Source organism: Flavobacterium sp., from assembly GCF_041392085.1.
GTDB lineage: Bacteria > Bacteroidota > Bacteroidia > Flavobacteriales > Flavobacteriaceae > Flavobacterium.
Genome location: NZ_JAWKMW010000010.1, coordinates 115,343 through 173,013 on the forward strand (window position 1 = coordinate 115,343; position 57,671 = coordinate 173,013).

The window sequence follows — 57,671 nt, forward strand, 5'->3', positions numbered from 1 at the left end:
AGCCATTTTATCCATCGTAACATTAAAATTAAGATAATGCGATTAGTTGTCTTAGGAGGTGGAGAAAGTGGAGTGGGAACTGCCATTTTGGGCAAGAAAAAAGGATATGATGTTTTTCTTTCTGATTTTGGAAAGATAAAAGATAATTACAAAGAAGTTCTGTTGCTTAATGATATTGCTTGGGAAGATGAAAAACACACCGAAGAACTGATTCTGAATGCAGATGTTGTGATGAAAAGTCCCGGAATTCCTGACAAGGTAGCCATTGTAAGGAAGTTAAGAGAAAAACAAATTCCGGTTATTTCTGAAATTGAATTTGCCGCACAGTTTACAGCTGCTATCACCATCGGAATTACGGGAAGTAATGGCAAAACAACTACGACCATGTTAACCTATCATTTGCTAAAATCGGGCGGATTAAATGTAGGTTTGGCCGGTAACATAGGAAAGAGTTTTGCCTGGCAAGTAGCCGATGAAGATTTTGATGTGTATGTGTTAGAATTAAGCAGTTTTCAGTTAGATGGAATAATTAACTATAAACCGCATATCGCTATTCTTACAAACATAAGTCCGGATCATTTAGATAGATATGAGTATCAATATGAAAATTACATCGCTTCCAAATTTAGAATTACTAAGAATCAAACAGAAGATGATTACTTGATTTATGATGCTGAAGATGAAGCAACAATTAATTGGTTAAAAAATAATACAACACAAGCACGATTAATACCCTTTTCTCTTAAAACCAAGGATAAAACGGGAGGATTTTTAAATAACGAAACTATGGAAATGTACATCAACGAAGAAGAATTTACAGTAGAAACGAAAACAATGGCTTTGGAAGGAAAGCACAACATGAAAAATGCTATGGCAGCAACGTCGGTGGCATTGTTAATGCGAATCCGTAAACAAACAATACGAGAAAGTTTGTCTAATTTTCAAGGAGTGGAGCATCGTTTGGAGCGTGTATTGAAAATTCAAAATGTACAATACATCAATGATAGTAAAGCAACAAATGTAAACGCAACATTTTTTGCACTAGACAGTATGTCGTCTCCAATCGTATGGATTGTGGGAGGTGTAGATAAAGGGAATGATTATTCAGAGTTAATGTCGTTGGTTCGCGAAAAAGTAAAAGCAATTATTTGCTTGGGTGTAGATAATAAAAAAATTATCGATTCTTTTGGTAATGTGGTTGATGTAATGGTCGAAGTTACTTCTATGCAAGATGCGGTTAAAACTGCTCAGCACTTAGCGGAGAAAGGAGATGCAGTGTTGTTGTCTCCAGCCTGTGCGAGTTTTGATTTGTTTGAAAATTATGAAGACAGAGGAAAACAGTTTAAACAAGCTGTACGGAATTTATAACAAGTTTTGAGTTGGGAGTTTTTGAGGTAGAGTAAAGAGTTTAATTTTTGTAATTCAAATTAAAAGATGTTAGCACTAATAAAAAGTTTAAAAGGAGATAAAGTCATTTGGGCACTAGTTGCTTTATTGGCTCTGTTTTCTTTTATGCCAGTTTTTAGTGCCAGCAGTAATTTGGCTTATGCCGGAAAAGGAACAGGAAATACGGTAAGCTATCTGATTAAGCATCTAGTGCACGTGGCTTTCGGGTTTTTTATCATATTCCGAATCCATAAAATACCGTACCATTATTTTAGGAGTATTTCTAGAATTCTATTACCTTTTATTTGGCTGTTGTTAGGCTATACATTATTTAAAGGTACAGTGATTGCAGGTGCAAATGCCAGTAGATGGATTCAAGTACCTTATGTTGGAATTTCGTTTCAACCCTCAACATTTGCGTTTATTGTGTTAATGATTTTTGTGGCCCGGTACTTGTCTAAAACCAGAGAAGAACCTATCACATTTAAATCATCATTCATCGATTTATGGCTTCCAGTTGGTATTACACTACTATTTATACTTCCCGCCAACTTTTCTACTGCAGCATTAATTTTTTCAATGGTTTTGATGTTGGTGTTTGTTGGCAAGTATCCATTAAAATATATTGGAGCCATACTGGGAATAGGTATTGTAGCCTTTGCATTCTTCATTTTGGTAGCAAAGGCATTTCCAAATCCATTGACCACTCGTGTAAATACGTGGGAAGCTCGTATTGAACGATTTTTTAACGACAACGTTCAAGATCCCGACGAAGTATATCAAATCGAAAGGGCAAAAACAGCAATTGCAACCGGCGGGGTGTATGGATTAGGACCTGGTAAAAGCGTGCAAAAAAACTTCCTGCCTCAATCTACTTCAGATTTTATTTACGCCATTATTGTAGAAGAATTTGGTCTGGCCGGCGGATTAGCCATACTTGGGATTTATCTTTTGTTGTTTTTCAGAATCGTAATTGCAGCTCACAAAGCCAATACATTATTCGGAAAATTAGTCGTGGTAGGGCTCGGTTTTCCCATCGTGTTTCAAGCCATGATAAATATGGGAGTTGCGGTTGAATTGTTGCCAACAACCGGACAAACGTTGCCACTAATCAGTAGCGGAGGAAGTTCAATTTGGGTGACTTGTTTGGCGTTAGGAATCATCATCAATGTAACCAAAAAAGAAGAAGAAATTGCTGCAGAAAATAAAGAAAAGGCCATGCGTGATGCCGCACTTCAAAAAATAATTGACAAACAATTGAAAGAAGACGAAGCAGCAGAAGCTACTCTTTTGCAAGAAGAAGAAAATAAAGATAAACAGGATTATTCAATAGAAGAGAATCCGATGAATGCTGTTTTAAATAAATAAAATGAACAACCTAAGATTCATACTAAGTGGTGGCGGAACCGGTGGACATATCTACCCGGCCATTGCTATAGCGAATGAATTAAAAGTTCAATTTCCTGATTGTGATATTTTGTTTGTTGGGGCAAAAGATAAGATGGAAATGCAAAAAGTACCTCAAGCGGGATACCCAATAAAAGGATTGTGGATTGCCGGTTTACAAAGAAAAATTACATTACAAAACCTTTTATTTCCTGTAAAAGTTTTATTCAGTTTAATTAAATCCAGACAAATTCTCAAAACATTTAAACCTGATGTTGTGATTGGAACAGGTGGTTTTGCTTCTGGCCCTCTATTGCGAGTAGCTTCGACTATGAATATCCCAATTCTTGTGCAAGAACAAAATTCTTTTCCGGGAATTACTAATAAAATTTTAAGTACAAGAGCAGCTGTAATTTGTGTGGCGTATGATAATTTAGATCGCTTTTTTCCAAAAAATAAAATAAAATTAACAGGAAACCCTATTCGAGAAGATTTAATTTCTATTGATAATAAACGATTGGATGCGTTGACTTATTTTGCCTTAGATGCCACAAAAAAAACCCTATTGGTTTTGGGAGGAAGTTTGGGTTCAAGGAGAATAAATCAATTGATTGCAAAAGAATTAGATTTTATAATCAATCAGAATATACAAGTGATTTGGCAGTGTGGTAAACTCTATTTTGATGAGTACAGCCATTTTAATGAAAAACCAAACGTAAAAGTGGTTTCGTTTATAGACCGAATGGATTTTGTTTATGCTGCATCAGACATCATTATTTCCCGTGCTGGAGCTTCATCTGTTTCAGAACTTTGTTTAGTGGGAAAACCTGTAATTTTTATTCCTTCCCCTAATGTGGCAGAGGATCATCAGACTAAAAATGCAAAAGCAATAGTAAATAAAAAAGGAGCAATTCTATTAAAAGAAAGTGAACTTGACGGAAATTTTCAAACCGTTTTTTCGAATCTAATTACAGATGAAAAAAAACAAACGGAATTAGGTAATAATATCTTAAAACTAGCAAAACCAAACGCAACAAAAGATATCGTAAAAGAAATAAGTAAGTTGATAAAAAATTAAATTAATAATACTCATGTATTTATTAAAGGAGAGAGAGTAGAAAGATGAATCTAAACCAAATACATAATGTTTATTTCATTGGCATCGGAGGAATCGGTATGAGTGCTCTTGCACGCTATTTTAAGTATTTAGGGAAAGAAGTTGCCGGATATGACAAAACTGAAACTGAGCTGACCAAAGAATTGGAAGGGTTGGGAATGGAAATTCATTTTGATGACAACATCGATAAAATACCGTTAGGCTTTAGTAAAGATAACACTTTGGTTATTATTACACCCGCCGTTCCGGTTTCTCATACTGAATGGATTTTTCTACAAGAAAATGGCTATGCTATCAAAAAGAGAGCAGAAGTATTAGGGATCATTACCAAAGACACCTATTGTTTTGCGGTGGCAGGAACGCATGGAAAAACCACAACTTCTTCAATTCTTGGCCATATTTTATATGAATGTGGTGTAGATGTAACTGCTTTTTTAGGTGGAATTGTAGAAAATTACAATTCCAATTTAATCGGAAATGGTAAAACGGTGACTGTTGTAGAGGCTGATGAATTTGATCGTTCGTTTTTACATCTTCACCCAGACATGGCATGTATTACATCAATGGATGCAGACCATTTAGATATCTACGGAGATTCAGATTCCATTACTGCAACCTTCGTTGAATTTGCAAGCAAATTGGAAGATAAAAAAATGCTTTTTACGCCAAAGAGTTTATCACTTAACGGAATGAAGATTGCCGTAGATGAAGAAGCAGATTTTACTGCTTTCAACATTAGAATAGAAAATAGTGCTTATGTTTTTGATGTGAAAACACCATCGGAAACTATAAAAAATATACAATTTAATTTGCCCGGAAGACATAATTTAATGAATGCTCTCATGGCTTTGGCGATGGCTAAAACATACGGATCCCCAACCGAAGGCATTGCCAGAGCTTTGAGTACATTCAACGGAATTAAACGACGGTTTTCCTATCAAATCAAAACAGAAAAATTGGTTTTTATTGATGATTATGCACATCATCCTACTGAAATAAATGCGGTTCACCAAGCCGTAAGAGAATTGTATCCCCAACAAAAAGTGTTGGCTGTTTTTCAACCGCATTTGTTCAGTAGAACAAAAGATTTTGCTGACGATTTTGCAGCAAGTCTTTCTCAATTTGATGAAGTTATTTTGCTGGATATTTATCCGGCCAGAGAACTTCCGATAGAAGGAATCACGTCCGGATGGTTATTGACAAAAATTAATAATCCGACCAAAAAATTAGTGTCTAAAAATAATTTAATAGAGGCAATTTTAATCTCCGACGTAACTGTTATTGTAACGATTGGAGCCGGTGATATAGGCGAATTGGTTAAACCCATAAAAGAAAGATTAAATGAAAAAGTATTTTAACTGGGCAAACATACGTTTGGTGCTAATAGTACTGCTTTTGGCCTTTTTGTATGCGTTTACTACCAAAAGAAATGAGAACAGAAAATTATGTAATACTACAGTTGAATTTCAAGATGGTGAACAACTTTTTATTACACATGAAATGGTTAATAAATTGTTAATAGAAAATAAAAGAGATGTTTCCAGTATACGGAAAGTTGCTTTAGATTTGAATAATTTGGAAAACACCATCAATCAACACGAGATGGTTGAAAAAGCGGAGGTTTTTGTAAGTATTGACGGGCATTTAAAAGCTGTTGTTAAGCAGAAGACACCGGTAGCTAGAATATTTGAAGGAAGCGGTTCGTATTATGTTGATTATAAAGGTACTAGAATGCCGCTTTCAGCTATTCATACTGCTCGTGTACCGCTTGTTTCGGGGGGGGTAGATAACAAAAACAAAGAAGATTTATACGAATTATTCCGAATGATTCATGACGATGAGTTTTTGAAAAAAAATATCATTGGTATTCAAGTTTTGCCGTCAGGTAGCTTAATAATGAAGAATCGAAATTTTAATTATGATATCAATTTTGGAAAAACAATTAATATGGAAAAGAAATTTAAGAACTACAAAGCTTTTTTTCAAAAAGCAGTTCAAGACAGTTCCATATACAATTATCGAATTATAAATCTGAAGTTCACGCAACAGGTAGTTTGCACAAAATAGAAGCATATGAAAAATCAAAACATTGCAGTCGGTTTAGATATTGGTACCACAAAGATTGTGGCCATGATTGGTCGTAAAAACGAGTATGGTAAACTGGAAATCTTAGGTGTGGGAAAATCCAAAAGTTTGGGTGTTCACAGAGGGGTAGTTAATAACATTACACAAACGATTCAATCTATCCAAACTGCTATTGCTGAAGCTGAAGAAAACTCAGGGTACATGATTAAAGATGTAGTTGTAGGTATTGCAGGTCAACACATCAGAAGTATTCAACATAGTGATTACATCAGTCGCAATAATCCTGAAGAAGTGATTTGTGATAAAGATATCGAACAACTAATTAGTCAAGTTCACAAATTAGCGATGCTACCGGGTGAAGAAATTATACATGTGTTACCGCAAGAATTCAAAATCGACGGACAATCAGAAATCAAAGAGCCAATTGGAATGTATGGTGGACGATTGGAAAGCAGTTTTCATGTGGTTGTGGGTCACGCTGCTTCAATTCGAAACGTTGGACGTTGTATTCAAAGTGCAGGTATTGAATTATCCGGTTTAACGCTAGAACCGCTTGCTTCTTCAGATGCTGTTTTGAGTCAAGAAGAAAAAGAAGCCGGAGTAGCATTAATTGATATTGGTGGAGGAACTACCGATTTGGCTATTTTTAAAGACGGTATTATCCGTCATACAGCTGTTATACCTTTTGGCGGTAACGTTATTACGGATGATATTAAAGAAGGATGTTCTATTATTGAAAAACAGGCGGAATTACTAAAGGTAAAATTCGGATCGGCTTGGCCAGGAGAAAACAAAGACAACGAAATTGTTTCCATTCCCGGATTGAGAGGGCGTGAACCCAAAGAAATTTCATTAAAAAACCTTTCTAAAATAATCAATGCTCGTGTGGTTGAAATTATTGAACAAGTTTTTGATGAAATTAAATCTTACGGATGTGAAGACCCTAAGAAAAAACTAATCGCTGGTATAGTGTTGACGGGTGGAGGTTCGCAGTTAAAACACATCAAACAATTAGTAGAATATATTACCGGAATGGATACCAGAATAGGTTATCCTAATGAACATTTAGCCGGAAACTCAGACGAAGAAATGTCCAGTCCGTTATATGCTACTGCTGTGGGATTGATGATGAATAGTATCAATAATAATACAAACAGTGCTATTTTAATGTCTGAAATGGAACAATCACTACCAAGAGAAATTAACGTAGAAGAGCCCACTAATGATTCTGTTGCAGAAGCCCCTAAAGCAACTGAATCAAAACCAGAAAGTACGGAAACCAAAATAAAACGTTCTTTCTTCGATAAATACGTAGAAAAGATTAAAGAATTTTTAGACAATGCAGAATAAGACCTAGTTCTGTAGTGTTAAAAGATTTATAATGAATTAGAAAAACCAAGAAGTATGATAAGCAACTCAGATTTTGGAAACATCTCGTTTGATTTACCTAAAAATCAATCAAATGTAATTAAAGTAATTGGTGTTGGCGGTGGCGGAAGCAACGCTATCAACCACATGTTTAAACAAGGGATTAAAGGTGTAGATTTTGTAGTGTGTAACACAGACTCGCAAGCACTTCAAAATAGTCCTGTACCTAATAAAATTCAGTTAGGAGTTAACCTGACGGAAGGTTTAGGTGCCGGTGCAAATCCGGAAGTAGGTCAACAGTCTGCTCTGGAAAGTATGGAAGACATTGATAAGTTATTGGATAGTAACACCAAAATGATTTTCATTACGGCAGGAATGGGCGGCGGAACGGGTACAGGTGCAGCACCTGTAATTGCTCAAATGGCCAAAGAAAAAGATATATTAACTGTAGGAATTGTTACGATTCCCTTTCAGTTTGAAGGGAAAGTTCGTTCTGAACAAGCGATGGTTGGAGTCGAGCGTTTGCGTAAACAAGTTGATTCACTCATTGTAATAAACAATAATAAATTAAGAGAAGTATATGGAAATCTTGGTTTCAAAGCAGGGTTTTCTAAAGCAGATGAAGTATTGGCTACTGCTTCTCGCGGGATTGCAGAAGTAATTACACATCATTATACGCAAAACATCGATTTAAAAGATGCTAAAACTGTATTGTCAAACAGTGGAACAGCAATTATGGGATCGGCTGTGGCAGAAGGTGATGATAGAGCGAAAGAAGCAATCGTTTCTGCATTGGATTCACCATTATTAAATGATAATAAAATTTCAGGAGCCAAAAACGTATTGTTGCTTATCGTTTCGGGATCAACTGAAATCACGATTGATGAAATTGGTGAAATTAACGACCATATTCAAGCAGAGGCAGGTTACAATGCCAACATTATCATGGGTGTTGGAGAAGATGAATCGTTGGGCGAATCTATTGCTGTAACCATTATTGCAACGGGTTTTAATGTAGAACAGCAAAAAGAGATTGTTAATGCTGAGCCTAAAAAAATAATTCATTCATTAGAGGAGAACCAAACCAATACAATCGACTTAAGCCAGAAAACAGTTTCACCAATAAGTAGCAATACCATTGAAAAAGGAACGACGACCGATTCAACAGAAGATAAAATTGTTTTTGAGCTAATTGAGGAGTTAGAAGTTGTTGAGCCAAAATTGGTTTCAGAATTAATTCCTACAACAGATTTCATTAAAAATATTGATGTTACATTCGAAATTGTTTCCCCTTTTTCAGAAAATCAATTATTTGCTACAACACCGGAAGTTCGCGAAATAATGGTAAGAGATCCTGAATTTGTAATTGTTGAAAAAGAGCAAGTTACAATGTCATTTGACTTATCAATTGATAAAAAGGATGAAACAGAAAAAACAGTTCTTTTTGAACTTGACCCGATTGCAACAAACGATATTGTAGTAAATGAACCTAAACAGGTAATTCCGGTTACAGAAGTGAACGAAACAGGAGTAGTACGATATTCGTTAGAGGAATATATGGAAGTAGAATCTGAGTTATTGAATTCTAAACCTATTGCAAATGTGGTAGAAGAGCCAATCAATGAAGAAATGAACATTACAATGAAAAAAGTAGAAACACCGTCTGCTTTTACACCTTCATTTGATGAGATTAACCCGCTCACTGAACTAACCATCGAAGAAACGTTGAAAATGCGGGCAGATGAAAGAAGAAAAAAATTAAAAGAATTCAACTATAAATTTCACAATAACTCTTCTCGTTTAGATGAGATGGAAAAGGTACCGGCATATAAAAGAATGGGGGTGGATTTACCAACAAATTCACCTGTAAATAATCAATCCAGAACTTCGTTGGGAACAGATAGTAATAATGATGCTCAATTGCGATCAAACAATTCTTTTCTCCACGATAATGTGGATTAACTAACTCAAACAAATCCTTTTTAACCCGTAAATCAGAAAATGGTTTTCGGGTTATTTTTTTTATCTTTGTACCCCAATTAAATAAAATTATTGGTAATAAAAATAGATAAAAGATGAGTTTACAAAGCCAAATCAACGAAGAAATTAAGAATGCTATGAGAGCTAAAGATACGTTGTCTTTAGAAGCGTTAAGAGCTGTAAAGTCAGCTATTTTGTTAGCACTAACAGATGGCGGAGCAAAAGAAGAATTGGCAGCAGAAGATGAAATTAAATTGTTGCAGCGATTGGTTAAGCAACGTAAAGACAGTGCTGCAATCTATATTCAACAAGGAAGGTCAGACTTGGCTGAACCAGAGCTCCAACAGGCTGCAGTAATAGAAAAGTTTTTACCTAAACAATTAACAGAGGCAGAAGTGGAAGCGATTGTATCTCAGCTCATTGCGGAAAATGGATTTTCAGGAATGGCATCTATGGGACAATTAATGGGAATAGCTTCAAAGCAATTAGCCGGAAGTGCAGACGGGAAAACAATTTCAACAATTGTAAAAAAGCTTTTAGCATAAAATAAATTATTGTAAATTCGCACTCTTAAAATTAATGGCCTCGTAGTTCAACTGAATAGAATATCAGATTTCGGCTCTGAGGGTTACAGGTTTGAATCCTGTCGAGGTCACAAATGAATACAATTAATAAAAAAACGCCAAGTTCACTTGAGCGTTTTTTTATTAATTGTATTCTCAAAGCGGAGCTTTGTCAGGAAAGACGAAGTCAATCCTGATTTGTGCTTTCACTTGAGCGTTTTTTTTCAGTGAATTTTTATAATTTCAATATAAAACTTAAAAACAAATTTTTTTCTTTTCTTGTCGAATAAATCCATCTCATTTTTGCGGAAGTTATTGTTTTTTAAGAGGTTAGAAGTTTTTTTTTCATCTTTTTAAAGTATTTCATATAAAACTCACAATAATTCAACTAAAAAATGTATTTATGCAATTAAATTTTTAACAATTCAATTAAATAATCAGGTAAATCATTATTAATGAAAAAAATATTGCTAGTTTTTTGTATTGCAGTCTCTATGTTGAGTTATTCACAAAAGAAACTTTCCGCAGATTATTCATATAAAGTTAGTCAGCCTTATAAAGTTTTTGATGCAGCAAATAAATTTTATTTTGCAAAAGATAATCAGGCTATGACAGTTAAAATACACAAAGATGAGGTACTGATTCAAAAATTTAATACTGATAAACCCTCCTTTACAAAAGAAGAATTATATGAAAAGAAATTCCCTAAGAATTTTGTAGTTGAAGATATACTTGAAATTAACAATAAATTTTATTTTTTCTATTCCTCATGGGATGATGATAATGAAAAGGAACAGTTATTTTATAATGAAATCGATTTTGAAAAAGGAGAATTTGTAGGTTCTTCAAAAATGTTATTTGACGTAAAAGGAAAAGTCACAGGAACATCAATGGGCTTTTCTGTACAAGACAAATTTCCTTTTTTACTATCTCACGATAAAAAAAATATCTTGATTAAATACAGAAAGAAACCAGAGGTTAAAAGAGACGTTAATAGTTATGATGTAATTGGATTGATGGCTTTTGATGAAAATTTAACTAAAACTTCCGGAAATGAGTTAAAAATGCCTTATACAGAAAGAAGGATGGATAATTTAGATTATCATCTTGATAATAATGGGAATTTATACTTGCTCACAAAAGTCTTTCATGATGATAGTAACAAGGATAAAAAGAAAAAGAAAGATGAGGAAGCAAATTATCATTTAGAATTGTTTTTTGTAAAAGCAGGAACTTCTAAAATTGATATTACTAAATTTGAAAACAAAGAAAAATTCATTAATAAACTTTGGATTTTTGATACACCAAATAACTTCTTAGTTTGCGGTGGATTTTATAGTAATGGTAAGGGAGAAAGAAATGACTCAGATGGTATTATGAGTTTTAAAATAAATAATACTGGGGGGATTTATGATGAAGTTTATCATGATATTCCATTGGAACTTTTGAATATGTTTGAAAGCAAAAAGACAGTAAAAAAGAATGAGAAAAAAGAAGAAAAAGGTGAAGAAGCGAAATTTAAAGACCTTAAACTTAAAAATCTTAATGTAGACAAAGAAGGGAATGTTGTTTTAATTGGAGAACAAGATTTTGTTATTGCTTACACAAACTCAAAAGGCAATACCTATTATAAGTATTTTTATCAAGATATATTTGCCGCTAAAATAAATAAAAACGGAGGGCTTGATTGGATGAAAAAAGTACCAAAAAATCAATATGGTAGTAGAGGAAAGAGTGGTATGTCATATAAATATTTCTTTGCCAATAATAACCATTACTTAGTGTTTTTAGATAATGTGAAAAATATTGAAATTGCAGCTGATAAAGCTCCAGAAAGACATACTGATGGACAAGGTGGTTATTTAACTTCTGTTAAAATAAATGATAATGATGGAACGTTGACCAAAGGGTCTATTTTAAATGCTAGGGAAGTTGAAGATTTTAAATTACATCAATTTTCAACAAATAGAGTTTTCAAAGTGTCTGAAAATGCTTTTATGTTTGAAGCATATAAAAAGAATAAAGAAGATGTCATGATTAAAGTAGAAATGAATTAATTTATTATTAATCTAAAAATTAAATTATAAACTATACTTCACGAAATTTTTGTATTCTAAGAACAATGAATATTTTTATTAAGTTTTTTAAAACATAATATTTTATTAACCATTAAAATGTATAATTTTACTATACTAATCATAAATTAAACTATAAACAAAATGAAAAAAATTATTATCGTAGTTGTAATCTTTGTTTCAACCATGTTAAATGCTCAAAGCATGAAAGTTATTAAAGGGGATTTTGGAACATTGAAAGGACAAAAAGAAGTTAATGTAGAGTTTGACTTTTCCAAATTAACATTAATGAAGGAAGAAAAAACAGAGGCACAATATATGGAAGAACGTGCTAATGAATTAAATGAGAAAAACAAAGGAGTTGGTGATATTTGGAAGAAAAAATGGGAGTCAAGTAAAGAATTGATTTGGAAGCCAAAATTTTTGGAGTTAATTAATGTGGTGCTTTCTAAAGACAAAAAGGATTTATCTTTTCAAGAAGGTCTAACTTCTGCAAAATATACTTTAATTGTTGAAGCGGTTTGGATTTATCCGGGGTGGGATGTGGCGATGATGAAAAAACCGGCTAAAGTAACCACTTTGATAAAACTTGTTGAAACCAACAACAAATCAAATGTTTTACTTGAATTATCCAGCAAAGAAGCTCCCGGTGATCAATGGGGAAGCAACTTTAGCAACGAAAGCCGTATTGGTGAAGGTTTTGCTAAAACCGGAAAATCAGTTGCCAAAATGATACTTAAAAAGATATAAGAAAAGTTATCAGTTAATTTTCTAAATTAGAAAAGCCGTTGGAATTTAATTTCAACGGCTTTTTTATTTAGTATGCTTAATAATATTTTAAACTTCCTTCTCCATTTTAAGCATATGTGCCATATTTTTGATTACATTATCATGCTTTTTAACAAACGGATTGGTTTCGTCCCAAACATATCCGGCTAAAACAGCACAAATTTTTCTTTTAACATCCGGATTTTCCGGTTGGTGAAAGAATAAAGTTTGTAAATTTCCGGTATACCATTCTTTCACATATGTAGTAAATACGCCAATTCCACTTTTCATGTATCCTGTAAATTCGGCTTCCCAATCTACGGTTTCACCTTTAAATTCTTTGTGAATTAATTTGGCGGCTAAAATTCCAGATTCAGTAGCAAAAGCAACTCCCGAAGAAAAAACAGGATCTAAAAACTCTGAACTGTTTCCGGTTAATGCAAATCCATCGCCATACATTTTTTTTACCGAACGAGAGTAATTTTCCAATTTTATGGGTTCAAACATAAAATCAACATCACCAAATCGTTTAATGTAATAGTCAGAAAGTTGAATGGCATTTCGTAAGGCGTCTGCATTATTTTTGTCGGAAAGGGAATTAATAAATGAAGTCGGTCCAACTACACCAAGACTTGTGTTGCCGTTCGAAAACGGAATCACCCAAAGCCAAACTTCAGTTTCCAAAATATCAAACGAAATTAAGGTGCCTTCTTCGCCCTCAGGACGATTCACATCTTTCACATGGGTAAATATGGAAGAATGCGGATCTAATTTTGAGGGAGTATCCAGGTCTAAAAGTCTTGGTAAAACCCTTCCGTAACCACTAGAGTCAATAATGAATTTTGCTTTGATTTCTTTTAAATTACCGTCTTTATCTTTAATAACGGTAGTTGAATTTTTACCTTCAAAAGACACAGAGATTACTTCACTTTCAAACTCTAAATCAACTCCTTTTTTAATGACTTCTTGAGCCAATGTATTATCGAAATCCGCTCTTGGAACTTGCCATGTCCAATCCCAACCTTCTGAATATTTATCACTAAAATTAAAAACACAAATTTCTTCACCACGAATAAATCGAGCTCCAAGTTTTTTTTCAAAATTCATGGCGTCTAAAGCGGGAAACAAACCAACTTCATCAAAATGATCCATTACTCTTGGAATTAAACTTTCACCAACGACCAATCTTGGGAATTTCGTTTTTTCAACAACTTTAACGGAAACACCATTATTAAATAGATATGCTGCTGAAACACATCCCGATGGTCCTGCACCAATTATCAAAACGTCTACTGATTCTGTTGTCATTATTTCTTTTTTTTCTATTTTAGAATATAGTATATTTGTCGCTCAAATGTAATTACATTCCCATTAAATTAAAAATAAAATCTTAAAAAATTGTAAATTAAAGAAACTATAATGAGTGTCATTGGTGAGTATTTAGACTTGGAACAATTTGTATCCATCGTTTTTAAAAATGATAAAGCCGAAGTTAGTGAAAAGGTTTTAGAGAGAGTAAAAGAAAGTTATAGTTTTCTAAAAGAGTTTGCTCAAAACAAAGTAATTTATGGTGTCAATACCGGATTTGGTCCAATGGCTCAATACAGAATTAAAAAAGAAGACCAAATTCAGTTGCAATACAATTTGATAAGAAGCCACTCTTCGGGAACCGGTAAACCTTTAAATCCTTATGTTGTTAAATCTGCAATTTTAGCCCGATTAAATACGCTTTCATTAGGTAATTCAGGTGTGCACCCCTCTGTAATTCATTTGATGAAAGAGTTTATTAATCGTGATATAACTCCTTTGATTTTTGAACATGGAGGAGTAGGGGCAAGTGGCGATTTAGTACAATTAGCTCATTTAGCTTTAGTTTTGATTGGTGAAGGTGAAGTTTTTTACAAAGGAGAAAGAATGGCAACCCAAGCGGTTTTTAAAATTGAAAATCTTCAACCCATTCAAGTTGAAATCAGAGAGGGATTAGCTTTAATGAATGGAACTTCAGTAATGACGGGTGTTGGTGTTGTAAATGTGTTTTATGCAGAAAAACTAATTGATTGGGCTGTTAAATGTTCGTGTGCTATTAATGAAATTGTTTCTGCTTATGACGATCATTTATCAGCTGAATTGAATGAAACAAAACATCATTTTGGGCAAAATGAAATCGCCAAAATGATGCGAACCAACTTAAACGATAGCCAACTCGTCCGGAAAAGAGAAGATCATCTGTATTCCGGTGAAAACACGGAGGATGTTTTTAAAGAAAAAGTACAAGAATACTATTCCTTACGATGTGTACCCCAAATTTTAGGCCCGGTTTTAGATACAGTAAAATCGGTAGCTTCTGTTTTAGAAAAAGAAATTAATTCGGCCAACGATAACCCTATTGTTGATGTAAAAAACAAACACGTTTATCATGGAGGTAATTTTCATGGCGACTACATTTCACTCGAAATGGATAAGCTAAAGCTTGTAATTACCAAATTAACCATGTTGTCTGAAAGACAATTAAATTATCTTTTGAATTCAAAATTAAACGAAATTTTGCCTCCTTTTGTAAATTTAGGTACCTTAGGGTTTAATTTTGGTATGCAAGGGGTACAATTCACTGCTACATCAACCACAGCAGAAAACCAGATGCTGTCTAACCCAATGTACGTGCATAGTATCCCAAATAACAATGATAATCAAGATATTGTGAGTATGGGAACCAATGCGGCTGTAATTACCGGAAAAGTGATTGAAAATGCATTTGAAGTATTGGCCATAGAAACCATTACCATTGTTCAAGCAATTGATGCGTTGGGTTATGGAAGCAAAGTTTCGTCAGTAACAAAAAAATTATATGATGATGTGCGTACTATTGTACCAAAATTCAAAGAAGATGAAGTGATGTACCCGTATGTTCAAAATGTAAAAGATTATTTGATGTCAATATAAATTAATACGAACTAAATACTTGTTAAAATGAAAAAAGTTACTTTTTTAATGATTTTGTTTGTTCAGGTCATTACAGCTCAAGAACTTGCATTGGTTAAGCAAGGAGACAAATTTGGCTATATTTCTAAAAATGGGGAGTATGCTATCCTGCCAAATTTTAAAGACGCTAAAAATTTTTCTGATGGTTTAGCGGCAGCATTAGATAATGGAAATTGGGGGTTTATTAATATGAAAGGAGATTGGGTGATTCCGGCAACTTTTACCAAAACAAAATACTTCGACAGTGGTATTTGTTTGGTCGAAAAGGATAAAAGATGGTTTTATATTGATAAAACTGGCAAAGAAATACAAATGCCGGCTTCCGAAAAATTATACGATTTTGAAGATGGATTGGCTTTCATCCGTCAAGGAGACAAAATCGGTTTAATAAACACCAAAGGAGATATTATTTTACAACCTAAATACCAAGTTATCAAAGATTTTGAAGGAAACTATGCTCGTGTAAAAAATAATGACAAATGGGGAATCATTGATAAATCTGGAAAAGAAGTTGTTAATGCAGAGTATGACGAAATTGGGAATTATTACAAAAACACAACGTGGGGTAGAAAAGGTGAAGCATTTGGACTCATAAAAGCAAATACATTTAAACAAGTGGATGGAGCTGATAAAATATGGGATTTTTACGCTGAAGATATTACATATGCCCGTAAAAATAAAAAAATGGGCTTTATTGATATGAATGGTAATTGGGTTATCGAACCTAAATTTGATAAAGTAAGGGCTTTTTCAAAGTCATTAGCTCCTGCTTATGATGGAAAAAAATGGGGCTTTATTAATACAAAAGGAGAGTATGTTGTGCAACCTATTTATGATGATGTTGAAGTTTTTTCTGCCGAAGGATTAGCTCCGGTTAAGTCTAAAGATTGGGGTTTTATCGATGTGAACGGAAAGTTAGTAATTCCTACAAACTACCAAATTACAGCAGTTGGATTCGGTATCTTTAGAGATGAAGACAAAGGATTTGTAAATGGTTTAGCAAGAGTTAAAGCAAATAAAAAATGGTGTTTTTTAAAACCGGATGGAACAATCTTAGGGAATCAATATTTTGATAACGCCGAACTTTTTCAAAAATAAAAATAGAATAAACGAAACAATATGAAGTGTGCATTAGTAACGGGGGGGTCAAGAGGAATTGGAAGTGCTATTTGTCAAAAATTAGCCGAAGAAAGTGATTACCACATCCTCATTAATTACCAAAGTAACAAAGAGGCAGCCGAGAGAACGCTTCAAGAGGTAATAAATAAAGGTGCAACAGGAGAGCTTGTACAATTTAATGTGTCCGATGCAGATGAAGTAAAAATTGCTTTGACGACTTGGCAAGAAAATAATCCTGACGCAATTGTTGAGGTTATCGTAAATAACGCAGGTATTACTAAAGATGGTCTTTTTATGTGGATGACTCATGACGATTGGAGCAATGTGGTGAATACCAGTTTGAATGGCTTTTTTAACGTTACAAATTTCTTTATTCAAAAAATGCTTCGCAATAAATATGGCCGAATAGTCAATATGGCTTCGGTTTCTGGAGTTAAAGGAACTGCGGGTCAAGCCAATTATTCTGCAGCAAAAGGTGCAATTGTGGCAGCCACTAAAGCATTGGCTCAAGAAGTAGCCAAACGAAACATTACCGTGAATGCAGTGGCTCCGGGATTCATTCGCACCGACATGACCAGTTCACTTGATGAAAGGGAATTAGTAAAATTGGTTCCGGCTAATCGATTTGGTGAAGCCGAAGAGGTGGCTGATTTAGTCAGTTTTTTAGTTTCTAAAAAAGCAAGTTATATAACAGGAGAAGTAATTAATATCAACGGGGGGATATATTCTTAACACTTAGGAATGCAATGGATAAAAGAGTAGTTATTACCGGCATGGGAATTTATTCCTGCATTGGAACTTCGTTAGAAGAAGTGAGACAATCACTTTACGAAGGCAAATCAGGAATTGTTTATGACCAAGAGAGAAAAGAGTTTGGATTTCGTTCTGCTTTAACCGGAATAGTACCCAGACCTGATTTGAAAGCTTTACTCAGCCGCAGACAGCGAATCAGTATTGGTGAAGAAACCGAATATGCCTATATGGCTACCATTGAAGCCTTACGAAATGCCAATATTGATGATAGCTTTTTTGATACAAATGAGGTAGGAATTTTATATGGTAATGATAGCGTTTCCATGGCAATCATTGAAGCTACCGATATTATTCGCGAAAAGAAAGATACTACACTAATAGGCTCCGGTGCTATCTTTAAGTCTATGAATTCAACCGTGACAATGAATCTGTCTACTATTTTTAGATTAAGAGGCATTAATTTAACCGTTAGTGCTGCTTGTGCAAGTGGTTCTCATTCCATTGGATTAGGATACCACCTGATAAAAAGTGGTTTACAAGACACAATTATTTGTGGCGGTGCACAGGAAATTAATAAATATGCCATGTCCAGTTTTGACGGATTAGGTGTTTTTTCCGTGGATGAAGCAAATCCAAGCAGAGCATCTAGACCATTTGATGCTGCTCGAGATGGTTTAGTGCCAAGTGGTGGTGGAGCTACATTAATTCTTGAAAGCTATGAATCTGCAATTAAAAGAGGAGCTCCTATTATTGCCGAAGTAATCGGTTATGGATTTTCATCCAACGGGGGGCATATTTCAACGCCAAACGTAGATGGTCCTTCTACAGCAATGAAGAGGGCAATGGAACAAGCAAATGTTACTCCGGATCAAATTGATTATATTAATGCTCATGCCACTTCAACGCCGGTTGGCGATGCTAATGAAGCCAAGGCTATTTTTGAAATTTTTGGTAAAAATAATACGCCGGTCAGTTCAACAAAATCGATGACAGGACACGAATGTTGGATGGCAGGTGCTAGTGAGGTAATTTATTCATTACTTATGATGCAACACTCTTTTATTGCTCCTAATATCAATTTTGAAAACCCTGATGAAGATTCTGCAAAATTAAATATTGTGAAAAGTACAATAAATACAAAAATTAATATATTTTTGTCGAATTCCTTTGGTTTCGGAGGAACAAATTCAGCATTAGTAGTTAAAAAGCATAATTTTAAAGATGAATAAAGCAGACATTATTGAAACTATTAACGGTTTCTTGGTAGAGGAGTTTGAGGTGGATGGAGATACTATTTCTTCTGAAGCAAATTTGAAAGACACACTTGGATTAGATAGTTTGGATTATGTAGATTTAGTTGTAACAATTGAATCTAACTTTGGTGTTAAATTAGGTGAAGCAGACTTTGTGGGGATTGCTACATTTCAAGATTTTTACGATTTAATCGAAAATAAGATTAAAGTAAAAGAAAAAGTATAACCGTCATGAGCAAGTGGGACGGAAAGTCAAGAGGAACACTACTAGGTTATAAAATTTTTGTTTTCTGCATAAAGAAGTTGGGAATTAAAGCATCCTATTTTGTGCTTTACTTTGTAGCTTCCTACTATTTTTTATTTCTTAAAAAAAGTAATCAAGCTATCGCGTATTACTTTAAAAAAAGATTAGGGTATTCTAATATTCAAGCCAAAGTAGCTATTTTTAAAAGTTATTTCACTTTTGGACAAACAATCATAGACAAGACTGCCATTTCTGTTGGTCTTAGGAATCGATTTACCTACGAATTTGATGGTATTGATGTACTAAAAAACCTTCTTGCCCAAAAAAAAGGTGGAGTACTTATCAGTGCTCACATCGGTAATTTTGAAATCGCAGAACATTTTTTTGCTGATATCGACTTAGATTGTCAAATCAATTTAGTGACCACTGACTTAGAGCATACCGTAATTAAAGATTATTTGGATAGTATAGCTCAGAAATCTTCCATTAAATTTATTTTTGTCAAAGAAGATATGTCGCATATCTTTGATATTAATAATGCTTTAGCAAAAAATGAATTAATTTGTTTTACCGGAGATCGTTACTTTCAAGGAACAAAATGTTTAACGGAAACTATTCTTGGAAAAAAAGCAAATTTTCCTGCAGGACCTTTTTTAATCGCATCTAGATTGAAAGTGCCTGTTGTTTTTGTTTATGTGATGAAAGAAAAGAATTTACATTACCATTTATTTGCAAGAGAAGCTCATGCAACATACCGAGACGAAAAAGGACTATTAAAAACCTACATTGAAAGTGTAGAATCAATGCTAAAAAAATACCCGTTACAATGGTTCAATTATTTTGACTTTTGGGATGATATAAGAAGGTAATTAATTAATGATAGCTAATCAAATTCTATTTAGCTAACCAAAAAACAAACTATGGAAGAATTTGACTCAATCATTATAGGTTCTGGTGCCGGAGGTTTAACCACTGCTCTTTGTTTAGCCAGAGCCGGTCAAAAAGTTTTGGTTTTAGAACAACATGATGTTCCCGGTGGATGGTGTCATAGTTTTACCCTAAACGGACAGCGTTTTAGTCCAGGAGTTCACTACATCGGTTTATTAGGTGAAGGACAGTCAACCAATCTGCTTTATCGAAGTTTGGGTATAGCCAATGACTTGATTTTTTTTAGGATGAATAGTAATGGGTATGATCATTGTCATATTAGTAATCATCGATTTGATTATCCGGCCGGAATTGAAAATTTAAAAAACAAACTCGCTTCTCAATTTCCTCACGAAGCAAAAAACATTCGAGAATACCTCTCTTTAATAGAGAAAGTAAATTACGAACTACAATTAATTCCAAAATTAGAAGGACTTTGGCAAAAATTAACTGTCCCTTTTCGAACAAAACATTTTGGTAAGTTTGCTTTGTTTTCTCTTAAACGGGTTGTTGGTTGGCATATTAAAGATCCTCTCGTTAAAGCAATTTTGAATGCACAATGTGGTGATCACGGGCTTCCGCCAGAAAAAGCTTGTTTTCCGGTACATTGTTCAGTAATGAATCATTATTTTGAGGGTGGATTTTACCCCATGGGCGGCGGCGGCGGAATTGTTAAAGCAATGACAACTAAAATTAAAAGTTTTGGAGGTATTGTCAAAACACAACAAAAAGTTGCTAAAATTATACTCGAAAATAAAAAAGCAATTGGTGTTGAAATGGCTGACGGTAAAAGAATTTATGCTAAAAATATAATCTCAAACGCCGACCCAAATACAACTTTCTTAAAGTTAATAGGGAAAGATAAATGTAGTAAAAAATTAATTAATAAGTTAGATAAAACAAAGTACTCCGTCACGTCTTTAATATTGTTTTTAACGGTTGATATAGATGTAACCCAGTTTGGTATAGATTCAGGGAATATTTGGAAATTTAAAGATGAGAATATCGACGGACATTTTGATGAACTAACCAAAGAAAATATTACAGAAGGTGATGAGTTTCCCGCTCTCTTTATCAGTTGTACTACGCTAAAAGATCCGGTAAGTTTTAATGGTAAATACCACAATTTTGAAATCGTAACCTATGTAGATTTTGACAGTTTTAAACAATTTGATCAAGAAGATTATCATACTCCTGAATATGAATTATTCAAAAAGAAAATCATTGAGAAGTTTTTAAACACCTTAGAAACAATAATTCCGTCAGTGAGGAAACATATTGTTCAAGCTGAATTAGGAACCCCTAAAACAAATCAATTTTATATTAATAGTACTCGAGGAAATGTGTATGGTACAGAAAAGTCACTAAAACAAATTGGTCCTTTTGCCTATAAAAATAAGACAGAATTTGACAGTCTCTATCTTTGCGGAGCAAGTACATTGTCACATGGTATAACCGGTGCAAGTTATTCGGGTTTAGAAGTAGCAGCCAAAATATTAAATTGTAAGTCTACAGATTTTCTAGTAGATGATAAATCTCAGAAAATAAGTATTTTTGATGCCGAAGATCCAGATAATTGGAACGATTTTATTAAGACTAAAAGAGAAGACAAAAAAAGAAATTTTAAAGAAGTGAAAATTTAATAAAGTTTAGATTTAATTTTTAATATCTTTAAAAACTGACGAATGGAATAAGGAAAGAATGAAAAACGTTATTGTAATCTATTACACTCAATCAGGGCAATTAGAAAAAATAGCCCAAAAAATAGCCCAACCTCTTTTGGAAGACAAGGAGATTTCGGTCACCTATTACAACATTGAAATGGAGAAACCATTTCCGTTTCCTTGGCCAAAATCAGATTTTTTTGATGTGTTTCCAGAATCTTTTTTACAGATTCCTGCTCCAATAAAAAAACCTTCGCAAGAAATTTTAGAAAAAAAATATGATCTGGTTATACTCGCTTACCAGGTTTGGTATTTAACACCATCAATACCTATCAATTCTTTCTTAAAAAGCGAATTTGGGCAGCAAATTTTAAACAATAAGCCTGTGGTTACAGTAATTGGTGCAAGAAATATGTGGGTCATGGCACAAGAAAAAATGAAAAAAATGATAAAAAATAGTAATGCTACCCTAGTGGGAAATATCGCTTTAGTGGATAGACATATTAATCATATAAGTGTAATTACCATTGTGCATTGGATGTTTACAGGGAAGAAATCTAAATATCTAGGCATTTTTCCTAAACCCGGCGTTTCAGACGAAGAAATTTTTACCTCTTCTCGTTTTGGTAAGATTATAACAAAGCACTTGAAAAATAATCAATTTGATGCACTTCAAGCAGAGTTGATTGCTCATAATGCCATAGAGATAAGACCTTTTTTAGTTGAGATGGATAAAAAAGCGAATAAAATGTTTTCAAAATGGGCAAATTTTATCATTAAAAAAACAGACTCAAGACCAACGTGGTTAAAATTCTTTAATCTATATTTGTTCGTAGCGATATGGATAATTTCCCCAATTGTGTATATATTGCACCTTTTTTCAATTCCTTTTAAAAATAACCAAATAAAGAAAGAAAAAACCTACTTTAAAGAGGTTTGATTTGACAACTAAGCTATATGTTTGACGTTTACATAACAAAATCTGGAAAATTTTTACCCAACAAAGCGGTTTCTAATGATGAAATGGAATCGTTTTTGGGATTAATTAATAATTCTGCTTCTAAAGCAAGAAAAATAATACTCCGTAAGAATGGAATTGTATCAAGATATTACGCTTTAGATGAAAATAGTTCACCAACGCATACTAATGCAGAGTTAACTAACTTGGCTATTGAGACATTATACGATAATACCTTTAAGGCTACTGATATTGAAGTTCTATCATGTGGCACTTCAACTCCTGATAATTTGTTGCCTTCTCATGCAGCAATGGTTCATGGTTTGATGAAAAACAAATCGGTTGAATTAAATTCATCTTCAGGTGTTTGTAATGCCGGTATGAATTCATTAAAGTTTGGTTACCTTTCTGTAAAATCAGGAAATTCAAAAAATGCTGTATGTACAGGATCCGAAAGAGTTTCTACTTGGTTACTTGCAGATAAATACGAAGCCGAAATTAGTCATGAGCAAAGCATTGAAGAGCATCCTATTTTGGCTTTCAAAAAAGATTTTCTTCGTTGGATGTTGTCCGACGGAGCAGCAGCCTTTTTATTGCAAAATGAACCTAAGGGTGAAAATCCCCTAAAAATTGAGTGGATGGAATCGTTTTCATATGCTCATGAACTAGAAGCTTGTATGTATGCCGGTGGTGAAAAATTAGATAATGGTGAAATTAAACCTTGGAGTGATTTTCATTCGAACGAATGGTTGGAACAATCTATATTTGCAATCAAACAGGATGTTAAATTGTTAGACAAATACATATTAGAGAAAGGGGCTGAAAGTATGAAAGCTGCTTTGGACAAAAATGGAATAAAATCTGATGAGATTACTTATTTTCTGCCACATGTTTCTTCTCATTATTTTGTTGATAAATTAGCAAAATCTTTAGCCGAAAAAGGAATAGAAGTCCCAATGGAAAAATGGTTTATGAATTTAAAAAATGTGGGAAATGTTGGTTCAGCATCTATTTATTTGATGGTTGAAGAAATAATGAATTCCGGAAAATTAAAGAAAGGGGATAAATTATTATTATCTGTTCCTGAAAGTGGTCGTTTTTCGTATGCGTATGCCTTTTTAACTGTTTGCTAAGTGAAAGATGTAATTTTACCAATTTTAGATAGAGATTTTGTGGAAAATTTAATTCCGCAGAAGTTTCCGTTTGTCATGGTAGATAAGTTAATCGATTTTAGAGAAAACGAAATTGTTGTTGGTTTGACAGTTCCTGAAAATAATATTTTTGTAAAAAATTCAATTTTTCAAGAATCCGGACTCATAGAGCACATGGCTCAATCGGTAGCCCTGTACACAGGCTATCAGTTTTATTTAAAGCAACAGCCTGCTCCGGTTGGCTATATTGGTTCTATCAAAAGTATTGAGATAAATCAATTGCCTAACCTAAATGAAGCAATCGAAACAACCGTAACTGTTCTTCAAGAATTTATGGGAGTGACTTTGGTGGATATTTCATCCAAATTAAATGGTATAGAGATTGCCAAAGGACAAATGAAAACGGTTTTAGCAAATTAATCATGCAACCTTTAGAAAAAGTAATCGAGATACAACATTTTCTACCGCACCGAGAACCCATGTTAATGGTAGATTATATCACTGCATTTTCTGAAAATGAAGTAAGTACTGTTTTTCATATCAAAGAGGACAATCTCTTTGTGGAAAATAAAATTTTTGCAGAAATTGGTTTAATTGAAAATGCGGCTCAAACATGCTCTTCTATTGTAGCAAAATCATACTTTATTGATGATGACTCACACAATGAAAAAGAAAATGTTCGTGTGGTTGGATTTATTAGCGGTATCAAAAAACTGCAGGTTTTTTTATTGCCTTCTGTCGGAAATACGATTCAAACTAAAGCTACACTTATTTCTAGATTTGATGCAGAAGAATATAAGATATGTAGCATGAAATGTACAACACATTCTAATAATACTCTACTTTTTGAAGCTGAATTGAACTTGTTTATCCAAAAAACGAATTGATGAAAAAGGAAGAAGTACCACAAGATAAAGGCAATTTGTCTAAAAATAATATCAAAGAGTTGTGTTATGCTACGGATGAAAAAGGAAACTATACAACTGCTCTAAGTACAGGATGGGAGCCTAAGACAATAGCTTTACAAAATTCTCTTGAAGATATAAATGAACGTATCGAGCAAGCAAAGGAAGATGTTAAGAAAGGAAAAGTTAGTCCTATAGTTTATTATATGGAATTACATAAAATGGATTGGATAATTCTCTCTTCTTATGTGGATATGTGGATATGGAGAGTAAAAAGACATGGGAAACCTTCTGTTTTTAAACGATTGAGCAACAGAATATTGTTGAAATATGCCGAGGCTTTTGAAATTTCGGTTGAAGAACTTAAAAATTTTAAAGGAGAGTAATGAAAACTAATTTTGTTCATCACCAATCTGCTCATTGTGAAAATGGAGTAGCTTCTAATCTTCTAAAGCACCAAGGAATCAATATAAGTGAACCAATGGTTTTTGGTATTGGTTCGGGAATTTTATTTTTCTATCTCCCCCTTTTACGGGTAAATCATGCTCCGGCAATCAGTTACAGACCAATGCCGGGATTTATTTTTAATCGAGCAGCAAAAAGACTCGGAATTAAAGTAAAACGGGTAAAATTTTCCAACAAAAAAAGTGCCCAGTTGGCTTTGGAAGAAAATTTAAAAAAAAATATTCCAACCGGTTTGCAGGTTGGGGTTTATCATTTAACCTATTTTCCAGACGAATATCGTTTTCACTTTAATGCTCACAATCTGGTAGTATATGGCAAAACACAAAATCAATTTTTGATAAGTGATCCTGTAATGGAAAACGTTACAACATTAACTGAATCAGAACTTGAAAAAGTACGCTTTGCAAAAGGAGCTCTTGCTCCGAAAGGACAAATGTATTATCCTGTTTATATTCCAAAAGATATTGATTGGGAGGGAGCAATAAAAAAAGGAATCAAAAACACATGTCGTGAAATGCTGGCACCAGTGCCGATTGTAGGTGTAAAAGGGATCAGAACAGTAGCTAAAAACATTCCGAAATGGGCTCACAAAAAAGGCAATAAAGTTGCCAATCATTATCTTGCACAAATGGTTCGTATGCAAGAAGAAATTGGTACCGGAGGAGGAGGTTTTCGTTTTATTTATGCTGCTTTTTTGCAAGAAGCGGCTACCGTTTTAAAGAACGATAAACTCTTTGAATTGTCTAAAGAAATGACTTTAATTGGTGATTTGTGGAGAGATTTTGCGGTGAACGCTTCCCGGGTTTATAAAAACAGAAGTAGTCAAACCGATGTTTATAATAGTCTTTCAAAAGAACTTTTGCATATTGCCGATTTAGAAGAAAAATTCTTTAAAACGCTTAAAAAAGCAATTTAAGCTTTCATGAAAAAATCCATAATTCATATCGAACAACTTTTTAAAAAGTATAAAGATGCCGATGATTTTTCAATAAATAATCTAAGTTTAGTTATTGAAGAAAAGGAAATTTTTGGATTATTGGGACCAAATGGAGCCGGAAAAACCACCTTGCTTTCCATTCTTTGTGGATTAATTAAACCTACTTCCGGGAAATTTTCCATCAACAAATTATCCTATCAAGAAAACGCAAACAAAATTAAAAAATTAATGGGGGTTGTTCCCCAAGAATATGCATTATATCCTACCCTAACAGCCAGAGAAAATTTATTATATTTTGGTAGCATGTATGGTTTGAAAGGAAAAGAATTAAAATCAAAAGTGGAGCAATCATTAGACCATTTAGGTTTACTAAAATTTGCCGATAAGAAAGTTGAAACTTTCTCCGGGGGAATGAAAAGACGTGTGAACTTAATTGCCGGAATTTTACATAATCCATTAATTTTATTTTTGGATGAACCAACCGTTGGAGTCGATGTTCAATCGAAAAATGTAATTATTGATTTTTTGAAAGAACTTAATTCAAAAGGAACAACAATCATTTATACTTCTCATCATTTAGTAGAAGCTCAGGATTTTTGTACACAAATTGCCATTATCGATAGAGGTAAAATTTTTGCTCAGGGAACACCAAAACAATTGATTACAAAAACCGAAAAAGCATCTAATTTAGAAGATGTTTTTATTTCATTAACCGGAAAAGAACTTCGTGATGTTATATAAGTTTTTCATGTCGGTTTACAAAGAAACACTACTGCTTAAAAGAGATTTTGGTGGCCTAGTGATACTTTTTGTGATGCCACTCATTCTTATCATTACCATCACTTTAATTCAAGACGGGACATATAAATCGATGTCGGATGTAAAGATTCCGATATTGTTGGTTGATAATGATAACGATACGATTTCTAAAACTGTACGTAAAAATCTGAATGAAAGCGGTTCGTTTGAAGTGCTTACTCAATTAAACGGAAAAAATATTACCGAAGGAGTTGCTCAAGAAGCTGTTTTTAAAGGTAAATATCAATTAGCAATCATTATTCCCGAAAAATTGAGTTCCGATTTACAATTAAAAGTAAATCAAAATGTGGACCGAATCGTAAGTTCATTCGGGTTAACGGATTCTATTTCTTCCGAAGTTCAAAATCAGAAATTAGAACCCAAAGAAATTAAACTATATTTCGACCCTGCAACACAATTGTCGTTTAAAAATGGAGTAAAAAATGCCATCGATCGAATGATTTCGCAAATTGAAACAAGTTCTATTTATACTACTTTTCAAGAACAATTAGGCGAAGGAGATGAACCTGTGTTTGAGCAAGAAAGTTTTATTTCGTTTAAAGAAATTGTACCCACTATCGATAACAAAGAAATTTTACCTAATTCAGTTCAACATAATGTACCGGCTTGGACATTATTCGCTATTTTTTTTATAGTAGTGCCACTTTCCATCAATATTGTTAAAGAAAAAAGCCAAGGAACACACGTGCGGTTAATTACAAACCCTGTTCCTTATGCAATAGTTATTGCCGGAAAAACGGCTACTTATTTAGTAATTTGTATAATTCAATTCTATTTAATGGTAGCTGTTGGCGTTTTTCTTTTTCCACACATTGGTTTACCGGCATTAGATATAAGTGGAAAATTATTTTTGATGAGTATTGTAGCTGTCTTTGCAGGATTGGCAGCCGTTGGTTATGGCATCTTATTGGGAACATTAGCTAAAACGCAAGAGCAATCGGCCCCTTTTGGTGCAACTTCTGTTGTAATTTTAGCGGCAATGGGTGGTGTCTGGATTCCTGTTTTTGCAATGCCAAAAATAATGCAATTCTTTGCACATATTTCGCCAATGAATTGGGGACTGAATGCTTTTTATGATGTTTTACTCCGAAATGGAGGCATTTTAGAAATTTTACCAGATATAAGTTTATTATTTTTGTTTTTCATAATTACAGTAACCATTGCAATCGCTTATGACAAAAAGAAAAGAGCAGTATGACGAAGCTTCGCAATTAACCATTTCCAAAGATATCAGGGTGCGATTTAATGAAACCGATCCACTTGGGATTGTTTGGCATGGCTATTACATCACTTATTTTGAAGATGGGAGGGAGGCCTTTGGTCGCGAACACGGAATTTCCTATCTCGATGTGCATAAATATGGTTTTACAACACCAATTGTAAAATCGGTTTGTGAACATAAATTGTCTTTGCGTTATGGCGATGTAGCTCGAATTGAAACAACCATTGTGGATACTCCAGCTGCCAAAATGATTTTTAGATATAAAATTTTCGATGCCAATAATGAAATTGCTTGCACGGGCGAAACAGTGCAGGTTTTTGTAGATACAAATGGAAATTTGTCTCTAAACAATCCTCCATTTTATGAAGAATGGAAGCGAAAAGTAGGGCTTTTGAAATAATTTTGAATGAATAACAAAAGTGTTTATATCACCCAAACCAATTGCATTACTCCGTTAGGATTTGATGTGAGTTCCAATTGGGATGCAATTCTGCATGGAAAAAGCGGAATTCAACTGCATAAAAATATGGGCAATTTGGAGGAGTTCTACGCTTCAATTATTTCAACTGACTGGTTAGATGAGGTTTTCAAAAAAACTGTTTTTCCTTTTTCTGTTTCAGATAAAAAATTTACCAAATTAGAAAAAATGTTACTGTTGGCTTTGATGCCCTTGGTTGAAAAGTATCAAATTTCAAACCGAACAGCATTTGTTTTTTCAACTACAAAAGGAAATATCAGCTCGTTAGAATTAGATTCAAGTCCGGTAAAAGAAGCTCAATTGGCCTTCTTAGCCAAAAAAATAAGTTCGCTATTTGGTTTTACCACAGAGCCTATTGTGCTTTCAAACGCATGTGTCTCAGGGGTTTTAGCAATTGCTGTTGCAAAACGTATGATTCAAGTTGGTGTGTATGACGATGCCTTTATTGTGGCCGGCGATGAAGTTTCAGAATTTGTATTATCCGGATTTAATTCGTTTCAAGCCATGAGTGAAATACCATGTAAACCATATGATTCAGACAGAAATGGGGTTAATTTAGGCGAAGCAACCGCTGCTGTTTATCTAACCTCAGATAAAAATAAAGTTGAATCAAATGCTATAAAAGTTTGTGGAGATGGTGCCATTAACGATGCTAATCACATTTCAGGTCCTTCTAGAACGGGAGAAGGACTATTCAGAAGCATTCAAAGTGCATTGGAAGAGGCAAATTGTAGTGTTAATGATATTGATTATATTTCTGCACACGGAACAGCTACATTATATAATGATGAGATGGAAGCAATTGCATTCAATAGATTACATTTGCAAAATGTTCCTGTCAACAGCCTGAAAGGTTTTTATGGGCATACACTGGGAGCTTCGGGTTTGTTGGAAACAGTTATCGCTATAGAAAGTGCTAAACAAAACCAATTGATTGTGTCAAAAGGATATGAAAATGAGGGAACAACTCAGTCGATTGAAGTGATTAAAGAAAATAAAACTCAAGAGATTAATCGATTTTTAAAAACGGCTTCAGGGTTTGGAGGATGTAATACGGCCGTAATTTTTGAAAAAATAAAATAGCTTGAAAAGTCAGTTTATCATATCAAATTCCTGTAAAATTGAAGCAAATTCGATTTTCATCAATGATCAAAAAGTGTTTCATTCTGAAGCAACTTCGTTTACTGATTTTGCAAAAGAGGCTTATAAAAATTTCGAAATTAATTATCCAAAGTTTTTTAAAATGGACAATTTGAGTAAATTAGCATTTTTAGCATCAGAAATGATGTTGAATGAACAGTTGATTGCTCAATCCGAAAACAATATAGCATTGGTTTTTGCCAACCAATCATCAAGTTTAGATACCGATGTAAAGTATCAAAATTCAATTGATGATAAAGAAAATTATTTTCCTAGTCCTGCTGTTTTTGTTTATACTCTACCAAATATTTGTTTAGGGGAAATTAGTATCAAACATCAATTGAAATCGGAAAATGCTTTTTTTGTATTTGAAGAAAATAATGAAGTATTTTTGACGCAGTATGCAACGTCGCTTTTACAAAACAAAAAAGCGGCTAAAGTACTCTGCGGATGGGTTGAATTTTTTGAAGAAAGCTATTTAGCAAAGCTATTTATGGTAGAATAATAAAAGATGAATAAATAAATTATGGAAGCATTAAAACAAGAATTAAAAGAAAAAATTATAGCAGCTTTAAATTTAGAGCACATTTCTGTAGAAGAATTTGATGACAATGAAACCCTTTTTGGTGATGGAATTGGTTTGGATTCAATCGATGCACTTGAGTTGATCGTTTTGTTAGATAAAGATTATGGTATTAAATTAACCGACCCAAAAGAAGGAAAAACCATTTTTCAATCAGTAGAAACCATGGCAAATTATATCGCTGCTAACCGAACAAAATAAGTTATTCTAAATGAATAAAAGCGTTGCAATTACCGGTATGGGAATCATTTCTTCAATAGGAAATTCTGTTGAAGAAAATTTTCAGTCGTTAAAAAACGGTAAAACCGGAATTTCCACTATCGAAAATTTAGAAACAATTCACAAAGAAGCGATTAAAGTTGGTGAGATAAAATTATCTAACCTACAATTAGCTCAAAAGCTTAATTTACCTAACAATCATAATTTTTCCAGAACTACATTATTGGGAGCAATTGCGGTATGCGAAGCTATTGAAAATGCTGAAATCAGTGATATAAATGATTGCCGTAGCGGATTTATTTCAGCTACTAGTGTAGGTGGAATGGATCTCAACGAAAAGTATTTTTATGATTATTATGAAGATGAGTCACTCAAAAGATTCATCAATAGTCATGATGCCGGCGATTCATCCAATCAAATAGCTGATTATATTGGTTTGAAAGGAATGGTAACCACAGTTAGTACAGCTTGTTCTTCGGCTGCCAACGCTATTATGTTGGGATGCAGATTAATTCAATCCGGACAATTAGATCGCGTTATTGTAGGTGGTACAGACGCTTTGGCAAAATTTACTATCAATGGATTTAAAACGTTGATGATTTTATCAGATACGTACAACACACCTTTTGATAACGATAGAAAAGGTTTAAATCTTGGAGAAGCAGCAGCTTTTTTAGTATTAGAATCAGATGATATTGTCCAAAAAAATAATAAAAAGGTATTGGCGTATGTTAGTGGTTTTGGCAATGCAAATGATGCTTTTCATCAAACTGCTTCATCAGAAAATGGAGAAGGAGCCTTTTTAGCCATGCAAAAAGCATTCAAATTAGCTAATCTTCAACCTAAAGATATCGATTATATCAATGCACACGGTACAGCAACACCGAATAACGATTTATCGGAGGGTAGAGCTATTTTGAGAATTTTTAATGATAATGTTCCTGATTTTAGTTCTACAAAAGCTTTCACAGGACATACTTTGGCTGCCGCAGCAGCCATCGAAGCAGTTTATAGCGTTTTAGCTCTTCAACATAATTTGGTTTTTCCAAATATGAATTTTAAAAAACCAATGGAAGAATTTAATTTGATTCCGCAAACCACTTTGAAAGAAAAAACCATTAATCATGTGCTGTCGAATTCGTTTGGTTTTGGTGGAAATTGTTCAACATTACTATTTTCTAAAAGCAAATGAAAAAGAGTTATATCAATGGTATAGGATGTATTTCTGCTCAAGAGGTGGTAGATTCCGATTTTTTGTCTAAAATTGAAATCAATACAACCGAAACAGTAGTTAAGGCAAAGCAACCCTCTTATGCCGAAGTTATTTCACCCTCTTTTATCAGAAGAATGGCTAAAGGGGTAAAAATGGGAATTTTCACATCTACTCAAGCATTAAAAGAAGCCAATCTTGACATACCGGATGCTATTATAACCGGAACAGGATTGGGTTGTCTGGAAGATTCTGAAAAATTTTTAAAAGCCATTTTAGACAATAACGAACAATTTTTAACGCCAACATCATTTATTCAATCTACACACAATACAGTTGCCGGACAAATTGCACTTGGTTTACAATGCAAAGGGTATAATTTTACTTATGTTAACGGTGCTATTTCGCTTGAAACAGCACTATTGGATGCCAAACTTCAAATTGAAACAGAACAGGCCAACTCTGTTTTAGTGGGCGGAATTGATGAAACCGCTCAACACAATATTGATGTACAACGCATAGCCGGAAACATTAAGAAAAAGGAGGATTTACCGTTTCCAATTTTAAATCCAACTTCAAAAGGAATGGTTTTGGGAGAAGGATCAAGCTTTTTTGTATTGGAAAACAAACAAAAAACAAATACATATGCTTCATTAGAAGCTGTTTCAATCCAAAATTCATTAGGAATTGATGAAGTTCAACAATATATACAATCCTTTTTGGATAGCAATAATGTCCGTTTGGATGAAATTGATTTAGTTGTGCTTGGCAATAATGGTGATGTAGAATTTGATGTTTATTTTAATCAGGTGAGTAACTTATTCAATTTTACACCTCAAGTATATTATAAACATCTAAGTGGTGAATTTTACACGGCTTCGGGTTTTGCACTATGGATGACTCTAAACATCCTGAAGAAACAATCTATACCAGTTGATGTGAAAATGAATTCTATAGAAAAAGAGAGCTATCAAACGGTTTTACTGTATAATCAATACCGAGGGAAAGACCATAGTTTAACCTTACTAAGAAAATGCTGAAACATAAAGAAATAGTTCTTTTTTGTGTTGTTGTTGTAGTGGTTTTGTTTTTTCTCAACTTTTTTACAGCAGTTCATTGGGCTTTTTTTTTACTTCTTTTTTTTATTTGGTTTGCAATAACGACTTGGGGGTCGTTTGATATACGATTGAATTATTTTACAAAAGCCTATTGTTCAAAAATAAAATCTAAAGAAAAGGAAATTGCATTGACGTTTGATGATGGGCCGCATGAAATGACTGAAAAGGTTTTAGATTTATTGAAGCAATTCAATGTGAAAGCAACTTTTTTTTGTATAGGAAAGCAAATTGAGACTAATCCTGATCTTTTTAAAAGAATTATTGCAGAAGGTCATTTAACCGGTAATCACAGTTACTCTCATTCTAAAAATTTTGGATTTTTTTCTGTTCAAAAAGTTTTAGACGAAATTTTTGCAACAAATCGAATGGTTTATGAGTTGACAGGTTTACAAATGAAATTTTTTCGTCCACCGTTTGGTGTTACTAATCCAATGATTGCCAAAGCATTGTTAACAACTAAACATCATGTTATTGGTTGGAATATTCGTTCATTGGATACAGTCTATGAAAATGAAAACACTATTTTTGAACGCGTTAAAAATAAAATTAAACCCGGCGGAATCATTCTCTTACATGATACTTCTCAAAAATCGGTTAACGTATTGGAACGGTTATTGTTATTTTTGGAATCGGAAAACTATTCAATTGTTCCGATAGACAAACTTTTAAATATTTCGGCATATGATAATTAGAATTTTGTTATTTGTTATTAGTTTGCATTTTGCCGCTTTTGCCCAGGAGCAGAAAATGACTGTTTCAGAAATTAATTCATTCAAAACGAATGTTATTGCTGAAACAAAAGCTATAAAGTCTTTAAAAACCGATTTTATTCAATATAAACACTTAAGTTTTTTGTCCAAAGACATTGAAACTTCAGGAAAAATGTATCTTAAATCACCAAATCTGTTAAATTGGCAATATACTCATCCGTATCAATACAGTATTATTTTTAAAAACAATAAGGTTTTTATTAACGATCAAGGTAAAAAAAGTAGTATTAATGCAGGTAACAGCAAGATGTTCGAAAAAATAAACAAATTAATTGTGGGAAGCGTAAGTGGTAATCTTTTTGATGATGAAGAATTTACGATTGAATATTTCAAAAACAATCAATATTACATTACCAAGTTAACGCCAAAAACAGCCACTATTAAAAAGTACATAAAGTTGGTAGAATTATATTTTCCAATCGGGGAGCCAACTGTTTCTCAGGTAAGATTAATTGAACCTTCGGATGATTTTACAAAAATCGTATTCAAAAACAAACAAATAAATGCCAAATTTGATGATGCGGTTTTTAATCAGTAGCGGTTTATTTATACTTCTTATTTCTTGCAAAACGTATGAAGTTCCAAATGCAACTAAGTTAGAAAGTAACCAAAAAAAATTCCAAAATAGTTACTTTTCCGATTCTGTAAAAGACTATGTTTACAAAGCAAATATTGAAGTGTATGGAAAACAATTAGGTGGAGTTTTTGTTGCAAAAAAAATAAACGATACTCTGCATCGAGCCGTTTTAACTACCGATTTTGGGAATACGTTACTCGATTTTGAAGTTTCAGAAAATAGCTTTAAAGTAAATTATTGTGTGGAAGGATTGAATAAAAAAATTGTATTGAATACGTTAAAAAAAGATTTTAGATTAGTCTTCAGAGAAAAATATAGTGTAGAAGAAGTTTTTGAAAATCAAACACATACAATTTTCAAAACAAAAAAAGGAAATCATTTTAATTATTTATTCGAAAATAAATCGAATAAAAGGTTGACGAAACTCCTATATACCAACAAAACAAAAGAAAAAGTTGTTATCAGCTTTGAAGGAAAAAATACTACTTTTGCCGAAAAAATTAACATTGAGCATAAAAATATCAAATTAAAAATAGAATTAAATCAAATCACTAATTAAAATCATCATGAAAAAATTTTTGTTATCTGTTGTATGTTTGTTTTTATACAATGCTGTATGTGCACAAGTTACTTTTAGACCAGGAGTGAGAGCCGGTGTAAATTTCTCCCATTTTACAAAAGGAGATATTTACTATGATTATTATTATGACAACAATGGAAATTATATTGAAATAAGTAACGAAGATCAGTTTTCATCAAAAACAGATTTTTATGTAGGTGTTTTTGGAACTTTGCAACTATCAAGATTTTATGCTTTGCAACCCGAAATTGATTTTTCTCGTCAAGGCTCTAAGATTGAATACTATGATGGAGGTATAATGCGAAACGTTTCTAAAAAATTAGATGTTTCATATTTATCTTTTGCTTTAGTAAATAAGTTTACTTTTAATAATTTCAACTTTCATGTAGGACCAACAATTGATTTTGTGGTAGAAGAAAATTTTAGAACAGACAACGAAGTTGATTTAACGTTTTTATTAGGAGCAGGATATAATTTTAATAAAAATTTTGGTATCGAAGGAAGAATTAAAAAAGGAATTGTGCCTGTTTTAGATATGAATAGCAATCATAGTAATGTTGTGTTTTCACTTGGTGCAACTTATACTTTTGACGTAAAGTAAAAAAACATTATATTTAAAGAAAAAACCATGTTACTAAAGGATTTCTACACAGTTGAAAATATCGAGAAAATTTCAGATGAAAAATATAACGCCACTGTTTTTTTAAATAAAGAACATGCTATTTTCAAAGGACATTTTCCGGGAAATCCGGTAACGCCCGGTGTTTGTATGATGCAAATTATCAAAGAACTTTCACAGGAAATCTTGGGAAGTTCTTTGATTTTAAAAAGCTCATCCAATGTTAAATTTATGGCTTTAATTAATCCCGAAGTAAACCCAACGTTGCGATTGGAATTAGATTTTAGCGGAGAGTTAGATTCCGAAATTAAAGTAAAAAACACTACTTTTTTTGAAGAAACTGTGGCATTAAAATTATTCAACACCTACAAAAAAGCATAATTTGAAGTTTTTAACTTCCATACTATTTCTAGTTTTTTTCTCCGGTAGTCAAGATATTTCAACTGTGAGAGAAAATTATATTCAAGCTTCTAAATCAAAAGATAAAGCAGATGAATTTAATGAATTGATGGGAAAATATACCGGTGATAATAAAACTATGTTGGCCTACAAAGGAGCTTCAATCGCTTTAAAGGCGAAATTTGCTTCAGACAGAAAAACAAAAAAAGATCTCTTTATTAAAGGGGTGGCAATACTTGAACAAGCTGTAAAATTAGAGTCTTCAAATACAGAAATTAGATTAATTCGGTTGAGTATTCAAGAAAATACACCTAAAATATTGAACTACAAAGGTAATATAGAGGAAGATAAAAAGCTTATTTTATCTACATTTGACAAACAAAACAAAGCATTTAAAGAACATTTAAAAGCTTTTGTCATGCAGTCAAAATCGTTTACTGCACAAGAGAAGGAGTTTATCGCAAACTAACCCTTATTTTATGGAAACAAACGTAAAAGATAAAATTAAAGCGGAAACCTGCGTTATTATTCCAACCTACAACAATCAAAAAACACTTCAACGCGTTATTGATGGTGTTTTAAATCATACCCAAAACATCATCATCGTAAACGATGGTTCTACAGACGAGACATTTTCAATACTCCAAAAATATACTCCACTCACTCAAATTCATTTTTCTGAAAATAAAGGAAAAGGAGTTGCTTTGCGTGAGGGTTTTAAAAAAGCAAAACAATTAAGTTTTAATTATGCAATTACCATAGATTCAGATGGTCAGCATTTCCCTGATGATATTCCGTTTTTTTGGGAAGCTTTGGAAGCAGAGAACAATGACGTTTTACTCATTGGAAGCAGAAATATGAATCAGGACGGAGTACCTAAAAAAAGTAGTTTTGGTAATAAATTCTCCAATTTTTGGTTTTGGTTTGAAACAGGAATTACGCTTGAAGATACCCAATCAGGATATCGTTTATATCCGCTTAATGCCCTTCCTAAAAGGTTTTATACACGGAAATTTGAATTTGAGATTGAAGTAATTGTTCGAACCGCTTGGAAAGGAGTTTCGGTTAAAAATATTCCAATCAATATCCTGTATGATCCTAATGAAAGAGTATCTCATTTTCGCCCATTTCGTGATTTCAGTCGGATTAGTGTACTGAATACGATTTTAGTAATAATTACGCTGCTTTACATTAAGCCAAGAGATTTTTTTCGAAAATTTTTTAAAAAAAAGTTTAAGGATTTCGTTCGTGAGGATATTTTAGCCAGTTCAGATTCAAACTTCAAGATAGCAGCTTCCATCGCTTTAGGTGTTTTTATAGGAATTGCACCCTTTTGGGGTTTTCAAACCGTTTTAACCATTACATTGGCCACTTTTTTACGATTAAACAAAGTTTTGGCCTTTGCTTTTTCTAACATTAGTATACCACCGATGGTTCCAATAATTATTTTTGGGTCGTTAGAAATAGGAGCTCTTTTTGTAGGAAGTGCCAAACCATTGCATTTTCATCAATCAATTACATTAGATGTTGTAAAATCCAATTTATCACAATATCTTGTGGGGAGTTTTGTATTGGCAACTCTTGCCGCAATTGTTTTTGGAGTTGGAAGTTATTTTTTACTTTCGCTATCCAAAAAATCAACTAATTAAAAAGAACATGCAGCAAATTTTTATTGCAATTTATCGCTTTGTTGAGCGACAAAAAGTACTTGCTTTTGCAATAGGGTTTGCTATTCTGTGTGTTGCTGGATTTTTTGCCTCTCAAATTCAATTCGAAGAAGATATAACCCGTATAATTCCAAAGAACGAAAAATCAGATATAACAGCTAAAGTACTTCAGCAAATAAACTTTTCAGATAAAATTACGGTAATTTTCGAAAAAGAAAAAAACGGTTCTGAAGATAATTTGATTGAAGCAGCTTCTGTTTTTTTAGAAAAAACCACATCACTTAGTCAATATATTGAAGAAATTCAAGGCAAAGTCGACGATGATAATATTCAACAAACTATAGATTTTGTTTATAAGAACCTTCCTCTTTTTTTAGACGATGCAGATTATGAAATAATTGACCAAAAGCTTAACAACGATAGTATAGTCGCCCAAGTTGAAAAAAATTACAAAACCCTGATTTCGCCTACCGGAATAGTTGCAAAAGAATTTATCATAAATGATCCACTCGGAATTTCCTTAATTGGGTTGAATAAACTGCAAGAACTTAATAGCGGAGACGATTTTAAATTAAAGAATGGTTTTTTAATTACAAAAGATAATTCGAAGTTATTACTGTTCATCAACACTAAATTTCCAGGAACAGAAACTAAAAAGAGCCAGTTTTTTATTGAAAAACTGCAGCAGATTCAAAACAATCTTAATCTTGAATTTAAAGGAAAAACGGCTGTTTCTTATTTTGGTTCTTCCTTTATAGCAGTAGCTAATGCTAAGCAAATTAAGCATGATATTACTACTACGGTTTTTATATCCTTGAGTCTTTTAATATTAATTTTAGTCTTGTTTTATCGTAACATTTTGGTGCCTGTAATCATTTTTATTCCAACACTCTTTGGGGTAGCAATTGCGATGATGTTTCTGTATTTTATAAAAGATAGTATTTCGGCAATTTCATTAAGTGTTGGTGCTGTTTTACTTGGTATTACGATTGATTATTCATTACATATACTTACACATTATAAACACAACAACAATGTAGAATCACTCTATAAAGATATTGTAAAACCCTTGTTGATGAGTAGCAGTACTACAGCAATTGCCTTTTTATGCCTGCTTTTTGTACATTCAGAAGCCTTAAAAGATTTAGGTATTTTTGCTGCTATTTGTGTAATGGCTTCGGCTGTTTTCTCACTTTTGATTGTACCACATCTGTATAAACCTAACAAAAAAACTGTCAAAAGTTCAAGTTCTGTTTTAGATAGCGTTGCTTCTTTTTCATTCCATAACAATAAGTTTTTACTGACTTCCTGCTTGGTTGTTGTTGTGGTTAGTTTATTTACTTTCAAAAATGTTACTTTTAATAATAATTTGTCAGAGCTAAACTATGTTCCGGAAGAATTAAAAGTAGTAGAAAGTAAATTAGAAAAAGCAACCAATTTAACTTCAAAATCTATTTACCTCACTTCTTATGGTAACACCGTTAATGAAGCGTTGACTCATGCTAACGCGATTTATAAAGACCTTACGAAAAGAAAAGAAGAGAAGGAAATTTTGGCTTTTAATTCTATCGGTGGTTTAGTTCTTTCTAAAGAAGACCAGCAACAAAAAATAGAAAAATGGAAAACTTTTTGGACCAATGAAAGAAAAAGTTTTCTAGAAGAAAGTTTACAGGCAAATGGAGCATCTTTCGGATTTAGAAAAGAAACACACCAACATTTTTTTAACTTGTTAAACAATGATTTTTTACTCTTAAAATTCAGTGATTATGAAGCAGTTAAAGCGTTGTTTTTAAAAGAGTTTGTGTCGCAAAAAGACGGGTTTTATACTGTTTCTTCTTTGGTGAAATTAAATTCGAATGAAAGAGAAAATTTTATTCACGCTATTTCAAAAAAAGAAAACCTAGTTGTTATAGACCGACAACACATGAACGAAACATTTCTTGGTCAATTACGGGATGATTTTACCAGTTTGATAAATTATTCACTGATAGCTGTTTTGTTAATTCTTTTTGTCTTTTTTAAGAGAATTGAATTGGTCATTTTAAGTGCTATTCCAATTATTATTACCGGTATTGTCACGGGAGGATTAATGAATCTGTTAGGGTTACAACTCAATATTTTCAGCACTATAGTTTGTACAATGATTTTTGGATTAGGAGTTGATTTTAGTATTTTTATGACGAGTGCCCTGCAAAAAGAATATACATACGGCAAAAATGTATTACCGGCTTACAGGGCATCAATAATAATGGCAGCGATTACAACTATATTAGCCATCGGGACACTAGTTTTTGCAAAGCATCCTGCTTTGAAATCTATTTCAGCAGTTTCACTTATTGGTATTTTTTCAGCACTAATCATTACGTTTGTTTTTTACCCTATTCTATTCAAGATTTGTATTTTTAATCGGCCAAGAAAAGGTAATTCGCCTATTTCTCTACGGTTATTAATGCATTCTTCATTGTCTTTTGTGTATTATGGAACCGGTGGATTGATTTTTTCTTTTTTTGGAAGAATAATTTTATACTTCCTACCAGTAAATGCAAAGACAAGAACAAGTTGGTTTAGAAAAATTATTTCAAAGTTCATGAAATCGGTTTTATATTCTAATCCGTTTGTAAAAAAGAAAATTGTTAATCAATACAATGAAAAGTTTGATAAACCTGCAATTGTAATTGCCAACCATACCTCTTTTTTGGATACGTTAGCAACCGGAATGGTAACTCATCGGGTGATTTATTTAGTTAATGATTGGGTTTATAAATCACCCGTTTTTGGAGGCGTAGTTCGTTTAGCCGGTTATTATCCGGTTTCAAAAGGATTAGATGGGGGGGTAGAACATTTGAGAAAACGTGTGGAACATGGCTATTTATTGATGGTTTTTCCGGAAGGAACACGTTCAGAAGATAACGAAATAAAACGCTTTCACAAAGGAGCCTTCTATTTAGCAGAGCATTTTAATTTAGATGTTTTACCGATTTATATTCATGGAAATTCTGAAACACTTCCAAAGGGAGACCATATTATTTATGATGAAAATATTACCGTAATAATTGGTAAGCGAATTGAATCTTCCGATATTTCTTTTGGACAAACGTATTCTGAAAGAACAAAATCAATTAATAAACTGTTTAGATTGGAATTTGCCAAAATTAGAGCAGAAAGAGAAGATGAGAATTATTTTAAGAATAAACTTTTTTTGAGTTTTCTTTACAAAGAATCTGAAATTATTAAAGCTGTAAAGTCTGATTTTGAAAAGAATAAAAGGTTGTATTTTAATCTAAATGAAGATATAGCTTCATCAGCAAAAATTTTCCATTTAGCGGATGATTATGGTCAGCTCGATGTTTTACTCACTTTGCAACATGCCAAACGAAAAGTACAGAGTTACATTTGTGATGAAGTAAAAAGAAGCGTTGCAAAAACAAGTTATTTAGTTAAAAAACGTGATATTTGTTATATCGATAAATGGACAGAAATTGGTAATTTTGAGACCGTATTAATTTCTTCTAAAACAAATAAATCAATTGAAATAGATTTACTTTTAAAAGCAAGAAAAATCATTTTAATAAATCATTTAGAATTAAAAGAAACGATATTAAGTAAGGGATTTGTCATCTTAAAAGAAGAACCAACAAAATTAGTTTTTATTAAACCGTGAGTTTTGAAAATAAATATGATGTTATAATTGTAGGAAGCGGACTGGGAGGTTTGGTTTCTGCTATTATTTTGGCAAAAGAGGGAAAACGTGTTTGTGTGTTAGAAAAAAACAACCAGTTTGGCGGTAACCTACAAACTTTTGTTCGCGATAAAACTATATTTGATACTGGAATTCATTATATCGGTGGGCTCTCTAAGGGTGAAAATTTACATAGTTATTTTTCATATATCGGTATCATGGAACATCTTAAGTTAAAAAAGATGGATGAGGATGGTTACGATATCATTACCTTTGAGGGTGACCCAAATCAATACCCACATGCACAAGGCTATGAAAATTTTGTACAACAATTGTTAAGCTATTTTCCGGAAGAAGAAGAAGTGCTTAGAGAGTATTGTGCTAAATTAGTGTATGCCTGCGATTCGTTTCCGCTTTATAACCTAAAAAACGAAGGAGGCTATCAAAATGAAGTGCTTTCTATTAATGCCAAAGCATTATTAGATGAGTTAACACCAAATGAAAAATTAAAAGCCGTTTTAGCAGGGTCTAATTTTTTGTATGCCGGTGATGATTATAGAACACCTTTTTATGTTCATGCACTTTCTGTCAATTCCTATATTCAAAGTTCTTGGCGATGTTTAAATGGCGGAAGCCAGATTACTAAACAGCTCATCAAACAATTAAAAAAATATGGTGGTGAAACCTATAAGCACAGTGAAGTGAATGGCTTTGGTTTTGAAGATGGCAAATTAGTTTCTGCCAGAACCAAAAACGGAAGAGAATATTTTGGAGACATTTTTATATCTAATATTGAGCCAAAAACAACCTTGAAATTAATAGGGAAAGATAAGTTCAGAAAACCATATTATGACAGAATACAAAGTTTAGAAGTAATTATTGCACCATTTAGTGTTTATATTGTGCTTAAACCTGAAAGTGTTTTGTACCAAAATTATAATAATTATCATGTAAAGGATGCTACCCGAATATGGAAAGCAGCAGAATATACTCAAGAATCATGGCCTGAATGCTATATGATTTCGATGAATGTTTCTGAGGAAAATCAAGTTTGGGCAGAGAGTTTAACAGCAATTACTTATATGCGTTTTGATGAAGTTAAACAATGGGAAACTACCAAAAATACAGTTGCCAATAAAGAGGACAGAGGAGAAGAATATGAAAAATTCAAAAAAGACAAAATTGAAATTTTCTTAAACGAAATAGAAAAGAAAATTCCGAATATCAGAGAGTGTATTAAGTCTGTTCATGCTTCAACACCCCTCTCTTACAGAGATTATATTGGCGGACATAACGGTAATTTATATGGCTATGTAAAAGATTCCAATAACCCAATGAAAACATTTATTTCTCCTAAAACTAAGATAGAGAATTTGTTCCTTACAGGACAAAGCATCAGCATGCATGGTGTATTAGGCGTAACAATTGGTGCAGTAGTTACGTGTTCGGAGATAGTAGGAAAGGAATACCTAGTCAATAAAATCAACAATGAACTTCGGACAAAAGAATGAAATTCATATTTAAAATAATTTTTTTTCTACTTGTTGGAAATGTATTTTTAGCTTGTGGCATATCCAAATCATTGCAAAATAAGCCTTTGGCGGCTTCTTCCGAATTTGTAAAGCCTAATATTGAAAAGAAAAATGACTCGCTTTTTATTTCAGGTGAAAATTTTTTAATCAAAAACAAGCAACAGCTTTGGGAGCTTCATGTATCCGGTAATGAATTGCAGAGAGGATTGCTAATAGGGGGGTTGTCAGAAGATTTATTTAAAAAACAAGAACATATTTTCTTTTCAAAAATAAGGGAAATGGTTCCATCTGCCTTTAAACAAAAGTTAGTCAGACAATTTTTGAAATGGTATAATCGTAAACTTTACTTGCATATTCCGGAAGAGTTTAAAACTGAAATTTATGGTGTCTCTGAATATGCATCTGAAGATTTTAATACCATTGCACCTAAATACTTAAGAAGTCTTTACCTTCATGGGGCTCACGATATAGGTCATGCTTTACAGGATTTGGCTTTGGTGGGTTGCTCATCAATGGCGGTTTGGGGTGATAAATCAGAAGATGGGACTTTACTAATAGGAAGAAATTTTGATTTTTATGCCGGTGATGATTTTGCCGAAGATAAAATCATACAATTTATTAAACCCGAAAAAGGAATTCCGTTTATGAATGTCTCTTGGGGCGGAATGATAGGAGTTCTTTCGGGGATGAATGTTGAAGGGTTAACAGTAACCATTAATGCCGGAAAATCAGACATTCCGTTGGTAGCCAAAACACCTATTTCAATTGTAACCAGGGAGATTTTACAATATGCTTCTACTATTGATGAAGCCATTGCTATTGCAAAGAAGAGAGAAGTGTTTGTTTCTGAGTCAATTATGGTGGGAAGTGCCAAAGATAAAAAAGCCGTCCTTATTGAAATGGCTCCGGATAATTTTGATGTATATGAAGTGGCTAATTCAAGTCAATTGGTTTGCTCCAATCATTTTCAAAGCAAAGCCTATCAATCGGATGAACGAAATCTTAATCATATTAAAGAAAGCCACTCACAATACCGTTTTAAAAGGATGGTTGAGCTTTTAAGTGAAAATGACAAAATGAATCCGAAAAAAATGGCAGATATCCTCCGAAACAAAAAAGGTCTCGACGAACGCAATATTGGTTTTGGAAATGAAAAAGCACTCAATCAATTAAGGGCTCATCATGCTGTGATTTTTAAACCGGAAGAGTTGATGGTTTGGGTTTCTTCCAATCCCTATCAGTTAGGAGAGTTTGTCGCGTATGATTTAAAAGAAGTCTTTAGTAAAACGAAAGGAGATTTTACTATTTCAGCTAAAGTTTCTCAGAATATTCCGAAGGATAAATTTTTAGAAACGAAAGAATATAGAGATTATGAAAGGTTCAGAATTTTAGACCGAAAATTAGATACGGTTTTAAAAGAAAAGTTAACTTTGGAGAAAGGCTTTGCCCAAGAATATAAAAGTTTAAATCCTGATTTTTGGCTAGTTTATGCTCGGATGGGTGAGTATTATTATCAAAATGGATGGCTAAAAGCAGCTGAAATTGAATTTAAAAAAGCTCTTGAAAAAGAAATCACAACCGTTCTGGATAGAATAAAAATTGAAAATTATTTAAAAAAAATTAATAGAAAAATAGAATGATTCCAGCTATAGAAAAAGCTTCCACTAGAGAAATATATGCTTTTCAGAGTGAAAAACTGAAGGAATTAATGACCTATTTGAATCAAAACTCACCTTTTTATAAGCGTTTGTTCGCTCAGTATAAAATTGATACTAATTCAATTCAATCCCTGGCTGATTTGCAGCTAATTCCAGTTACAACTAAGACAGATTTGCAACAATATAACGATGATTTTTTTTGTGTTTCCAGAGATAGAATTGTCGATTATGTCACCACTTCAGGAACTTTAGGAAGCCCAGTTGTTGTTGGCTTAACAGACAATGACTTGGAAAGATTGGCATACAACGAAGCCATTTCCTTTCAATGTGCCGGAATTCAAAAAGGTGATACAGTACAATTGATGACCACAATGGATCGACGATTTATGGCAGGATTAGCCTATTTTTTAGGTCTGCGAAAATTAGGTGCAGGTGTTATTCGTGTTGGTTCCGGAATACCTGAATTACAATGGGATTCTATATTAAAATTTAAACCAACTTATTTAATTTCTGTTCCGTCTTTTTTGCTAAAATTGATTGAATATGCAGAGAGTCACCAAATTGATTACAAGTCATCAAGTGTCAAAGGGGTTATATGTATTGGTGAAGCTTTGCGGGATAAGGACTTTAATGCAACTTTACTCTCGGATAAGATAACACAAAAATGGCCTATTCAGCTGTTCTCATCATATGCTTCAACTGAAATGAGTACCGCTTTCACAGAATGCGAAAATTTTATAGGAGGGCATCACCATCCGGAATTAATTATCGTGGAAGTTTTAGATAGTGAAAATCAACCCGTAAAACAAGGAGAAGTAGGTGAGTTGGTCATTACTACATTAGGAGTTGAAGCAATGCCTCTGTTACGATTTAAAACAGGAGATATTGTTCAATTACACACTAATACTTGCCCGTGCGGTAGGAATTCCTTGCGTTTAGGTCCGGTTGTGGGTAGGAAACAACACATGATAAAATACAAAGGAACTACGTTGTATCCACCTGCAATGCACGATTTAGTGTCTTCTTTCGAAGAAATTGAAAATCATTTGATAGAAATTTTTACAAACGATTTAGGGACCGATGAAATTTTAATCAAGATAGTCACCAAGAATAACTCAGAACCATTTATCCACGAAGTGAAAAACCATTTTAAAGCTAAATTACGAGTCACACCAAAACTAGAGGTTGTTAAAAAAGAAGATTTGTTGCCGATTATTTTTTCTCCTAAAAGCAGAAAGCCAATTACTTTGATTGATAGAAGAGAAAATTAATTTTAAAAGATGGAAAGGGTTAATTTGTTTTTTCTACTATCCGGAATGGTTGTTTTGATAGTGTTACTTATTTTGATATTTCAATCCATCGAGTTTTTTTACGGTATATTATTTAACAAACCCATTTTTTTACATTTTTATTTATCACCTAAGACACTAACAAAGGAGCAACTTAAAATAGTAGAAGAAAAAATTTCATTCTATAATAGCCTTTCTGATAAGAAAAAGAAATATTTTGAACATCGGTTAGCAACTTTTATTGAAAATTACCAATTTATAACCAAAGAAAATTTATTTCTGACGGACGAAATTAAGGTGTTAATTTCTGCGACAGCAATTAAATTGACGTTTGGCATGCGAAAATATCTGATTGATGTTTTTGACAAAATTATTGTATATCCCGAACCCTATTATTCTGTGTCTAATGATGCTTGGCACAAAGGCGAATTTAATCCAAGGATGAAGGCTATAGTGTTTTCATGGAAAGATTTTTTAGAAGGATATGAATACCACAACGACAATTTGAATTTAGGATTACACGAATTTGCTCATGCTGTTCATTTTCACGGATTGAAAAGTAACGATAAAAGTGCTATTCTTTTTACGAGAAGTTATAACAGAATAGTTGAGTATACTACCCAACCCATAGTTGCAAAGAAGTTGGTTAACTCAAATTATTTTAGAATTTATGCGTTTACAAATAGCTTTGAATTTATTGCTGTTTTATTAGAACATTTTTTTGAAACACCAAACGAGTTCAAAAAAGAATTTCCGGAGTTATTTGAAAAAGTAAGAAAAATGATAAATTTTCAATCTGTGTAAAATACAAAAAATAGAACAATTAAACTATGATTTCTATCATTTGAAAACTTTTGTTTATTGTTGAAATTTGTTCTGTTTAAAATGAATTAAGATGAAAAAGCAGGTTCCAGTTTCGACCATTATGACAAAAAATGTTATCAAACTCAATTTATCAGATGATTTAACTAAGGCTGAACAATTATTTAAGAAGCATCATATCCGTCACATACCGGTGGTTAATAGTAATAAAATAATTGGGATGTTGAGTTATACCGATTTGCTTCGCATTTCGTTTGCTGATGCTGTGGATGACGAAGCTGATGTTGTAGATGTGACAGTGTATAATATGTTTACTGTTGAGCAAGTTATGGCAAAAAAATTAGTTACCGTTTCTCCCGATACAACCATTAAAGAAACCGCTCAAATATTGTCTACAAAAGAATTTCATGCTTTACCTGTTGTGGAAGGGCAATTGTTAGTTGGCATTGTGACCACTACCGATATCATTAAATATTTATTGGAACAGTATTAGTTTAATTCGCTAACAATTTCTTTAAGTCTAAAATTGTTTGAGTTGGATTTTTTGCACCGAAAATATAACTTCCGGCTACTAATACATTAGCACCGGCATCAATGAGTTGTTCAGCGTTTTTATCGGTTACACCACCATCTATTTCTATTAAAGTATCTAATCCTTGCTCATCAATCATTTTTCTTAATTTTCTCACTTTTTGATAGGTGATGTCTTCAAACTTTTGTCCGCCAAAACCAGGATTTATCGACATGATTAAAACCATATAACATTCTGACAGAATATCTTCTAATACAGAAACAGGTGTGGTTAAATTAAGTACAACGCCAGCTTTACAGCCTGTTGCTTTTATTTGTCTTAAGGTTCTATGTAAGTGAACGGTAGATTCGTAGTGAACGGTTATGATATCTGCTCCAATTTCAGCAAACGTTTCAATGTATCGTTCCGGTTTTTCAATCATCAAATGTACATCCAATGGTTTTGTAGCATGTTTTTTTATCGCTTGAATCACAGGCATTCCATACGAAATATTAGGAACAAAATGACCATCCATAACATCAATGTGAAACCAGTCTGCTTCACTGGCATTAATCATTTCAATATCGCGTTGTAAGTTTGCAAAATCAGCAGCTAAGACGGAGGGAGCAATTAAGGTTTTTTTCATTGTGTTGTTGTTTTTGCAAAGATAGATTTTACTTTAAAAGTTTAAAAGTTTAAAAGTTTAAAAGTTTAGCTATATAAGAAAAAAAGCAAAACTCCGGAAACTCGAGCAAAGCGAACTGACTGGAGTTTTGATTCCTAAAAAAGCAAAACTCCGGTAATCAGCCGGAGTTTCAATCATCAATCAAAAAACGAACAGTTTAAACTGTTTGTAATTTTACTATTGTTAACTTTCATGTTTCAATTTCGGTAACGAAAATACAAATTCCATTTAAAAATAAAAGCTAAAAGCTATAAGAAAAATTTATCCTAAATAAGTTTTAAGTATTTTGCTTCTTGAAGTATGCTTCAATCTACGGATTGCTTTCTCTTTAATTTGGCGAACACGTTCTCTTGTTAAGTCAAAAGTTTCTCCAATTTCTTCTAGGGTCATTGGATGTTGATCACCTAAACCAAAGTACAAACGCACAACATCTGCTTCTCTTGGAGTTAAGGTTTCTAATGATCGCTCGATTTCTGTGCGAAGTGATTCATGAATCAATTCTCTATCCGGGTTCGGTGATTCTCCAGAGCGTAAAACGTCATATAAGTTTGAATCTTCTCCTTCTACCAACGGAGCATCCATGGATAAATGACGACCGGAATTTTTCATACTTTCCTTAACGTCATTAACAGTCATGTCTAATTCTTTAGCAATTTCTTCTGCTGAAGGAGCACGTTCGTTAGACTGCTCTAACAACGCATACATTTTGTTTATCTTGTTGATAGAACCAATTTTATTCAACGGCAAGCGAACAATACGCGATTGTTCAGCTAACGCTTGAAGAATCGATTGACGAATCCACCAAACAGCATACGAAATGAATTTGAATCCACGGGTTTCATCAAAACGTTGAGCGGCCTTGATAAGTCCTAAATTTCCTTCATTAATTAAATCCGGAAGAGTAAGGCCTTGATTTTGATATTGTTTAGCCACAGATACCACAAAACGCAAATTGGCTTTGGTCAACTTTTCCAAAGCACGTTGATCTCCTGCTTTAATGCGTTGAGCTAATTCTACCTCTTCATCGGCAGTAATTAAATCAACCTTTCCAATCTCTTGTAGGTATTTGTCTAGGGAAGCAGTTTCGCGATTAGTAACCTGCTTGGTGATTTTAAGCTGTCTCATTTATTTTCTACTTAAATAATAGTTTCACTTGTTTATACGTAAACATTAAATAAAAGTTACAAAAAGATAAAATTTATTTTAATCGCTCTTTTACTTCTTCATTTCCGGATTCTCTTTGATTGGCCGCTAATTTTTTATTCCCGAATTTATATGTTACGCCAATTAATATTTTTCTTTCATCAAAATAACTATTATTGAGTTGACTAACATTATTAACAAAACTTGTAAAATCAGCCTGATAGCTTCTAAAAACATCTGATGCCAACAAAATGAAGTTGAGCCCTTGTTCTTTAATAGAATAGCGAAGACCAACGTCGAGTTTGTTGTATTGAGTTCCGGAGTAATAAAATTCCCTCCTTGCACTGTGAAACTCATAATTTAACTCCGCTTTAAGCGATTTGCTTTTATTCAAATTAAACGAGTTGTACGTGAAAAAGTGATATTGAAAACCGTTTCGAGCTTCTGTGGGAACATCTTTAATAAATGTAGTTACATTATTGAAGCCATTAATTGTATTTGAACTTTCCCACCATGAAAATTTATCAAAATAGTAACTAATAGTGCCGCCAAATTGGCTTCTGTCTGCATAATTATCTCTAAAATAGCGTAAAATTGTTTCGTCACCATTTGATTGAACAATTGGAAGTTGAGCACTAGCGTCTATGGTTTTGGAGTAATAAATTTTGAAACTCAAGTTTTCTTTGTAATTATAATTTAATTCATAATTATCTGTAAAAGAAGGCTGTAAAAAAGGATTTCCTTCAGAATAGGTAAATGAATTAATATAGACTTTGAACGGGTTTAAGTGCCAAAAAATAGGTCTTCCAATTCGTTTACTGTAATTCACTGAAAAATTATGATTTTCGTTGTGTGTGTATGTTAAATAAATCGTTGGAAAAATTTGATCATAGCTAAAATTATTGGTTTGATTTTGTGTTACATCGAGCGATGTAGTTGTTCCTTCTACAATTGTATTTTCATAACGTAAACCAATTTGTGTCTGCCATTTTTTTCCGAGTGATTTTTTAAAATTAGCATAAACAGATTGTGTGTTTTCAGCATAATCAAAATCATTGGTTTGATTGATGTCTAGCAAGGGTGTTCCGCTGGAAAGATTAAAAAAAGCAATATTGCTCTTGTTTTTTACAAAGCTTAATTTTCCGCCAAAACCGTAGGTTGCCCATTTGGTAGGTAATTCTACATCTAATTTTCCACTGTAGTTTAAAATATCTTGTAAACTTGTGTTATTAGCAATAAAGCTTTGACCAATTTGAACATTTTCCGGAGTAAATTCACCAGTAGTAAAAGTTCTGTTTTGATCATCAATATACTTAAAATAGTCAAAATCTACGGCTATTTTTTTGCCTAATGTATCGAGTTGTTGAATGTAATAAACATTTAATGTATGGTTTGAACTATCATTTTTATTAGCCCCGTTTGTTAAAAATATAGAAGTTACAGCATTGTTGGCATTGTCTCGTACAGTTGTATTATTTCTGTCTTTTGCATCAGGATTATCAAGTAATCCTATGTACTTAGTTCCAATACTTGCTTTTTCTGAAATTTTATAATCCAGGGAAAAAGCTAAACGATTGATGTCGCGAGTGTCTTTACGATTTGTTCTACCTTCCCAATTTTCTGTTTCAAATCCGTTCGATATATTTTCCCAGTATTTATCATGACCGGTTTGTCGAATATAATCGGTAAAAAGACTTAATTTATTTTTGTTAAAAGTTAAACTAACACCCCCTAAATAAGAAGGATAGGAAGTTTGCATATAGTAATTACGCAAATTAACAGCCCAAGAGTCCTCGGGTGTTTTTTTTAATTTGATATTGATTAAACCACTGTTTCCTTGTGCGTCATATTTTGCAGGAGGTGTAGTAATTACTTCAATGTTTTTAATGTTTTCTGAACTAATTCCACGTAAATAGTTAATTAGTTCATTGCCGGACAAATTTACTATTTTGTCATCTATCATTACATTTACAGTGCTTTTTCCGACTATACCTATTTGATTACCGGATACAAATACACCAGGTGTAGCTTTTAATAATTCAAATCCGTCTGTTCCTGTTGAGCGAATACTGTTTTCAACATTGAAAACGGTTCTGTCAACTTGATTTTCAATCACTCTTTTTTTGGAGGTGACTTCCACGCCGGATAATACATTTGTGTTGTCGAATGATTTTAAATGACCAAGATTGATGTCTTTGGTTAATTCTAAATCGGTTTGATAAATAATAGAACCTACATAATAAAAACGAAGTGTAAAAATACCACTTGGATTTGTTAAGCTAAAAAAACCTTGATTGTCTGTTATTGTAGAAGCAACAATTTTTCCTTGTTCAAGAAGCACAATTTCCGAACTTTCAATAGGATTGTTGTTTTCATCAAAAAGTTTACCGCTTATTGTATAATCTTGACAATAAAGAGTTGAAATAAATAAGAATATAATTAGTGAAAATATTCTTTTAAGTGCTAAAATCATATATTTTTCAGAGGCTGTTTAATGCAAATATATGATTTTTGTTAATATTTTCTTAATTGTAGTACATAATTTACAAAAAAAACCGGTTCTTAATTAGAACCGGGTTTTTTGTATGAATTAGAAATTAATCTTTCTTAGGGATATCTTTTCTTTCTTCTCTGGGAGGTCTAGGTAAAAGAGCTTTTTTAGAAACTTTTTCTTTTCTGGTTTTTGGATCAATTCCTAAATATTTTACCATGAAAATATCACCCATTTTTACTACATCAGAAACATTTTCTGTTCTTTCCCAAGCCAATTCAGAAACGTGTAATAAAACTTCATTACCAGGGGCTTTTGTATATTCTACAACGGCTCCAAAATCCAACATTTTTATTACTTTAACTTCGTAGGCTTCTCCTACTTCCGGTTTAAAAACAATACTGTCTATTTTTGCTAATACTGCAGCAATTCCGTCAGGGTCTGTTCCTAATATTTCAACAACTCCTTGTTCATCTACTTCGTTAATAACGATAGTTGTTCCGGTAGCTTTTTGTAGCTCTTGAATTACTTTTCCACCCGGACCAATTAACGCTCCAATGAAAGCACCCGGAATAGTACGCATGATGATTTTAGGAGCATGCTTTTTAACATCTGCTCTAGGCGTAGCAATTGTCTCGGTAATTTTACCTAAAATATGCATACGACCTTCTCTTGCTTGTTCTAACGCTTGTTCCATAATGTCATAACGCAACCCATCAATTTTAATATCCATTTGACAAGCAGTTATTCCGTCAGCTGTTCCGGTGACCTTGAAGTCCATATCACCTAAATGATCTTCATCTCCTAAAATATCGGAAAGCACAGCAAATTTTTGACCATCTGTAATCAATCCCATCGCAATTCCGGAAACAGGTTTTGTCATTTGAACACCGGCATCCATTAACGCCATTGTTCCGGCACAAACGGTTGCCATAGAAGAAGAACCGTTAGATTCTAACACTTCAGAAACCACACGAATAGTATAAGGACAATCAGCAGGAATCATATTTTTCAGTGCTCTTTGTGCTAAGTTTCCATGTCCTACTTCTCTTCTGGATGTTCCTCTCAACGGTTTTGCTTCACCCGTAGAAAAAGGAGGGAAGTTATAATGTAAATAGAATTTTTCTTCTCCTTGTTCGCTTGGCGAATCTATTACATTTGCCTCTCTTGACGTTCCTAGTGTTACAGTAGCCAACGCTTGCGTTTCACCACGTGTAAACAAAGATGAACCATGAACAGAAGGTAAGTAATCCGTTTCGCACCAAATCGGTCTGATTTCAGTTGTTTTTCTTCCGTCTAAACGAATTCCTTTTTCAAGAATTACGTTACGAACAGCTTCTTTTTGTGTTTTATAATTGTATTTGCTCACTAATTCAGCTAAATCTGCATTTTCAGCATATTCTTCTTCAGTAAACAACGCTTTTACTTCCTCTTTTACAGCCGCAAATTTTTCACCTCTTTCGCTTTTTGCTGAAGCCTCCATGGCGATAGCATAATATTTATCATACGATACCGCTTTGATTTTTGCATAAACATTTTCATCTTCCACTTCACCTTCATAGGTTCTGTATTCCGGTGAACCCACAGCTTTGCGTAAACGTTCTTGTGCTTGAATTTGAACTTTAATCGCTTCGTGAGCAAATTTAATGGCTTCTACCATTTCTTTTTCTGAAATTTCTTTCATCTCACCTTCTACCATGGCAACTGAGTCCATGGAAGCACCAATCATCATGTCGATATCAGATAGTTCTAACTGAGCTTTACTTGGGTTAATTAAAAATTTCCCATCAACTCTTGCTACTCTTACTTCAGAAATTAAATTGTAAAAAGGTATATCCGAAACAGCTAAAGCCGCAGATGCTGCTAAACCGGCTAAAGCATCCGGCATAACATCATCATCATGACTCATCAATTGAATCATTACTTGTGTTTCTGCGTGATAATCATCCGGGAAAAGTGGACGTAAAACGCGATCCACTAATCGCATGGTTAATACTTCACTGTCACTTGGACGAGCTTCTCTTTTGAAAAATCCACCCGGAAATCTTCCCGCTGCGGCAAATTTCTCACGATAATCAACGGTAAGAGGTAAAAAGTCAACCCCTGGGTTAGCCGTTCTAGCTGATACTGCCGTTGCTAACAACATACAATCTCCTAAGCGAACCACCACAGAACCGTCTGCTTGTTTCGCTAATTTTCCGGTTTCGATTGAAATGGTACGTCCATCTCCTAAATCGATAACCTCTTTAGTTACATTTGGAATCATAAATAAATCCTTAATTTGGTATTAATATTAGGTTTTGTTGTGTTGTTGTGTGTAGTTGTTGTATAACCCAATGAAAAACCAAACTTTTTTCTTTCAAAATATATAAAACAAAAAGAGGCACTTTCGCACCTCTTTCCTATTGATTATTTTCTAATATTCAATTCTTTGATAATCTCACGATATCTGTTGATATCTTTTTTCTTCAAGTAGTCAAGAAGACTTCTTCTTTTACCTACTAATTTTACTAACGAACGTTCAGTATTATAATCGTGACGATTTCTTTTTAAATGTTCCGTTAAGTGATTGATTCTAAATGTGAACAAAGCAATTTGTCCTTCGGCAGAACCTGTGTTTTCAGCTTTTCCTCCGTGTTTAGCAAAGATTTCAGCTTTTGTTTCTTTTGTTAAATACATTCCAATATTATTTAAATGATTTTGATGTATGAAAGGGTCTTTCCCAATTCGAGTGCAAAGGTAAATTTATTTTTTGAATGAACAAGTTTTTCTAAAACAACTTTGCCACTTCTTGGGTTACAAATTCTAAAAAGCGTTCGTCTTCTGAGGTAAACGGATCCAAAACATGGCTGTCAATATCTATTTGACCTATGTTTTTTCCTTCTACAAAAATAGGAACTACAATTTCCGATTTTACCGTAAGGCTACAAGCAATATAGTTATCTTGAGCAGAAACATCCGGCACTACAAAGTTTTGGTTGGAAACGGCAACTTGCCCACAAATTCCTTTCCCGAAAGGGATAACGGTATGATCGGTTTCCGCACCAACATAAGAACCAAGGTGTAGGGTTTGGGTTTCATGGTTGGCAAAATAAAATCCTACCCAATTATAATAAGGAATGGCATCTTGTAATAACTGACAAATTTTTGTCAATTTTTCATCTTTCGAAATATCAAATTGAATGATGATTTCGGTTACTTTAGGTTTGAGGGCTTCAAAATTCATGGGATTTATTTTTTGCAAAGGTAGTCTCCAAAAATGCTTTTAATTATATATTTTTGTTAAAAAACTACTTTGAAAAGTTACTTCATTCAATATAAGCCGTTTTTAGAATTTTTATTGAAATTCTTTTTAAGCTACATCATTTTAACGCTCATTTATCAATTTTATTTGAATCGTTTTGACGAAAAAGCCTTAGAAGTGGATTCAATCACGGAGATAGTCGCACGTCAAACGCAACATACCATTCAATTTTTTGGCTATCAATCGGAGAATATTCCGCATGAAACACAAAACTCAATTAAACTTCTTGTCGAAAATAAATTTGTTGCAAGAGTAGTAGAAGGTTGTAACGCAATTAGTGTAATTATCTTATTCATTGCTTTTATTATCGCTTTTAAAGGCACATTAAAAAAGACGCTTTTTTTTATACTTTTAGGAAGTGTGTTAATTTATGTATTGAATGTAATCAGAATTGCTGTGATTGCAATAGCATTATTTCATTATCCAGAATATGAACATCTATTGCACGGTGTTGTTTTCCCATTGTTAATATATGGAATAGTTTTTTTATTATGGGTAATTTGGGTAACTAAATATTCAATTTATGGACAAAAAGAATAGTGTTTCCTTGGTAGATTGGTTGCTCATTTCTATTTGTATTTTACTATTGGCATTGATTCGCTTTTTTGAAACCCAATTGTTTTATGATCCCTTTATTATATATTTTAAAAGTGATTATTTGCAACTTCCTTTTCCAAACTATAACCCATTTAAAGTAATATTTCATTTGTTTTTGAGGTATTTTTTAAATTCAGCTTTATCATTAGCTATCATTTATCTATTATTTAAAGATGTTCGGTTAACAAAATTTGCTTTATTGCTCTACACAGTGTTGGGATTCTTTTTAATAATTGCTCTAGTAATACTTTTATCCTTCTTTGACGAAAAAAGTAATTTTGTTTTATTCTACATAAGAAGATTTCTTATTCAGCCGTTATTTTTAGTCTTATTTGTGCCGGCATTTTACTTTCAAAAAAAACAATCTCACTAATTTTTTTCGTACCTTTAGTAGAATAAAATGAATCTATGAAAGTTACAAAATTTTCCGGTGAATTAGTTTATTTTGATAAAAGTAAATTGGAAAAATCACTTCAAAAATCGGGAGCAGACCAAGTTATGGTTGACCGGATTTTGTCTGAAATCGAAAAAACGCTATACGAAGGTATTCCTACCAAAAAAATATACAAGCTCGCCTTTCAATTACTTAAAAAATTATCAAATGCACACGCAGCAAGGTATAATTTGCGAACCGCCGTGCAAAATTTGGGTCCTGCCGGATTTTATTTTGAAAAGTTCATAGCCAAATTATTTGAAAAAGAAGGATTTCAAACGCAGACTAATTTAATAGTAAACGGAAAATGTATTGCACATGAAGTGGATGTATTGCTTAAAAAAGAAAATACCATTTCCATGATAGAATGTAAATTTCATGGTAACCAAGATGCTAAAACAGATGTAAAAGTACCCCTTTATATTTTGTCTAGATTTAACGATTTAAAAAACAAAGATTTTACCGTTTTTAATTCGACCTATTCTATTGAGAACTGTTGGATAGTAACCAACAATCGTTTTACGGAAGATGCTATTCAATTTGCAGCATGTTCCGGGTTACATTTATTGAGTTGGGATTATCCGAAAGGTAATACCATTCGTAATAAAATAGATGCATATCAACTTTATCCCGTTACGTGTTTAACGACTTTGAGTTTGGCAGAGAAAAATAAATTGTTGATGCAAGAGATTATTACCGTTCAAGATTTGATTCAACATCCTGATTGGTTGCAAAAAATTGAGTTAAGTCCTCAAAGAATAAAAAATTGTCTCCGTGAAGTTAATCAATTGTGTACTCAATACAGTAAGTTATGAAAATTCATTTTTTAGGTGGAACAAGCACCGTTACAGGTTCAAAAACCCTTCTTGAGCTTGATCAAACTAGAATTTTGGTGGATTGTGGGTTATTTCAAGGAATCAAATCTTTACGAGATTTAAACTGGCAACCTTTAGCAATCGACCCATCTACGATAGATTTTGTTTTGCTAACCCACGGACATCTCGACCATTGTGGGTGGTTACCTTTATTAGTGAAATATGGCTTTAAAGGAAAAATATTTTGTACCGCTCCAACCAAGCAAATTTCAAAACTAATTTTAGCCGATAGTGCCAAAATTCAAGAGGAAGAAGCTTCAAAAGCGAATCAAGAACATTTCTCCAGACATAATCCTGCCGAGCCTCTATACACCGTTACAGATGCTGAACGGGTAACGCCATTTTTTAGAGTAGTGGAACCCAATTTGGAAATAAAATTAACAGACGACTGTTTTTTTAAATTTTTTCCATCTGCACATATCCTAGGAGCTTGTTCTATTGAATTACATGCTGAAGATAAAATACTTATTTTTTCAGGTGATGTGGGGCAAGATGATGATGTGCTTATGCATCCTCCCCAAAAACCAAGAATGGGCGATTACATCTTTTTAGAATCTACTTATGGTAATCGACTCCATCCTCAAAATGATATTCTATTTGATGTAGAAAAAATTATTAATACAACGATTAGTTGCGGAGGAAATGTTATCATTCCCAGTTTTGCTGTTGAACGCGTACAAACCGTGATGTATTTGATTTGGCAGTTGCGTTTGCAAAATCGCATTCCAAGCGTACCTTATATAATTGATACGCCTATGGGAATCAAAGTTTTAGATGTTTTTAATGACAATCCGAAATGGCATAAATTGAATCCGCATGAATGTGAAGAAATGTGTAAAATGTTTACCATGATTTCCGATTATGAAGATACCATCAATGCCATTTATGACAAAAGACCTAAAGTGGTGATTGCCGCGAGTGGAATGATTACGGGCGGAAGAGTATTATCATATCTAGAACGCCACATTGATAAACCGGAAAACACAGTGATGTTGGTTGGCTATCAAGCAGAAGGAACTCGTGGGCGAAAATTATTGGAAGGTGCCAAAGAAATCAAGTTTTTTGGAAAATATTATCCTGTAGAAGCCAAAGTGGTTTTAGTTGAAGGACTTTCGGCTCATGGCGACCAAAAAGATTTACTTAATTGGCTTAGTGATTTACAACAAAA

Annotated in this window: 56 protein-coding genes and 1 tRNA gene (2 of these 57 running past the window's edge); 50 read left to right on the forward strand and 7 right to left on the reverse strand. The window is 33.1% G+C overall.

The genetic code is table 11. The annotated features are described in order from the left end of the window. The 12 genes from mraY to R2782_RS10110 form a co-directional block, all read left to right on the forward strand. Window positions 1-37: the 3' end of a phospho-N-acetylmuramoyl-pentapeptide-transferase gene (gene mraY, locus R2782_RS10055; protein WP_371268107.1), read on the forward strand. The gene continues 1,193 nt to the left of window position 1, outside the view; only the last 37 of its 1,230 coding nucleotides appear in the window; its start codon lies off the left edge, out of view; the stop codon is at window positions 35-37. Beyond that, complete coding sequence (gene murD / locus R2782_RS10060) at window positions 37-1,368, forward strand: UDP-N-acetylmuramoyl-L-alanine--D-glutamate ligase (RefSeq protein WP_371268108.1); 1,332 nt, start codon at window positions 37-39, stop codon at window positions 1,366-1,368. The genes mraY and murD overlap by 1 nt, the downstream gene beginning before the upstream one ends. A gap of 66 nt (window positions 1,369-1,434) precedes the next feature. Then, window positions 1,435-2,754: an FtsW/RodA/SpoVE family cell cycle protein gene (locus R2782_RS10065; protein WP_371268109.1), complete on the forward strand. Its 1,320-nt coding sequence runs from the start codon at window positions 1,435-1,437 to the stop codon at window positions 2,752-2,754. Window position 2,755: 1 nt separating this feature from the next. Beyond that, entirely contained in the window at window positions 2,756-3,850 is a 1,095-nt protein-coding gene (gene murG / locus R2782_RS10070; protein WP_371268110.1) for an undecaprenyldiphospho-muramoylpentapeptide beta-N-acetylglucosaminyltransferase, read from the forward strand. 44 nt (window positions 3,851-3,894) lie between these two features. After that, window positions 3,895-5,247: a UDP-N-acetylmuramate--L-alanine ligase gene (gene murC / locus R2782_RS10075; RefSeq protein ID WP_371268111.1), complete on the forward strand. Its 1,353-nt coding sequence runs from the start codon at window positions 3,895-3,897 to the stop codon at window positions 5,245-5,247. Then, a complete protein-coding gene (locus R2782_RS10080; protein ID WP_371268112.1) occupies window positions 5,231-5,956 on the forward strand; it encodes a cell division protein FtsQ/DivIB in 726 nt (241 codons plus the stop codon). The genes murC and R2782_RS10080 overlap by 17 nt, the downstream gene beginning before the upstream one ends. 6 nt (window positions 5,957-5,962) lie before the next feature. Continuing rightward, the gene (gene ftsA / locus R2782_RS10085) at window positions 5,963-7,324 is read left to right on the forward strand and encodes a cell division protein FtsA (protein ID WP_371268113.1); all 1,362 of its coding nucleotides are present in this window, start codon (window positions 5,963-5,965) and stop codon (window positions 7,322-7,324) included. 54 nt (window positions 7,325-7,378) lie between these two features. Further along, on the forward strand, window positions 7,379-9,304 hold the full coding sequence (ftsZ, locus tag R2782_RS10090) for a cell division protein FtsZ (RefSeq protein ID WP_371268114.1): 1,926 nt from the start codon (window positions 7,379-7,381) through the stop codon (window positions 9,302-9,304). Window positions 9,305-9,417: 113 nt separating this feature from the next. Continuing rightward, window positions 9,418-9,867 carry a GatB/YqeY domain-containing protein gene (locus R2782_RS10095; protein ID WP_371268115.1) on the forward strand — a complete coding sequence of 150 codons (450 nt, stop codon included), beginning with the start codon at window positions 9,418-9,420 and terminating at the stop codon, window positions 9,865-9,867. A gap of 36 nt (window positions 9,868-9,903) precedes the next feature. Next, a tRNA-Arg gene (locus R2782_RS10100) sits at window positions 9,904-9,977 on the forward strand. A 363-nt stretch (window positions 9,978-10,340) separates the two neighbouring features. After that, complete coding sequence (locus R2782_RS10105; RefSeq protein WP_371268116.1) at window positions 10,341-11,942, forward strand: hypothetical protein; 1,602 nt, start codon at window positions 10,341-10,343, stop codon at window positions 11,940-11,942. A 162-nt stretch (window positions 11,943-12,104) separates the two neighbouring features. After that, entirely contained in the window at window positions 12,105-12,710 is a 606-nt protein-coding gene (locus R2782_RS10110; protein ID WP_371268117.1) for a hypothetical protein, read from the forward strand. Between the two features lie 87 nt (window positions 12,711-12,797). Here the strand turns inward: R2782_RS10110 and R2782_RS10115 are convergent, their stop codons facing one another. Further along, on the reverse strand, window positions 12,798-14,036 hold the full coding sequence (locus R2782_RS10115) for an NAD(P)/FAD-dependent oxidoreductase (RefSeq protein ID WP_371268118.1): 1,239 nt from the start codon (window positions 14,034-14,036) through the stop codon (window positions 12,798-12,800). Between the two features lie 111 nt (window positions 14,037-14,147). On the opposite strand from R2782_RS10115, the gene hutH reads away from it, so the two are divergent. From hutH to R2782_RS10285, 34 genes are all read left to right on the forward strand, one after another. Continuing rightward, window positions 14,148-15,668, forward strand: a complete 1,521-nt coding sequence (gene hutH / locus R2782_RS10120) for a histidine ammonia-lyase (protein ID WP_371268119.1) — start codon at window positions 14,148-14,150, stop codon at window positions 15,666-15,668. Between the two features lie 27 nt (window positions 15,669-15,695). Further along, window positions 15,696-16,805, forward strand: a complete 1,110-nt coding sequence (locus R2782_RS10125) for a WG repeat-containing protein (RefSeq protein WP_371268120.1) — start codon at window positions 15,696-15,698, stop codon at window positions 16,803-16,805. Between the two features lie 21 nt (window positions 16,806-16,826). Continuing rightward, complete coding sequence (fabG, locus tag R2782_RS10130; protein ID WP_371268121.1) at window positions 16,827-17,558, forward strand: 3-oxoacyl-ACP reductase FabG; 732 nt, start codon at window positions 16,827-16,829, stop codon at window positions 17,556-17,558. Between the two features lie 14 nt (window positions 17,559-17,572). Then, window positions 17,573-18,808, forward strand: a complete 1,236-nt coding sequence (locus tag R2782_RS10135; protein ID WP_371268122.1) for a beta-ketoacyl synthase — start codon at window positions 17,573-17,575, stop codon at window positions 18,806-18,808. Further along, window positions 18,801-19,058, forward strand: a complete 258-nt coding sequence (locus R2782_RS10140) for an acyl carrier protein (RefSeq protein WP_371268123.1) — start codon at window positions 18,801-18,803, stop codon at window positions 19,056-19,058. The genes R2782_RS10135 and R2782_RS10140 overlap by 8 nt, the downstream gene beginning before the upstream one ends. A gap of 5 nt (window positions 19,059-19,063) precedes the next feature. Continuing rightward, complete coding sequence (locus tag R2782_RS10145; RefSeq protein WP_371268124.1) at window positions 19,064-19,945, forward strand: lipid A biosynthesis acyltransferase; 882 nt, start codon at window positions 19,064-19,066, stop codon at window positions 19,943-19,945. 51 nt (window positions 19,946-19,996) lie between these two features. After that, entirely contained in the window at window positions 19,997-21,646 is a 1,650-nt protein-coding gene (locus R2782_RS10150; RefSeq protein WP_371268125.1) for a phytoene desaturase family protein, read from the forward strand. 58 nt (window positions 21,647-21,704) lie between these two features. Continuing rightward, entirely contained in the window at window positions 21,705-22,607 is a 903-nt protein-coding gene (locus R2782_RS10155; protein WP_371268126.1) for a flavodoxin family protein, read from the forward strand. A 17-nt stretch (window positions 22,608-22,624) separates the two neighbouring features. Beyond that, window positions 22,625-23,758, forward strand: a complete 1,134-nt coding sequence (locus R2782_RS10160) for a beta-ketoacyl-ACP synthase III (protein WP_371268127.1) — start codon at window positions 22,625-22,627, stop codon at window positions 23,756-23,758. Continuing rightward, the gene (locus R2782_RS10165; protein WP_371268128.1) at window positions 23,759-24,196 is read left to right on the forward strand and encodes a hypothetical protein; all 438 of its coding nucleotides are present in this window, start codon (window positions 23,759-23,761) and stop codon (window positions 24,194-24,196) included. 2 nt (window positions 24,197-24,198) lie between these two features. Next, window positions 24,199-24,663, forward strand: coding sequence for an ABC transporter permease (locus tag R2782_RS10170; protein ID WP_371268130.1), 465 nt, complete (start codon window positions 24,199-24,201; stop codon window positions 24,661-24,663). Further along, entirely contained in the window at window positions 24,663-25,067 is a 405-nt protein-coding gene (locus tag R2782_RS10175) for a hypothetical protein (protein ID WP_371268172.1), read from the forward strand. The genes R2782_RS10170 and R2782_RS10175 overlap by 1 nt, the downstream gene beginning before the upstream one ends. Further along, window positions 25,067-26,062, forward strand: a complete 996-nt coding sequence (locus tag R2782_RS10180) for a BtrH N-terminal domain-containing protein (RefSeq protein WP_371268131.1) — start codon at window positions 25,067-25,069, stop codon at window positions 26,060-26,062. The genes R2782_RS10175 and R2782_RS10180 overlap by 1 nt, the downstream gene beginning before the upstream one ends. Window positions 26,063-26,068: 6 nt before the next feature. After that, window positions 26,069-26,824 (forward strand): ABC transporter ATP-binding protein, encoded by a 756-nt coding sequence (locus tag R2782_RS10185; protein WP_371268132.1) that lies wholly within the window; start codon window positions 26,069-26,071, stop codon window positions 26,822-26,824. Then, window positions 26,814-28,100 (forward strand): ABC transporter permease, encoded by a 1,287-nt coding sequence (locus R2782_RS10190; RefSeq protein WP_371268133.1) that lies wholly within the window; start codon window positions 26,814-26,816, stop codon window positions 28,098-28,100. Before R2782_RS10185 ends, R2782_RS10190 begins: the two co-directional genes overlap by 11 nt. Then, window positions 28,075-28,524, forward strand: coding sequence for an acyl-CoA thioesterase (locus R2782_RS10195; RefSeq protein WP_371268134.1), 450 nt, complete (start codon window positions 28,075-28,077; stop codon window positions 28,522-28,524). The genes R2782_RS10190 and R2782_RS10195 overlap by 26 nt, the downstream gene beginning before the upstream one ends. Before the next feature lie 6 nt (window positions 28,525-28,530). Further along, a complete protein-coding gene (locus tag R2782_RS10200; RefSeq protein ID WP_371268135.1) occupies window positions 28,531-29,685 on the forward strand; it encodes a beta-ketoacyl synthase N-terminal-like domain-containing protein in 1,155 nt (384 codons plus the stop codon). A gap of 1 nt (window position 29,686) precedes the next feature. Further along, the gene (locus R2782_RS10205) at window positions 29,687-30,247 is read left to right on the forward strand and encodes a 3-oxoacyl-ACP synthase (protein WP_371268136.1); all 561 of its coding nucleotides are present in this window, start codon (window positions 29,687-29,689) and stop codon (window positions 30,245-30,247) included. A gap of 21 nt (window positions 30,248-30,268) precedes the next feature. Next, the gene (locus tag R2782_RS10210; RefSeq protein WP_371268137.1) at window positions 30,269-30,526 is read left to right on the forward strand and encodes a phosphopantetheine-binding protein; all 258 of its coding nucleotides are present in this window, start codon (window positions 30,269-30,271) and stop codon (window positions 30,524-30,526) included. 10 nt (window positions 30,527-30,536) lie between these two features. Next, on the forward strand, window positions 30,537-31,736 hold the full coding sequence (locus tag R2782_RS10215) for a beta-ketoacyl synthase (protein ID WP_371268138.1): 1,200 nt from the start codon (window positions 30,537-30,539) through the stop codon (window positions 31,734-31,736). Continuing rightward, complete coding sequence (locus R2782_RS10220; protein ID WP_371268139.1) at window positions 31,733-32,794, forward strand: beta-ketoacyl synthase N-terminal-like domain-containing protein; 1,062 nt, start codon at window positions 31,733-31,735, stop codon at window positions 32,792-32,794. The genes R2782_RS10215 and R2782_RS10220 overlap by 4 nt, the downstream gene beginning before the upstream one ends. Further along, entirely contained in the window at window positions 32,788-33,564 is a 777-nt protein-coding gene (locus R2782_RS10225; protein WP_371268140.1) for a polysaccharide deacetylase family protein, read from the forward strand. Before R2782_RS10220 ends, R2782_RS10225 begins: the two co-directional genes overlap by 7 nt. Further along, complete coding sequence (locus tag R2782_RS10230) at window positions 33,554-34,180, forward strand: outer membrane lipoprotein carrier protein LolA (protein WP_371268141.1); 627 nt, start codon at window positions 33,554-33,556, stop codon at window positions 34,178-34,180. Before R2782_RS10225 ends, R2782_RS10230 begins: the two co-directional genes overlap by 11 nt. After that, the gene (locus R2782_RS10235; RefSeq protein WP_371268142.1) at window positions 34,146-34,778 is read left to right on the forward strand and encodes a hypothetical protein; all 633 of its coding nucleotides are present in this window, start codon (window positions 34,146-34,148) and stop codon (window positions 34,776-34,778) included. Before R2782_RS10230 ends, R2782_RS10235 begins: the two co-directional genes overlap by 35 nt. Window positions 34,779-34,785: 7 nt before the next feature. Further along, on the forward strand, window positions 34,786-35,400 hold the full coding sequence (locus R2782_RS10240; RefSeq protein ID WP_371268143.1) for an outer membrane beta-barrel protein: 615 nt from the start codon (window positions 34,786-34,788) through the stop codon (window positions 35,398-35,400). Between the two features lie 27 nt (window positions 35,401-35,427). Continuing rightward, window positions 35,428-35,799: a 3-hydroxyacyl-ACP dehydratase gene (locus R2782_RS10245; protein WP_371268144.1), complete on the forward strand. Its 372-nt coding sequence runs from the start codon at window positions 35,428-35,430 to the stop codon at window positions 35,797-35,799. Window position 35,800: 1 nt separating this feature from the next. Next, window positions 35,801-36,286, forward strand: a complete 486-nt coding sequence (locus R2782_RS10250) for a hypothetical protein (RefSeq protein WP_371268145.1) — start codon at window positions 35,801-35,803, stop codon at window positions 36,284-36,286. Window positions 36,287-36,296: 10 nt separating this feature from the next. Further along, window positions 36,297-37,466, forward strand: coding sequence for a DUF2062 domain-containing protein (locus R2782_RS10255; RefSeq protein ID WP_371268146.1), 1,170 nt, complete (start codon window positions 36,297-36,299; stop codon window positions 37,464-37,466). A 7-nt stretch (window positions 37,467-37,473) separates the two neighbouring features. Continuing rightward, window positions 37,474-41,145: a 1-acyl-sn-glycerol-3-phosphate acyltransferase gene (locus tag R2782_RS10260; protein WP_371268147.1), complete on the forward strand. Its 3,672-nt coding sequence runs from the start codon at window positions 37,474-37,476 to the stop codon at window positions 41,143-41,145. Further along, window positions 41,142-42,674 (forward strand): phytoene desaturase family protein, encoded by a 1,533-nt coding sequence (locus R2782_RS10265; protein WP_371268148.1) that lies wholly within the window; start codon window positions 41,142-41,144, stop codon window positions 42,672-42,674. The genes R2782_RS10260 and R2782_RS10265 overlap by 4 nt, the downstream gene beginning before the upstream one ends. Beyond that, a complete protein-coding gene (locus tag R2782_RS10270) occupies window positions 42,671-44,335 on the forward strand; it encodes a C45 family autoproteolytic acyltransferase/hydolase (RefSeq protein ID WP_371268149.1) in 1,665 nt (554 codons plus the stop codon). The genes R2782_RS10265 and R2782_RS10270 overlap by 4 nt, the downstream gene beginning before the upstream one ends. Then, entirely contained in the window at window positions 44,332-45,624 is a 1,293-nt protein-coding gene (locus tag R2782_RS10275; RefSeq protein WP_371268150.1) for a phenylacetate--CoA ligase family protein, read from the forward strand. The genes R2782_RS10270 and R2782_RS10275 overlap by 4 nt, the downstream gene beginning before the upstream one ends. Before the next feature lie 9 nt (window positions 45,625-45,633). Continuing rightward, on the forward strand, window positions 45,634-46,446 hold the full coding sequence (locus tag R2782_RS10280; RefSeq protein ID WP_371268151.1) for a zinc-dependent peptidase: 813 nt from the start codon (window positions 45,634-45,636) through the stop codon (window positions 46,444-46,446). Window positions 46,447-46,537: 91 nt separating this feature from the next. Beyond that, the gene (locus R2782_RS10285; protein ID WP_371268152.1) at window positions 46,538-46,957 is read left to right on the forward strand and encodes a CBS domain-containing protein; all 420 of its coding nucleotides are present in this window, start codon (window positions 46,538-46,540) and stop codon (window positions 46,955-46,957) included. A 1-nt stretch (window position 46,958) separates the two neighbouring features. Here the strand turns inward: R2782_RS10285 and rpe are convergent, their stop codons facing one another. From rpe to R2782_RS10315, 6 genes are all read right to left on the reverse strand, one after another. After that, window positions 46,959-47,621: a ribulose-phosphate 3-epimerase gene (gene rpe, locus R2782_RS10290; RefSeq protein ID WP_371268153.1), complete on the reverse strand. Its 663-nt coding sequence runs from the start codon at window positions 47,619-47,621 to the stop codon at window positions 46,959-46,961. A 300-nt stretch (window positions 47,622-47,921) separates the two neighbouring features. After that, entirely contained in the window at window positions 47,922-48,785 is an 864-nt protein-coding gene (locus R2782_RS10295) for an RNA polymerase sigma factor RpoD/SigA (RefSeq protein ID WP_026711939.1), read from the reverse strand. 73 nt (window positions 48,786-48,858) lie between these two features. Then, window positions 48,859-51,276: a TonB-dependent receptor domain-containing protein gene (locus tag R2782_RS10300; RefSeq protein WP_371268154.1), complete on the reverse strand. Its 2,418-nt coding sequence runs from the start codon at window positions 51,274-51,276 to the stop codon at window positions 48,859-48,861. Between the two features lie 124 nt (window positions 51,277-51,400). Beyond that, entirely contained in the window at window positions 51,401-53,560 is a 2,160-nt protein-coding gene (locus R2782_RS10305) for a polyribonucleotide nucleotidyltransferase (RefSeq protein ID WP_371268155.1), read from the reverse strand. 143 nt (window positions 53,561-53,703) lie between these two features. Continuing rightward, a complete protein-coding gene (rpsO, locus tag R2782_RS10310) occupies window positions 53,704-53,973 on the reverse strand; it encodes a 30S ribosomal protein S15 (protein ID WP_371268156.1) in 270 nt (89 codons plus the stop codon). 91 nt (window positions 53,974-54,064) lie between these two features. Beyond that, window positions 54,065-54,520 carry a GAF domain-containing protein gene (locus R2782_RS10315; protein ID WP_371268157.1) on the reverse strand — a complete coding sequence of 152 codons (456 nt, stop codon included), beginning with the start codon at window positions 54,518-54,520 and terminating at the stop codon, window positions 54,065-54,067. A gap of 69 nt (window positions 54,521-54,589) precedes the next feature. Here R2782_RS10315 and xrtF point away from each other — a divergent pair, with 69 nt between their 5' ends. The 4 genes in view from xrtF to R2782_RS10335 are tightly spaced (at most 35 nt apart) and all read left to right on the forward strand, a layout consistent with a single transcriptional unit that may run on beyond the window. Continuing rightward, window positions 54,590-55,138, forward strand: a complete 549-nt coding sequence (xrtF, locus tag R2782_RS10320) for an exosortase family protein XrtF (protein ID WP_371268158.1) — start codon at window positions 54,590-54,592, stop codon at window positions 55,136-55,138. Next, a complete protein-coding gene (locus R2782_RS10325) occupies window positions 55,122-55,568 on the forward strand; it encodes an exosortase F system-associated protein (protein ID WP_371268159.1) in 447 nt (148 codons plus the stop codon). The genes xrtF and R2782_RS10325 overlap by 17 nt, the downstream gene beginning before the upstream one ends. Before the next feature lie 35 nt (window positions 55,569-55,603). Beyond that, window positions 55,604-56,443, forward strand: coding sequence for a restriction endonuclease (locus R2782_RS10330; RefSeq protein ID WP_371268160.1), 840 nt, complete (start codon window positions 55,604-55,606; stop codon window positions 56,441-56,443). Continuing rightward, on the forward strand, window positions 56,440-57,671 hold the 5' portion of the coding sequence (locus tag R2782_RS10335; protein WP_371268161.1) for an MBL fold metallo-hydrolase RNA specificity domain-containing protein. 124 nt of this gene lie beyond the right edge of the window; only the first 1,232 of its 1,356 coding nucleotides appear in the window; it begins with the start codon at window positions 56,440-56,442; its stop codon lies off the right edge, out of view. Before R2782_RS10330 ends, R2782_RS10335 begins: the two co-directional genes overlap by 4 nt.

What these genes read in the sequence shown, in the direction of transcription:
- R2782_RS10315 (WP_371268157.1), bottom strand. Translation starts at nt 54,520, where the DNA reads ATGAATTTTGAAGCCCTCAAACCTAAAGTAACCGAAATCATCATTCAA.
- rpe (WP_371268153.1), bottom strand. Translation starts at nt 47,621, where the DNA reads ATGAAAAAAACCTTAATTGCTCCCTCCGTCTTAGCTGCTGATTTTGCA.
- R2782_RS10095 (WP_371268115.1), top strand. Translation starts at nt 9,418, where the DNA reads ATGAGTTTACAAAGCCAAATCAACGAAGAAATTAAGAATGCTATGAGA.
- R2782_RS10105 (WP_371268116.1), top strand. Translation starts at nt 10,341, where the DNA reads ATGAAAAAAATATTGCTAGTTTTTTGTATTGCAGTCTCTATGTTGAGT.
- R2782_RS10110 (WP_371268117.1), top strand. Translation starts at nt 12,105, where the DNA reads ATGAAAAAAATTATTATCGTAGTTGTAATCTTTGTTTCAACCATGTTA.
- R2782_RS10220 (WP_371268139.1), top strand. Translation starts at nt 31,733, where the DNA reads ATGAAAAAGAGTTATATCAATGGTATAGGATGTATTTCTGCTCAAGAG.
- R2782_RS10295 (WP_026711939.1), bottom strand. Translation starts at nt 48,785, where the DNA reads ATGAGACAGCTTAAAATCACCAAGCAGGTTACTAATCGCGAAACTGCT.
- R2782_RS10255 (WP_371268146.1), top strand. Translation starts at nt 36,297, where the DNA reads ATGGAAACAAACGTAAAAGATAAAATTAAAGCGGAAACCTGCGTTATT.
- R2782_RS10325 (WP_371268159.1), top strand. Translation starts at nt 55,122, where the DNA reads ATGGACAAAAAGAATAGTGTTTCCTTGGTAGATTGGTTGCTCATTTCT.
- R2782_RS10125 (WP_371268120.1), top strand. Translation starts at nt 15,696, where the DNA reads ATGAAAAAAGTTACTTTTTTAATGATTTTGTTTGTTCAGGTCATTACA.
- R2782_RS10175 (WP_371268172.1), top strand. Translation starts at nt 24,663, where the DNA reads ATGAAAAAGGAAGAAGTACCACAAGATAAAGGCAATTTGTCTAAAAAT.
- R2782_RS10210 (WP_371268137.1), top strand. Translation starts at nt 30,269, where the DNA reads ATGGAAGCATTAAAACAAGAATTAAAAGAAAAAATTATAGCAGCTTTA.
- R2782_RS10160 (WP_371268127.1), top strand. Translation starts at nt 22,625, where the DNA reads ATGTTTGACGTTTACATAACAAAATCTGGAAAATTTTTACCCAACAAA.
- R2782_RS10115 (WP_371268118.1), bottom strand. Translation starts at nt 14,036, where the DNA reads ATGACAACAGAATCAGTAGACGTTTTGATAATTGGTGCAGGACCATCG.
- R2782_RS10155 (WP_371268126.1), top strand. Translation starts at nt 21,705, where the DNA reads ATGAAAAACGTTATTGTAATCTATTACACTCAATCAGGGCAATTAGAA.
- R2782_RS10215 (WP_371268138.1), top strand. Translation starts at nt 30,537, where the DNA reads ATGAATAAAAGCGTTGCAATTACCGGTATGGGAATCATTTCTTCAATA.
- murG (WP_371268110.1), top strand. Translation starts at nt 2,756, where the DNA reads ATGAACAACCTAAGATTCATACTAAGTGGTGGCGGAACCGGTGGACAT.
- R2782_RS10145 (WP_371268124.1), top strand. Translation starts at nt 19,064, where the DNA reads ATGAGCAAGTGGGACGGAAAGTCAAGAGGAACACTACTAGGTTATAAA.
- R2782_RS10185 (WP_371268132.1), top strand. Translation starts at nt 26,069, where the DNA reads ATGAAAAAATCCATAATTCATATCGAACAACTTTTTAAAAAGTATAAA.
- ftsA (WP_371268113.1), top strand. Translation starts at nt 5,963, where the DNA reads ATGAAAAATCAAAACATTGCAGTCGGTTTAGATATTGGTACCACAAAG.
- ftsZ (WP_371268114.1), top strand. Translation starts at nt 7,379, where the DNA reads ATGATAAGCAACTCAGATTTTGGAAACATCTCGTTTGATTTACCTAAA.
- rpsO (WP_371268156.1), bottom strand. Translation starts at nt 53,973, where the DNA reads ATGTATTTAACAAAAGAAACAAAAGCTGAAATCTTTGCTAAACACGGA.
- R2782_RS10225 (WP_371268140.1), top strand. Translation starts at nt 32,788, where the DNA reads ATGCTGAAACATAAAGAAATAGTTCTTTTTTGTGTTGTTGTTGTAGTG.
- R2782_RS10285 (WP_371268152.1), top strand. Translation starts at nt 46,538, where the DNA reads ATGAAAAAGCAGGTTCCAGTTTCGACCATTATGACAAAAAATGTTATC.
- murD (WP_371268108.1), top strand. Translation starts at nt 37, where the DNA reads ATGCGATTAGTTGTCTTAGGAGGTGGAGAAAGTGGAGTGGGAACTGCC.
- R2782_RS10300 (WP_371268154.1), bottom strand. Translation starts at nt 51,276, where the DNA reads ATGATTTTAGCACTTAAAAGAATATTTTCACTAATTATATTCTTATTT.
- R2782_RS10275 (WP_371268150.1), top strand. Translation starts at nt 44,332, where the DNA reads ATGATTCCAGCTATAGAAAAAGCTTCCACTAGAGAAATATATGCTTTT.
- R2782_RS10180 (WP_371268131.1), top strand. Translation starts at nt 25,067, where the DNA reads ATGAAAACTAATTTTGTTCATCACCAATCTGCTCATTGTGAAAATGGA.
- R2782_RS10235 (WP_371268142.1), top strand. Translation starts at nt 34,146, where the DNA reads ATGCCAAATTTGATGATGCGGTTTTTAATCAGTAGCGGTTTATTTATA.
- R2782_RS10270 (WP_371268149.1), top strand. Translation starts at nt 42,671, where the DNA reads ATGAAATTCATATTTAAAATAATTTTTTTTCTACTTGTTGGAAATGTA.
- R2782_RS10135 (WP_371268122.1), top strand. Translation starts at nt 17,573, where the DNA reads ATGGATAAAAGAGTAGTTATTACCGGCATGGGAATTTATTCCTGCATT.
- R2782_RS10150 (WP_371268125.1), top strand. Translation starts at nt 19,997, where the DNA reads ATGGAAGAATTTGACTCAATCATTATAGGTTCTGGTGCCGGAGGTTTA.
- R2782_RS10080 (WP_371268112.1), top strand. Translation starts at nt 5,231, where the DNA reads ATGAAAAAGTATTTTAACTGGGCAAACATACGTTTGGTGCTAATAGTA.
- R2782_RS10330 (WP_371268160.1), top strand. Translation starts at nt 55,604, where the DNA reads ATGAAAGTTACAAAATTTTCCGGTGAATTAGTTTATTTTGATAAAAGT.
- R2782_RS10140 (WP_371268123.1), top strand. Translation starts at nt 18,801, where the DNA reads ATGAATAAAGCAGACATTATTGAAACTATTAACGGTTTCTTGGTAGAG.
- fabG (WP_371268121.1), top strand. Translation starts at nt 16,827, where the DNA reads ATGAAGTGTGCATTAGTAACGGGGGGGTCAAGAGGAATTGGAAGTGCT.
- R2782_RS10260 (WP_371268147.1), top strand. Translation starts at nt 37,474, where the DNA reads ATGCAGCAAATTTTTATTGCAATTTATCGCTTTGTTGAGCGACAAAAA.
- R2782_RS10065 (WP_371268109.1), top strand. Translation starts at nt 1,435, where the DNA reads ATGTTAGCACTAATAAAAAGTTTAAAAGGAGATAAAGTCATTTGGGCA.
- R2782_RS10280 (WP_371268151.1), top strand. Translation starts at nt 45,634, where the DNA reads ATGGAAAGGGTTAATTTGTTTTTTCTACTATCCGGAATGGTTGTTTTG.
- hutH (WP_371268119.1), top strand. Translation starts at nt 14,148, where the DNA reads ATGAGTGTCATTGGTGAGTATTTAGACTTGGAACAATTTGTATCCATC.
- murC (WP_371268111.1), top strand. Translation starts at nt 3,895, where the DNA reads ATGAATCTAAACCAAATACATAATGTTTATTTCATTGGCATCGGAGGA.
- R2782_RS10200 (WP_371268135.1), top strand. Translation starts at nt 28,531, where the DNA reads ATGAATAACAAAAGTGTTTATATCACCCAAACCAATTGCATTACTCCG.
- R2782_RS10230 (WP_371268141.1), top strand. Translation starts at nt 33,554, where the DNA reads ATGATAATTAGAATTTTGTTATTTGTTATTAGTTTGCATTTTGCCGCT.
- R2782_RS10240 (WP_371268143.1), top strand. Translation starts at nt 34,786, where the DNA reads ATGAAAAAATTTTTGTTATCTGTTGTATGTTTGTTTTTATACAATGCT.
- R2782_RS10190 (WP_371268133.1), top strand. Translation starts at nt 26,814, where the DNA reads ATGTTATATAAGTTTTTCATGTCGGTTTACAAAGAAACACTACTGCTT.
- R2782_RS10245 (WP_371268144.1), top strand. Translation starts at nt 35,428, where the DNA reads ATGTTACTAAAGGATTTCTACACAGTTGAAAATATCGAGAAAATTTCA.
- R2782_RS10305 (WP_371268155.1), bottom strand. Translation starts at nt 53,560, where the DNA reads ATGATTCCAAATGTAACTAAAGAGGTTATCGATTTAGGAGATGGACGT.
- R2782_RS10170 (WP_371268130.1), top strand. Translation starts at nt 24,199, where the DNA reads ATGCAACCTTTAGAAAAAGTAATCGAGATACAACATTTTCTACCGCAC.
- R2782_RS10195 (WP_371268134.1), top strand. Translation starts at nt 28,075, where the DNA reads ATGACAAAAAGAAAAGAGCAGTATGACGAAGCTTCGCAATTAACCATT.